Source organism: Streptomyces sp. NPDC033216 (assembly GCF_055577115.1).
Genome location: NZ_JBVIQK010000012.1, coordinates 168,608 through 225,816, shown reverse-complemented (window position 1 = coordinate 225,816; position 57,209 = coordinate 168,608). Strand labels below are relative to the sequence as shown.

General features: G+C 70.7%; 48 protein-coding genes, 1 tRNA gene and 2 pseudogenes (1 of these 51 cut by a window edge). 29 read left to right on the top strand and 22 right to left on the bottom strand.

Annotation, left to right across the window (positions count from 1 at the left end):
* The first annotated feature begins 249 nt into the window (after positions 1-249).
* The 4 genes from ACZ5Y0_RS22950 to ACZ5Y0_RS22935 all read left to right on the top strand — a co-directional run bounded on the left by ACZ5Y0_RS22950 (position 250) and on the right by ACZ5Y0_RS22935 (position 6,122).
* On the top strand, positions 250-1,755 hold the full coding sequence (locus tag ACZ5Y0_RS22950) for a PP2C family protein-serine/threonine phosphatase (protein WP_469130580.1): 1,506 nt from the start codon (positions 250-252) through the stop codon (positions 1,753-1,755).
* A gap of 122 nt (positions 1,756-1,877) precedes the next feature.
* Positions 1,878-3,335, top strand: a complete 1,458-nt coding sequence (locus ACZ5Y0_RS22945) for an aminopeptidase P family protein (RefSeq protein ID WP_469130542.1) — start codon at positions 1,878-1,880, stop codon at positions 3,333-3,335.
* Positions 3,336-3,413: 78 nt separating this feature from the next.
* Positions 3,414-4,790 carry a MocR-like pyridoxine biosynthesis transcription factor PdxR gene (gene pdxR, locus ACZ5Y0_RS22940; RefSeq protein ID WP_469130541.1) on the top strand — a complete coding sequence of 459 codons (1,377 nt, stop codon included), beginning with the start codon at positions 3,414-3,416 and terminating at the stop codon, positions 4,788-4,790.
* A 90-nt stretch (positions 4,791-4,880) separates the two neighbouring features.
* On the top strand, positions 4,881-6,122 hold the full coding sequence (locus tag ACZ5Y0_RS22935) for an MFS transporter (RefSeq protein WP_469130540.1): 1,242 nt from the start codon (positions 4,881-4,883) through the stop codon (positions 6,120-6,122).
* 216 nt (positions 6,123-6,338) lie between these two features.
* Here ACZ5Y0_RS22935 and ACZ5Y0_RS22930 read toward each other — a convergent pair whose 3' ends face one another.
* Positions 6,339-6,797, bottom strand: coding sequence for an ATP-binding protein (locus ACZ5Y0_RS22930; protein ID WP_469130539.1), 459 nt, complete (start codon positions 6,795-6,797; stop codon positions 6,339-6,341).
* A gap of 242 nt (positions 6,798-7,039) precedes the next feature.
* On the opposite strand from ACZ5Y0_RS22930, the gene ACZ5Y0_RS22925 reads away from it, so the two are divergent.
* The 9 genes from ACZ5Y0_RS22925 to ACZ5Y0_RS22885 all read left to right on the top strand — a co-directional run bounded on the left by ACZ5Y0_RS22925 (position 7,040) and on the right by ACZ5Y0_RS22885 (position 17,068).
* A complete protein-coding gene (locus tag ACZ5Y0_RS22925) occupies positions 7,040-7,879 on the top strand; it encodes a hypothetical protein (RefSeq protein WP_469130538.1) in 840 nt (279 codons plus the stop codon).
* Positions 7,880-8,057: 178 nt separating this feature from the next.
* The gene (locus ACZ5Y0_RS22920; RefSeq protein WP_469130579.1) at positions 8,058-8,813 is read left to right on the top strand and encodes a YcnI family copper-binding membrane protein; all 756 of its coding nucleotides are present in this window, start codon (positions 8,058-8,060) and stop codon (positions 8,811-8,813) included.
* An 80-nt stretch (positions 8,814-8,893) separates the two neighbouring features.
* The gene (locus tag ACZ5Y0_RS22915) at positions 8,894-9,544 is read left to right on the top strand and encodes an SCO family protein (protein ID WP_469130537.1); all 651 of its coding nucleotides are present in this window, start codon (positions 8,894-8,896) and stop codon (positions 9,542-9,544) included.
* A complete protein-coding gene (locus tag ACZ5Y0_RS22910; RefSeq protein ID WP_469130536.1) occupies positions 9,541-9,996 on the top strand; it encodes a copper chaperone PCu(A)C in 456 nt (151 codons plus the stop codon). Before ACZ5Y0_RS22915 ends, ACZ5Y0_RS22910 begins: the two co-directional genes overlap by 4 nt.
* Before the next feature lie 13 nt (positions 9,997-10,009).
* Positions 10,010-12,028 (top strand): copper resistance CopC/CopD family protein, encoded by a 2,019-nt coding sequence (locus ACZ5Y0_RS22905; RefSeq protein ID WP_469130535.1) that lies wholly within the window; start codon positions 10,010-10,012, stop codon positions 12,026-12,028.
* A gap of 7 nt (positions 12,029-12,035) precedes the next feature.
* The gene (efeB, locus tag ACZ5Y0_RS22900; protein WP_469130534.1) at positions 12,036-13,313 is read left to right on the top strand and encodes an iron uptake transporter deferrochelatase/peroxidase subunit; all 1,278 of its coding nucleotides are present in this window, start codon (positions 12,036-12,038) and stop codon (positions 13,311-13,313) included.
* 96 nt (positions 13,314-13,409) lie between these two features.
* Complete coding sequence (pheA, locus tag ACZ5Y0_RS22895) at positions 13,410-14,342, top strand: prephenate dehydratase (protein ID WP_469130533.1); 933 nt, start codon at positions 13,410-13,412, stop codon at positions 14,340-14,342.
* 636 nt (positions 14,343-14,978) lie between these two features.
* On the top strand, positions 14,979-16,256 hold the full coding sequence (gene serS, locus ACZ5Y0_RS22890; RefSeq protein WP_469130532.1) for a serine--tRNA ligase: 1,278 nt from the start codon (positions 14,979-14,981) through the stop codon (positions 16,254-16,256).
* Entirely contained in the window at positions 16,253-17,068 is an 816-nt protein-coding gene (locus ACZ5Y0_RS22885; protein WP_469130531.1) for an HAD family hydrolase, read from the top strand. The genes serS and ACZ5Y0_RS22885 overlap by 4 nt, the downstream gene beginning before the upstream one ends.
* A 370-nt stretch (positions 17,069-17,438) precedes the next feature.
* Here the strand turns inward: ACZ5Y0_RS22885 and ACZ5Y0_RS22880 are convergent.
* From ACZ5Y0_RS22880 to ACZ5Y0_RS22850, 7 genes and pseudogenes are all read right to left on the bottom strand, one after another.
* Positions 17,439-17,523: transfer RNA gene (locus tag ACZ5Y0_RS22880), tRNA-Ser, on the bottom strand.
* 335 nt (positions 17,524-17,858) lie between these two features.
* Positions 17,859-18,851, bottom strand: a pseudogene (locus ACZ5Y0_RS22875) (IS481 family transposase); the annotation flags it as partial.
* A gap of 93 nt (positions 18,852-18,944) precedes the next feature.
* Entirely contained in the window at positions 18,945-19,241 is a 297-nt protein-coding gene (locus tag ACZ5Y0_RS22870; RefSeq protein ID WP_469130530.1) for an SGM_3592 family protein, read from the bottom strand.
* A 119-nt stretch (positions 19,242-19,360) separates the two neighbouring features.
* Positions 19,361-20,080, bottom strand: a complete 720-nt coding sequence (locus ACZ5Y0_RS22865) for an ABC transporter permease (protein WP_356569963.1) — start codon at positions 20,078-20,080, stop codon at positions 19,361-19,363.
* A gap of 10 nt (positions 20,081-20,090) precedes the next feature.
* On the bottom strand, positions 20,091-21,002 hold the full coding sequence (locus ACZ5Y0_RS22860; RefSeq protein WP_469130529.1) for an ABC transporter ATP-binding protein: 912 nt from the start codon (positions 21,000-21,002) through the stop codon (positions 20,091-20,093).
* Positions 20,999-21,907: an ABC transporter permease subunit gene (locus ACZ5Y0_RS22855; RefSeq protein ID WP_469130528.1), complete on the bottom strand. Its 909-nt coding sequence runs from the start codon at positions 21,905-21,907 to the stop codon at positions 20,999-21,001. The genes ACZ5Y0_RS22860 and ACZ5Y0_RS22855 overlap by 4 nt, the downstream gene beginning before the upstream one ends.
* Positions 21,897-22,862, bottom strand: coding sequence for an ABC transporter ATP-binding protein (locus ACZ5Y0_RS22850; RefSeq protein WP_469130578.1), 966 nt, complete (start codon positions 22,860-22,862; stop codon positions 21,897-21,899). The genes ACZ5Y0_RS22855 and ACZ5Y0_RS22850 overlap by 11 nt, the downstream gene beginning before the upstream one ends.
* A gap of 459 nt (positions 22,863-23,321) precedes the next feature.
* Between ACZ5Y0_RS22850 and ACZ5Y0_RS22845 the strand changes: the two genes are divergently transcribed.
* The 5 genes from ACZ5Y0_RS22845 to ACZ5Y0_RS22825 all read left to right on the top strand — a co-directional run bounded on the left by ACZ5Y0_RS22845 (position 23,322) and on the right by ACZ5Y0_RS22825 (position 28,266).
* Entirely contained in the window at positions 23,322-25,091 is a 1,770-nt protein-coding gene (locus tag ACZ5Y0_RS22845) for an SDR family oxidoreductase (protein ID WP_469130577.1), read from the top strand.
* Positions 25,092-25,327: 236 nt separating this feature from the next.
* Complete coding sequence (locus ACZ5Y0_RS22840; RefSeq protein WP_469130527.1) at positions 25,328-25,876, top strand: RNA 2'-phosphotransferase; 549 nt, start codon at positions 25,328-25,330, stop codon at positions 25,874-25,876.
* Between the two features lie 24 nt (positions 25,877-25,900).
* Positions 25,901-26,344 (top strand): hypothetical protein, encoded by a 444-nt coding sequence (locus ACZ5Y0_RS22835; protein WP_469130526.1) that lies wholly within the window; start codon positions 25,901-25,903, stop codon positions 26,342-26,344.
* Positions 26,345-26,385: 41 nt separating this feature from the next.
* Positions 26,386-27,288: an LLM class flavin-dependent oxidoreductase gene (locus tag ACZ5Y0_RS22830; RefSeq protein WP_469130525.1), complete on the top strand. Its 903-nt coding sequence runs from the start codon at positions 26,386-26,388 to the stop codon at positions 27,286-27,288.
* 102 nt (positions 27,289-27,390) lie between these two features.
* Positions 27,391-28,266, top strand: coding sequence for an HAD hydrolase family protein (locus tag ACZ5Y0_RS22825; protein WP_469130524.1), 876 nt, complete (start codon positions 27,391-27,393; stop codon positions 28,264-28,266).
* A gap of 13 nt (positions 28,267-28,279) precedes the next feature.
* Here ACZ5Y0_RS22825 and ACZ5Y0_RS22820 read toward each other — a convergent pair whose 3' ends face one another.
* The 5 genes from ACZ5Y0_RS22820 to hisC form a co-directional block, all read right to left on the bottom strand.
* Positions 28,280-29,347, bottom strand: a complete 1,068-nt coding sequence (locus tag ACZ5Y0_RS22820; RefSeq protein WP_469130523.1) for a M23 family metallopeptidase — start codon at positions 29,345-29,347, stop codon at positions 28,280-28,282.
* 152 nt (positions 29,348-29,499) lie between these two features.
* Entirely contained in the window at positions 29,500-33,003 is a 3,504-nt protein-coding gene (gene cydD, locus ACZ5Y0_RS22815) for a thiol reductant ABC exporter subunit CydD (RefSeq protein ID WP_469130522.1), read from the bottom strand.
* Between the two features lie 79 nt (positions 33,004-33,082).
* The gene (gene cydB / locus ACZ5Y0_RS22810; RefSeq protein WP_469130521.1) at positions 33,083-34,087 is read right to left on the bottom strand and encodes a cytochrome d ubiquinol oxidase subunit II; all 1,005 of its coding nucleotides are present in this window, start codon (positions 34,085-34,087) and stop codon (positions 33,083-33,085) included.
* A gap of 20 nt (positions 34,088-34,107) precedes the next feature.
* Complete coding sequence (locus ACZ5Y0_RS22805) at positions 34,108-35,613, bottom strand: cytochrome ubiquinol oxidase subunit I (RefSeq protein ID WP_469130520.1); 1,506 nt, start codon at positions 35,611-35,613, stop codon at positions 34,108-34,110.
* Positions 35,614-35,812: 199 nt separating this feature from the next.
* On the bottom strand, positions 35,813-36,892 hold the full coding sequence (hisC, locus tag ACZ5Y0_RS22800; protein ID WP_469130519.1) for a histidinol-phosphate transaminase: 1,080 nt from the start codon (positions 36,890-36,892) through the stop codon (positions 35,813-35,815).
* Between the two features lie 434 nt (positions 36,893-37,326).
* Between hisC and ACZ5Y0_RS22795 the strand changes: the two genes are divergently transcribed.
* The 3 genes from ACZ5Y0_RS22795 to ACZ5Y0_RS22785 all read left to right on the top strand — a co-directional run bounded on the left by ACZ5Y0_RS22795 (position 37,327) and on the right by ACZ5Y0_RS22785 (position 41,306).
* Positions 37,327-38,439 carry a LacI family DNA-binding transcriptional regulator gene (locus tag ACZ5Y0_RS22795; RefSeq protein ID WP_469130518.1) on the top strand — a complete coding sequence of 371 codons (1,113 nt, stop codon included), beginning with the start codon at positions 37,327-37,329 and terminating at the stop codon, positions 38,437-38,439.
* Positions 38,440-39,154: 715 nt separating this feature from the next.
* A complete protein-coding gene (locus tag ACZ5Y0_RS22790; RefSeq protein ID WP_469130517.1) occupies positions 39,155-40,237 on the top strand; it encodes a metallophosphoesterase in 1,083 nt (360 codons plus the stop codon).
* Between the two features lie 193 nt (positions 40,238-40,430).
* Entirely contained in the window at positions 40,431-41,306 is an 876-nt protein-coding gene (locus ACZ5Y0_RS22785) for a hypothetical protein (protein ID WP_469130516.1), read from the top strand.
* A gap of 143 nt (positions 41,307-41,449) precedes the next feature.
* On the opposite strand, the gene ACZ5Y0_RS22780 is transcribed toward ACZ5Y0_RS22785, so the two are convergent.
* The gene (locus tag ACZ5Y0_RS22780) at positions 41,450-42,970 is read right to left on the bottom strand and encodes a VWA domain-containing protein (protein ID WP_469130515.1); all 1,521 of its coding nucleotides are present in this window, start codon (positions 42,968-42,970) and stop codon (positions 41,450-41,452) included.
* Positions 42,971-43,183: 213 nt separating this feature from the next.
* Entirely contained in the window at positions 43,184-44,980 is a 1,797-nt protein-coding gene (gene thiC, locus ACZ5Y0_RS22775; protein WP_469130514.1) for a phosphomethylpyrimidine synthase ThiC, read from the bottom strand.
* 481 nt (positions 44,981-45,461) lie between these two features.
* Here thiC and ACZ5Y0_RS22770 point away from each other — a divergent pair, with 481 nt between their 5' ends.
* The gene (locus ACZ5Y0_RS22770; protein WP_469130513.1) at positions 45,462-46,973 is read left to right on the top strand and encodes a YibE/F family protein; all 1,512 of its coding nucleotides are present in this window, start codon (positions 45,462-45,464) and stop codon (positions 46,971-46,973) included.
* A gap of 180 nt (positions 46,974-47,153) precedes the next feature.
* Here ACZ5Y0_RS22770 and ACZ5Y0_RS22765 read toward each other — a convergent pair whose 3' ends face one another.
* From ACZ5Y0_RS22765 to ACZ5Y0_RS22750, 4 genes are all read right to left on the bottom strand, one after another.
* A complete protein-coding gene (locus ACZ5Y0_RS22765) occupies positions 47,154-47,600 on the bottom strand; it encodes an SsgA family sporulation/cell division regulator (RefSeq protein ID WP_469130512.1) in 447 nt (148 codons plus the stop codon).
* Between the two features lie 98 nt (positions 47,601-47,698).
* The gene (locus ACZ5Y0_RS22760; protein ID WP_469130576.1) at positions 47,699-48,493 is read right to left on the bottom strand and encodes an IclR family transcriptional regulator; all 795 of its coding nucleotides are present in this window, start codon (positions 48,491-48,493) and stop codon (positions 47,699-47,701) included.
* 266 nt (positions 48,494-48,759) lie between these two features.
* On the bottom strand, positions 48,760-48,972 hold the full coding sequence (locus tag ACZ5Y0_RS22755; protein ID WP_467509496.1) for a DUF5326 family protein: 213 nt from the start codon (positions 48,970-48,972) through the stop codon (positions 48,760-48,762).
* A 177-nt stretch (positions 48,973-49,149) separates the two neighbouring features.
* Positions 49,150-49,467, bottom strand: a complete 318-nt coding sequence (locus tag ACZ5Y0_RS22750; RefSeq protein ID WP_469130511.1) for a cupin domain-containing protein — start codon at positions 49,465-49,467, stop codon at positions 49,150-49,152.
* A gap of 48 nt (positions 49,468-49,515) precedes the next feature.
* On the opposite strand from ACZ5Y0_RS22750, the gene ACZ5Y0_RS22745 reads away from it, so the two are divergent.
* The 5 genes and pseudogenes from ACZ5Y0_RS22745 to ACZ5Y0_RS22725 all read left to right on the top strand — a co-directional run.
* Complete coding sequence (locus ACZ5Y0_RS22745) at positions 49,516-49,893, top strand: phage holin family protein (protein WP_469130510.1); 378 nt, start codon at positions 49,516-49,518, stop codon at positions 49,891-49,893.
* A gap of 7 nt (positions 49,894-49,900) precedes the next feature.
* Complete coding sequence (locus ACZ5Y0_RS22740) at positions 49,901-50,392, top strand: low molecular weight protein-tyrosine-phosphatase (protein ID WP_469130509.1); 492 nt, start codon at positions 49,901-49,903, stop codon at positions 50,390-50,392.
* Positions 50,389-51,534, top strand: a complete 1,146-nt coding sequence (locus ACZ5Y0_RS22735) for a cystathionine gamma-lyase (RefSeq protein WP_469130508.1) — start codon at positions 50,389-50,391, stop codon at positions 51,532-51,534. Before ACZ5Y0_RS22740 ends, ACZ5Y0_RS22735 begins: the two co-directional genes overlap by 4 nt.
* A 258-nt stretch (positions 51,535-51,792) precedes the next feature.
* Positions 51,793-52,275 (top strand): NUDIX domain-containing protein, encoded by a 483-nt coding sequence (locus tag ACZ5Y0_RS22730; RefSeq protein WP_469130507.1) that lies wholly within the window; start codon positions 51,793-51,795, stop codon positions 52,273-52,275.
* A 404-nt stretch (positions 52,276-52,679) separates the two neighbouring features.
* Positions 52,680-53,540: pseudogene (locus ACZ5Y0_RS22725) on the top strand (GNAT family N-acetyltransferase); the annotation flags it as partial.
* A gap of 46 nt (positions 53,541-53,586) precedes the next feature.
* On the opposite strand, the gene ACZ5Y0_RS22720 reads toward ACZ5Y0_RS22725, so the two are convergent.
* Entirely contained in the window at positions 53,587-54,009 is a 423-nt protein-coding gene (locus ACZ5Y0_RS22720) for a GlcG/HbpS family heme-binding protein (protein WP_469130506.1), read from the bottom strand.
* A gap of 114 nt (positions 54,010-54,123) precedes the next feature.
* Positions 54,124-55,332, bottom strand: a complete 1,209-nt coding sequence (locus ACZ5Y0_RS22715) for an MFS transporter (RefSeq protein WP_469130505.1) — start codon at positions 55,330-55,332, stop codon at positions 54,124-54,126.
* A gap of 144 nt (positions 55,333-55,476) precedes the next feature.
* On the opposite strand from ACZ5Y0_RS22715, the gene ACZ5Y0_RS22710 reads away from it, so the two are divergent.
* Together ACZ5Y0_RS22710 and ACZ5Y0_RS22705 are read left to right on the top strand one after the other, a co-directional pair.
* Complete coding sequence (locus tag ACZ5Y0_RS22710) at positions 55,477-55,941, top strand: MarR family winged helix-turn-helix transcriptional regulator (RefSeq protein WP_469130504.1); 465 nt, start codon at positions 55,477-55,479, stop codon at positions 55,939-55,941.
* 9 nt (positions 55,942-55,950) lie between these two features.
* Positions 55,951-56,403, top strand: coding sequence for a GNAT family N-acetyltransferase (locus ACZ5Y0_RS22705; RefSeq protein ID WP_469130503.1), 453 nt, complete (start codon positions 55,951-55,953; stop codon positions 56,401-56,403).
* Positions 56,404-56,518: 115 nt separating this feature from the next.
* On the opposite strand, the gene ACZ5Y0_RS22700 is transcribed toward ACZ5Y0_RS22705, so the two are convergent.
* Positions 56,519-57,209, bottom strand: partial view of a serine hydrolase domain-containing protein gene (locus ACZ5Y0_RS22700; RefSeq protein ID WP_469130502.1) — the 3' end only. Its footprint extends 695 nt past the window's final position; 691 of the gene's 1,386 nt are visible here — the last part of the coding sequence; the start codon falls outside the window, past its right edge; it ends in the stop codon at positions 56,519-56,521.

Sequence of the window (57,209 nt, the reverse complement as noted above, 5' to 3'; positions counted from 1 at the left end):
CACGGTCGTCGGTGGCTAGGACGCCGGGGCGGGTCGCCAGGTTCCGAGTGGCTCCCGATGACCCCTGGTCCTTACCGAGTACGTACCCATCACGACCGCTGTGACGCTCCGTGGAACGAGCCCAGTCGACCGCAAACACCCGTTCCCCGAGGCAGTTTCAAGCCAACTTTGCGATTACGCAAGGGAGCCGGACGAAGCGTGACCGACAAACCCGCCGATCCCGCGGACACCAGCGATCTCAGCAGGACAATGCTGGACATCCCCTCACGAGTGCGTGTACATGTGGAGACACCGCTGGCGGCGCAGAATGACATGGGGGTTTGCGATGCTTTTGAGCAATACGCACCGGTCCGAGAGCCGGACGCCATGAAGGCCCCTCACCCTTCGAAAGTGGCTGGAATCGATTCAACGGTCCCCGCGCCCGCCCACACTGTCGCGCCCGCGTCCGTCACCCCGGCCGCCCCACCGGTCCCCGCCGGCGCGGGAGTGCTCCTCCAGGACCGGCTGGCCGGCTGGGTCTCCGATCTCACGACACTCCACGAACTCACCGAACGCCTGGCCCGTACGGCCACCCTGCCCGACGCCCTCCAGGAACTGCTGCGCGCCGGATCCGCCCTGGTGGGTGCCCGGCGCGGGCTCGTCGTACTGGAACCCGCCGACAGCCTGGGGCCCGACACCACGGTCGGACTCGGCCTCGGCCGCGCCGACCTCGGCCACATCGAGACGGTGCCGCGCAGCTCCATGTCGTACGGCCGCATCCTCGACGGACTGCCCGGCGGCGAGGGCGAGATCGCCCAGCCCGACCTGTTCTCCGAGGGCGGCCTCGACCCGCGGCACCGCGAGGTGGCCGCCCGCCTCGGCTACGCCGCCAGTTACGCCCTGCCCCTGGCCGGCGAGGGCACGGACCGCCTGGGCGCGGCCGTCTGGCTCTACGACGAGCCCGCCGAGCCGGGCGAGCGCCAGCGCCACCTGATCGGTCTGTACGTCCGCTACGCCGCCGAGCACCTCGCGCGCCTCGTCGAACTCGAACGCACGCGCGCGTGCATGAGGACGATGACCGAGGAGCTGCTGCCCTCGCGGTTGCCGAGAGTGGCCGGCGTCCAGCTCGCCGCCCGGCACCGCGCGGGCCCGCGCGGCGGCGGCGACTGGTACGACGCGCTTCCGCTGCCCGACGCGGCGCTGGGCCTGGCCGTCGGCTCCGTCACCGGGTCCGGGCCGAGCGCGGTCGCGGCGATGGGCCGGCTGCGCGCCTCGCTGCGGGCGTACGCCGTGATGGAGGGCGAGGACCCCGTCGCCGTCCTGTCCGACCTGGAGCTGCTGCTGAGGCTGACCGAGCCCGCGCGCTCGGCCACCGCGCTGTTCGCCTACTGCGAGCCCGCGCTGCGCAAGGTCACCCTGGCCGGGGCCGGACACTGCCCGCCGCTGCTGGTGGGCGAGCGGCGCACGGAGTTCGTCGAGACGTCCGTGTCCGCCCCGCTGGGCATGCTGGCCTGCTGGGAGGCGCCGAGCGTGGAGCTGGAGGCCGAGGCCGGAGAAACGGTGCTGCTCTACACGGACGGGCTGCTGCACCGTACCGGCGACCCCGTCGACCGCGCCTTCGCCCGGCTGCGCGCGGCCGCGGCCGGGGTCCCCCGGTCGGTCCGCCACGATCCGGGCGCGGTGGCCGACCATGTGCTGCGGACGGTGCTGCCGGAAGGGCTGGACGCGGCCGACGGCGCGGAGGACGTCGTCCTGGTCGCGGCACGCTTCGAGTGAGGGCCGGATCAGAGCGTCCGGCCCGTCCGTTCCGGCAACGGTAAGAGGTCATTCGCCCCTGTGCCCCCTTCTGCACGACCGTACGATGGACGGGGCCCAGTGCCGTATCAAGGAGGATGACCGTGGCGGAAGAGCTTCCGGAGACCCCGGAGACCGCTGAAGAAGAGCCCATCAAGGAGCGCAAGAACGGCCTGTACCCGGGCGTGTCCGACGAGCTGGCCGAGAACATGAAGTCCGGCTGGGCCGACGCGGAGCTGCGTGACCTGGAGCCGATCGCCCAGGCCGCCGAGACCGCCGCCCGCCGCGCCGCGCTCTCCGCGCGCTTCCCGGGCGAGCGCCTGGTGATCCCCGCCGGCAACCTGAAGACCCGCTCGAACGACACGGAGTACGCCTTCCGCGCCTCGGTCGAGTACGCCTACCTCACCGGCAACCAGACCGAGGACGGCGTCCTGGTCCTGGAGCCCAGGGGCGACGGCCACGCCGCCACGATCTACCTCCTGCCGCGCTCCGACCGCGAGAACGGCGAGTTCTGGCTCTCCGGCCAGGGCGAGCTGTGGGTCGGCCGGCGGCACTCCCTCACCGAGGCCGAGAAGCTGTACGGCATCCCCGCCGCCGACGTGCGTGAGCTGGCCGGCCTGCTGCGCGAGGCCACCGGTCCGGTGCGGGTCGTCCGCGGCTACGACGCCGGCGTCGAGGCCGCGCTGACCGACAAGGTCACCGCCGAGCGCGACGAGGAACTGCGCGTCTTCCTCTCCGAGGCCCGCCTGGTCAAGGACGAGTTCGAGATCGGTGAGCTACAGAAGGCCGTCGACTCGACGGTCCGCGGCTTCGAGGACGTCGTGAAGGTCCTCGACAAGGCCGAGGCGACCAGCGAGCGCTACATCGAGGGCACCTTCTTCCTCCGCGCGCGCGTGGAGGGCAACGACGTCGGTTACGGCACCATCGCCGCCGCCGGCCCGCACGCCTGCACGCTGCACTGGGTGCGCAACGACGGGCCCGTGCGCTCGGGCGACCTGCTCCTGCTGGACGCGGGCGTCGAGACGCACACGTACTACACCGCCGACGTCACGCGCACGCTGCCGGTCAACGGCCGCTTCAGCGAGATCCAGAAGAAGATCTACGACGCCGTGTACGACGCCCAGGAGGCCGGCATCGCGGCCGTCCGGCCGGGCGCCAAGTACCGCGACTTCCACGACGCGGCGCAGCGGGTGCTGGCCGAGCGGCTCGTCGAGTGGGGCCTGGTCGAGGGACCCGTGGAGCGGGTGCTGGAGCTGGGCCTCCAGCGCCGCTGGACGCTGCACGGCACCGGTCACATGCTCGGCATGGACGTTCACGACTGCGCCGCCGCGCGCGTGGAGTCGTACGTCGACGGGACGCTGGAGCCGGGCATGGTGCTGACGGTCGAGCCGGGACTGTACTTCCAGGCCGACGATCTGACCGTGCCGGAGGAGTACCGCGGGATCGGCGTCCGGATCGAGGACGACATCCTGGTGACGCGGGACGGGAACCGCAACCTGTCCGACGGACTGCCGCGGCGGTCCGGCGAGGTCGAGGCGTGGATGGCTGCGCTCAAGGGCTGATACGGAGTCGATGGCCGGGCACCGGTGAGGTGCCCGGCCATCGCCGTGTCCGCTTCACGCACCTAGGGGGAGGGCTTCGTGGACGACTTCTGGCCCGGGTTCGGTGTCGACCTGTATCTGGAGACCGACGGCACCGAGGGGCGGCGGGCCGGGCTGGAGCGGGCGCTGCGGGACGCCGTGCGGGGCGGGCGGCTCGCCCCCGGCACCCGGCTGCCGGCCACCCGGCGGCTCGCGACGGAGGCCGGCATCTCGCGCAACACCGTCAAGGCCGCCTACGACCAGCTGGTCGCCGAGGGATACCTGACCGCACGCCAGGGTTCGGGGACCCGGGTCGCCGCGCTGCCCGCCACCGCCGCGGAACCGCCCGTCGCCGCCGCACGTGGGGCACGCGAACCCCGCTACGACCTGCGGCCCGGCAGCCCGGACGTCGGCGCCTTCCCCGCGGCGGCGTGGCTGCGGGCGCTGCGCCGCGCGATCGCCACGGCACCCTCCCTGGCGTACGACTACGGCGATCCGCGCGGGCGCGTAGAGCTGCGCACGGCGCTGTCGGGGTATCTGGGGCGGGCGCGCGGCGTCATCGCGCCGCCGGAACGGATCGTGATCACCTCCGGGTACGTGCAGGGGCTCGCGCTGCTCACGCGGGCGCTGGAGGGCGCTCCGGTGGGCATGGAGGACCCCGGCCTGCCGTTCCACCGGGAGGTCGTACGGCGCAACGGCGGGCAGGTGGTGCCGGTGCCGGTGGACGAGTGGGGGGTGTGCCCGCGGGAGCTGGGCGATCTCTCGGCGGTGGTCGTCACGCCCGCGCACCAGTACCCGACCGGCGTGACACTGCACCCGGAACGGCGGCGGGCGCTCACGGACTGGGCACGCGCGCGGGGCGCGCTGATCGTCGAGGACGACTACGACGGTGAATTCCGCTACGACCGGCAGCCCGTGGGCGCGCTCCAGGGGATGGCGCCGGGGCAGGTGGCCTATCTCGGCACCGCCTCCAAGACGCTCGGGCCCGCGCTGCGGCTGGGCTGGATGGTGCTGCCGCCGCACCTCGTCGACGCCGTCGCCGACGCCAAGCTGCACAGCGACCACCACACCGAGACCATCGGTCAGCTGGCCCTCACCGAACTGATCACCGGACACGCCTACGACCGTCATGTGCGCGCGTGCCGGCTGCGTTACCGCCGTCGCAGGGATCTGCTCCTCGACCGGTTGGGGGCACGCAGGGGCGTGCGCGGGATCGCGGCCGGGCTGCACGCGCTGGTCGAGGTCCGCGACGAGGCGGACGTACTGGGACGGGCGGAGGCCGAGGGCCTCGCGGTCGGCCGGCTCGGCGACCACTGGCACGCGCGCGAGGACACCGAGGGGCGGCCGCAGGGGTTGGTCGTGGGATACGGGACACCGCGGGAGCGGGCCTATCCGGGGGCGCTGGAAGTGCTGGCGAAGGTGCTGGAGGGGGCCTGAGCGGGGCTCCGGCCTCCGTCGCATTGGGCCCCTGAGACAGCTCCGGATTGGTGCTATTGACGGGTCCACCGGACCCCTACTTTCGTGAGCATGACGAAGACGCCGCCGCAGCGCCTGCTCACCCTGGCCCAGTTGAGCAACTCCGTCGGGGACGGCGCCTACTACACGACGTCGGCGCTCTACTTCACCCAGGTCGTCGGTCTCGCCCCCGCGCGCGTGGGGCTCGGGCTCACCATCGGCTGGACGGTCGGCTCGCTGGCCGGACTGCCGCTGGGCCGGCTGGCCGACCGGCACGGACCGCGGGGTACGGCGGTGCTGCTGGCGCTGGCGACCGGGCTGGCGGTGGCGTCCTTCACGCTGGTGCGCGGCTTCCCGCCGTTCGTGCTGGCTGCCTGCGCGTACGCGGCCGCGCAGTCCGGACTGGCGGCGGCCCGGCAGGCGCTGCTGGCCGGGCTGGTGCCCGCCGGGGAGCGGACCGGGCTGCTGGCCCGACTTCAGTCGACGCTGAACGCCGGGCTCGCGGTGGGGGCCGGGCTCGGCGGGCTCGCGCTGCACGCCGGTACGCGGGCGGCGTATCTCACCGTGTTCACGGTCGACGCGGTGAGCTTCCTGGTGTGCGCGCTGCTGCTCCTCGGGCTGCCCCGTCTCGCGTCCGTCCCGGTCCGTCCCGGCGGCGGCCTCGGGGTGTTGCGCGACCGGCCGTACGCCGTCGTCGCGCTGCTGAACACCGTGCTGCTGTTGCGGCTGCCGCTGCTCAGCCTGGTCCTGCCGCTGTGGATCACCGAGCGGACCGGGGCGCCGGCCTGGCTGGTGTCCGCGCTGTTCGTGCTCAACACCGCCGCGGTGACGGTGTTCCAGGTGCGGGCGGCGCGGGGCGTCACCGGTCTGGCCGGCGCCACGCGCGTGCTGCGGCACTCGGGCTGGTTGATGTGTGCGGCCTGCGCCGTGTTCGCGCTGTCCGCCGGGACACCGGCGCGGGTGGCGGTGGGCTTACTGGTGCTGGGAGCGGTGCTCCAGGTGGCGGCGGAGATGGGGCAGTCGGCGGGCGCCTGGCAGTTGTCCTTCGACCTGGCGCCGACCGACCGCGTCGGCGAGTACCAGGGACTGTTCGGCACCGGGGTCACCGTGGCCCGCACCCTCGGCCCGCTGGTCCTGACGGCCCTCCTCGTGGAGTGGGGAACGCCGGGCTGGCTGCTGCTGGGCGGACTGATCCTGGCGGCGTCGTACGCGATGGGCCCGGCGGTACGGTGGGCTGCCGGGCGGCGGGAGGGGGAGGCCGGGGCGCCGGGCGGTGCTCGGTCGGACCTGGTCGGCCGGCCCTCGCAGGCGTGACCGGCAGGGAGTCCACGAACAGCGCTCCCGTCAGCGGGCCGGCGCTGCCGCGGGGGCTCCACGCGCGCGTGGAGGTCGGCGTCGAGCGCGGAGGCGTCCTCGTGGTTTCCCGTCATGGACACGGAAGGCGGGAACGCCGCCCGTCGGGAACGTGGGCGGCGGCCGGCAGACCGCCGGGAGTGCCGTCGAAGCCGAGGCCGCCCTGTCGACGGGTCGTCAGACCGCCATGAGCGGGGCGCCCTTGCGCCACTTGAGGATCTTGTCGAAGCTCACCACGGCCCCGCCGACGCCCGGCTCGTTGCCGATGTGGACGTGGTCGGCGAGTTCCCGGATGAGGTAGAGCCCGCGGCCCGCCTCGGCGTCCGTGTGCACGTGCGCGTGGGCGGGGGTGGGACAGGGAGCCGTGAAGCCGGGGCCCGAGTCGGCGACCTCGATCCGGCACTTCTCGCCGTCGAGGTAGGCGGTGACCCGGTAGGCCTCCGAGCAGCCGCCGTGCGCCGCGCTCCTCCCGCCGTGCTCGACGGCGTTGGCGCAGGCCTCGCTCAGGGCGACGGAGAGGTCGTACGAGACGTCGGGGTCGACACCCGCCGTCTCCATCGTGCCGAGCAGCAGTCGGCGGGCCAGCGGCACGCTCGCGGCCTCGCGACGCAGATGGAGTGACCACCAGATGCTCATGCTCCAGCCTCCAGGCCGCGGCTCGACATACCGATACGTATTGCCGCACTGAACCGTAAGTAAGCGCGAATTCTCCGTGACACCGCCCATATGGGGGATGTGTGGGCCGCGGAAATCGGTGTATGCGTGACTCACAGGCATCAGCCATATCTGTCGCACCAAAAGGTGATCTTCCGGGTCGGGCGGATTCCTGCGGACCTGGCGTACGGCCACCGGACGGCCAGTGCGATGATGAGCCCGCCATGACTGACCCCCACCAGCGCACGGCGCGCTCCGGAGGCACTCTCCGGCTGCTGCGGGCCGCGGTGTTCGCCGCGGTCTGTGTCGTGCTGGCCGGGGCCGGTCACACGCTGGGCGCCTGCGCCGCCGTTCCCCTGTGGACGCTGGGCGCCGGATTCCTGGGGGCTCTCGCGGTCGTGGTGCCGCTCGCCGGGCGGGAGCGGTCGCTTCCGGGCATCGCGGCCCTGCTCGCCGTCGGGCAAGCCGTCCTGCACACCCTGTTCGGCCTCGGGCAGCACGGTACGGCGGCCGTGGCACCGACCGCGGCCGCCGCCTCCGACGCCGCGCTGGTCGAGCGGGCGGCACGGCTCGTGTGCGGGGCCACCGCCGCGGCCCTGAGCCCCGCCCAGGCCCAGAAGATCCTCGTCGAGGCCAGGCTCCAGCCGGCCGGCAGCGGGACTGGCACCGGTGCCGGGATGAATTCCATGCACCACCCGGCGGACGCCCTCGCCGACACCGCGGGCTCGTCGCTGTCGCTGCTGCCGTCCCTGCCGATGCTGCTCGGTCACGTCCTGGCGGCCGTCGCCGCCGGATGGCTGCTGCGGCGCGGTGACTCGGCCCTGCTGCGGCTCATGGACCTGTCCGCGCACGGCGTCGCCGAAGCCGCGTCCGTACGGTCCCTGCGCGGGGCACTCGCCCTGGCGCGTGCCCTGGTCGCCGGGCTGCCCGCCCTGCCGCAGACGGGTCCGCGCGTTCCGCGCACCGCACAGCTCCCTTCGCTCCATCCGCCCGCCGAGGCGCTCCAGCACACGGTGATCAGGCGCGGTCCGCCGACCGCCGCCGCACTCGTCCTCGCTGCCTGACACGACACGACCAGCACTCCACTTCAGGGGGGCGGCCGCCGTCGTGCGGCACCCGCGCGTGCGCACGCCTCCGTGCCCACGCCCGACCTCACGGTCGTACCTCACCCCTCGTTGCTCACCGTCGTACCTCACTCGGAGTGGAGTGCTCACTGTCATGAAGCCTGTTCTGAAGCGCGGTCTGAAGGTCTCTCGCCTCGTCGGCGCCGTCGGCGTCGCCGGTTCCGCCGTTCTCGTCCTGTCCTCGCCCGCCTTCGCGCACGTCAGCGTGCAGCCGGAGGGCACCGCCGCCAAGGGCGGCTACGCCCTCGTGAACTTCCGTGTCCCCAACGAGCGCGACAACGCCTCGACCACCCGGCTGGAGGTCAACTTCCCGGCCGACACCCCGCTCTCCTCGGTGATGCCGGAGAAGATCGACGGCTGGAAGATCACGATCACCAAGAGCAAGCTGGCCAAGCCGCTGGAGGTGCACGGCCGGCAGATCTCCGAGGCCGTCTCCAAGGTGACGTGGACCGCCGAGGACAAGGGCATCCAGCCCGGCTTCATCCAGCAGTTCCCGGTCTCCGTGGGCGCGCTGCCCGAGAACGCCGACCAGATCGTCTTCAAGGCGATCCAGACGTACTCCAACAAGGAGGTCGTGCGCTGGATCGAGGTGCCGAAGGAGGGCGCCGAGGAGCCGGAGAACCCGGCACCGGTGCTCGCCCTCTCCGCCGCCGAGGACGGCCACTCCCACGGTTCGTCCACCGAGGAGTCCGGTGAGTCGTCCGAGGAGTCCGGCGACGCCGAGCCGGCCGCCGCCACCAGCGAGGCCTCCGACTCCTCCGACGGCACCGACACCACCGCCCGGGTCCTGGGCATCGTCGGCATCGTCGTCGGCGCCGCGGGCGTGGCCTACGGCGTGCTCGCCGGCCGCCGCCGGTCCACCGACGTCTCCTGAGGTCCGCTCGTCCGCGGTGCGCACCGGGGTCACTCAAGCCCCGGTGCGCACCGGAGTTCACACATCTGGGACATTTCTCCATGCGCAAGAAGACGTTCGCCGCGGCCGCGCTGCTCGCCGCGGCCACTCTCACCCTCTCCGCCTGCGGCAGCGGCGACAGCGGCTCCGCCCCTGTCGCGGCCGTCTCCGAGGAATCCTCGAAGCAGGTCGCGACCGTGCTCGACCAGCCCTTCACCAAGCCGGACCTGGTCCTGACCGACACCCAGGGCAGGCCCTACGACCTCCGCAAGGAGACCGCGGGTCGGCCGACGCTGGTGTACTTCGGCTACACCCACTGCCCGGACGTCTGCCCGCTGACGATGAACAACATCGCCGTCGCGAAGAAGCAGCTCTCCAAGGCGGACCAGGACGCACTGCGCGTCGTGTTCGTCACCACCGACCCGGACCGCGACACCCCGGCCGCACTCGGCGCCTGGCTCAAGGGCATCGACTCCCAGGCCGTCGGCCTGACCGGCGACTTCGCCACCATCCAGACCGCCGCACGCGCCCTCGGCATCTCCATCGAGCCGCCGCACAAGGACAAGAACGGCAAGATCGTCTCCACCCACGGCACCCAGGTCATCGTCTTCTCCCCGAAGACCGACAGCGGTTACGTGCTCTACGGCGATGCGGCCACGGTCGACGACTACACCAAGGACCTCCCCAAGATCGTCAAGGGGCAGAATCCGTGAAGCGGTCCCATGCCTGCGCCGCCGCGCTGACAGCCGCCCTCGTCCTCGCGGGCTGTGGCTCCGGCAACGACAGCTCGGCGGCCGAATTGTCCGTCAGCTCCGCCTACATGCCACAGCCCGTCTCCGACTCCATGGCCGCGGGCTTCCTGACGATCACCAACGAGGGCGGTACGCAGGACGAGCTGACCTCCGTCACCAGCGATGTCGCGGGCAGCGTCACCGTCCACCGGACCGTCGGCGGAACCATGCAGGAGGCCGACGCCCTGGAGGTACCGGCGGGCGGCCGGCTCCGCCTGGCCAGCGGAGGGAACCACCTGATGTTCGAAAAGCTGAAGCGGAAGCCGCTACAGGGCGAGAAGGTGACCGTGGAACTGCACTTCGCCGACTCCGGGACCGTCGAGGTCGACATGCCGGTGGAAGCCGCCACGTACACCCCGAACACCGGACACTGAGGGAGGGACCGCCTTGCCCACGACCATCGCCCCCAGAATCCGGACGCTGGTGCTGCTGTTCCTGGCCGTCACCGGCGCGCTCCTCGCCGGCGCCGGGCAGGCCTCCGCACACGCCGCGCTGACCGGCAGCGACCCCGCGCAGGGGGCGGTGGTCGACAAGGCGCCCACCCAGGTCTCACTCACCTTCTCCGAACAGGTCTCCACGAGCGCCGACGCCGTGCGCGTGCTCGACCCCAAGGGCAAGCGCGTCGACACCGGCAAGCCGTCCGCCGTCGGCGGTACCACCTACGCCGTCCCGCTGCACTCGGGGCTGCCGGACGGCACGTACACCGTGACCTACCAGGTGGTGTCCGCCGACAGCCATCCGGTCGCCGGCGCCTACACCTTCTCCATCGGCGCCCCCTCCGCGACCAGCGTCTCGGCGACCGCGCGGGAGGCCGGCGGGGGAGTCGTCGGCCTGCTGTACGGCTTCGGGCGGTACATGTCGTACGCCGGGTTCATCGTCATGGTCGGCGGGGCCGCATTCGTCCTGGGCTGCTGGCCCGGCGGCACCGGCGTGCGCGCGGTGCAGCGGCTGGTCGTCTCCGGCTGGCTGGCGCTCACCTCCGCCACGCTCTTCCTGCTGCTCCTGCGCGGCTCCTACACCGGCTCAGGCGAACTCGGCGACGTCGTCGACCTCGAACTGCTCGGTGAGGTCCTCCAGACCAAGACGGGTGCCGCGCTCGTCTCCCGACTGCTGCTCCTCGCCGCGGCCGCGCTGTTCATCGCCGTGCTCTTCGGCGCGTACGACAAGCGGGAGGGGGAGGAGAAGAGGGACCTGACCTTCGGGCTCGCCATCGGCGGGACCGTCGTGGCGGCCGGGCTCGCGGCGAGCTGGGCGATGGCCGAGCACGCCTCCACCGGACTCCAGCCGGGCATCGCGATGCCGGTGGACGTCGTCCATCTGCTGGCCGTCGCCACCTGGCTGGGCGGGCTGGGCACGCTCCTCGTGGCGCTGTACCGGGGGGACACGCCGGTGCAGGCGGCGGCCGTCCGCCGGTTCTCACAGGTCGCCTTCGCCAGTGTCGTCGCCCTCGTCGCGACCGGCGTCTACCAGTCGTGGCGCCAGCTCGGCTCCTGGTCGGCCTTCACCGAGACCCGCTACGGGCAGCTCCTGCTCATCAAGATCGGGCTCGTGGCGCTGCTGGTCGGCGTCGCCCGGATGTCACGGCGGTGGACCGACCGGCTGGGGGAGACGGCCGAGACCAGGACGGCACGGGCGGGGACGGCGGAAGCGGAGACGGCCGAGATCGAGAGGACGGGAGCGCAGACGGCAGGAGCGGGAGCGAAGGCGTCCGCCGCGGGGAAGGCCTCCGCCCCGGTGACCGAGCCGGCCGCCGCGCGGACGCCCTCCGGGGACGCGGCCGGGGGCACCGGCGGGGACGGGTCAGGTTCCGCGTCCGCCGACGCCGAGCGGACCGCTCAGCTCGCGCGGCAGCGAGCCGCCATGGACGCGGCGCGGCAGAAGCGGCTGCGCGACGCAGACCCCCACCGGCTCGGGCTGCGCCGCTCGGTGCTCGCCGAGGCGGGCGTCGCCGTCGTCCTGCTCGCCGTCACCACGGCACTGACCTCCACCGAACCGGGCCGTACGGAGCAGGACGCCAAGGCGGCTACGGCGGCTTCCTCGTCCTCGGCCTCGTCGGACACTTCGGGGGCCGTGACGCTGGACATGTCCTTCGACACCGGCGGCACGGACGGCAAGGGGGTCGTCAGCGTCGACATCGACCCCGCGCGGACCGGTGCCAACGAGATGCACGTCTACGTGACCCGCCCCAACGGGCGCGCCTTCGACCTCCCCGAGGTGAAGGTCGCCTTCACTCTCGAAACCGAGAAGATCGGGCCGCTGCCCGTCACCCCCGACCACATCACCACCGGCCACTGGTCGGCGAGCGGAGTGCAGATCCCCATGGCCGGCGAATGGCAGATCGCCGTGACCGTGCGGACCTCCGACATCGACCAGGTGACCGTCTCCAAGAACGCGCAGATCGGCTGAACCACCCATGTCTGACCAGACCCTTCCCAAGGCCTCGGAGAAGCCCCTGTCCCCCGGGACACCCGCGGCGGGCCTGACGCGACGCAGGCTGCTGGGCACTGCCGGCGCCACCGGACTCGTGGTCGGTGGCGCGGGCGGCGCCGCCGGGTATGCCGCGGCTCCCGCGCAGGCCGCCCCGCTGTCCTCGATCGGGTCCGACCGGGCGATGTTCCACGTGAAACATCAGCCCGGCATCACCCAGGGACTCCAGGCCCGCGGCCATCTCGTCGCCTTCGACCTCGCGGCCAGCGCGGGCCGCAAGGAGGCCGCGGCACTGCTGCGCCGCTGGTCGGAGACGGCCCGGCGACTGATGGCGGGCGAGCCCGCGGCGCAGGACGACACCGACGTGGCGCGGGACGCGGGCCCATCCTCCCTGACGATCACCTTCGGCTTCGGCCACAGCTTCTTCGCCCGCACCAACCTGGAGGAACAGCGTCCGACCGCCCTGGACCCGTTGCCCGACTTCTCCTCCGACCGGCTCGACAAGTCCCGCAGCAACGGCGACCTGTGGGTGCAGATCGGGGCGAACGACGCCCTGGTGGCCTTCCACGCCCTGCGCGCGATCCAGAAGGACGCGGGCAGCGCGGCGAAGGTCCGCTGGCAGATGAACGGCTTCAACCGGACGCCGGGCGCGACCGCTCGGCCCATGACGGCCAGGAATCTGATGGGCCAGGTGGACGGCACGCGCAATCCGAAGCCGACGGAGGCCGACTTCGCCGAGCGGATCTTCGTGCCGGAGTCCGGGTCGAACGACCCGGCCTGGATGGCCAACGGGTCCTACGCCGTCGTACGCCGGATCCGCATGCTCCTCGATGACTGGGAGCAGCTGTCGGTAACGGCTCAGGAGCAGGTCATCGGGCGCCGCAAGGCCGACGGTGCACCGCTGTCCGGGGGCGCCGAGACCGCCGAGATGGACCTGGAGAAGACCGACGCCAACGGCGACCTGGTCGTCCCGATCAACGCCCACGCCCGGATCACACGCCCTGACCAGAACGGGGGCGCGGCGATGCTGCGCCGGCCGTTCTCCTACCACGACGGCATCGACGCCGACGGGATGCCGGACGCGGGGCTGCTGTTCGTCTGCTGGCAGGCCGATCCGCTGCGCGGTTTCGTCACTGTGCAGCGCAAGCTGGACCGCGGGGACGCGCTGTCGAAGTACATCCGCCATGAGTCGAGCGGCCTGTTCGCGGTGCCGGGCGGGGCGGCTGAGGGCGAGTTCGTGGGGCAGCGGTTGCTGGAGGGGTGAGTCGCGCCGGGCGCAGGTCACGCCCGGTTCACTCGCGTGAGGGGCGCATGTGAGAGGCGCGTCCCTCGTTTCTCGAGAGCCCATTAGGGTGAGGCCATGCCAGCGAGCTACGCGTATCTCGGCCCCGAGGGCACCTTCACTGAGGTGGCCCTGCGCACGCTTCCGGAGGCGGCCACCCGGCAGCTGATTCCGTATGTGTCCGTGCAGTCCGCCCTCGACGCGGTCCGCACCGGCGAGGCCGAGGCGGCGTTCGTGCCGATCGAGAACTCGGTCGAGGGCGGCATCACCACGACCCTCGACGAGCTGGTCGCGGGCTCGCCGCTGATGATCTACCGCGAGGTGCTGCTGTCGATCACCTTCGCGCTGCTGGTCAGGCCGGGCACGAAGCTGTCGGAGATCAAGACGGTCTCGGCCCACCCCGCCGCGCAGCCGCAGGTGCGCAACTGGCTGAAGGCCCATCTCCCGGACGCCGTGTGGGAGTCGGCCGCCTCGAACGCGGACGCCGCACGCCTGGTCCAGGAGGGCCGTTACGACGCCGCCTTCGCGGGCGAGTTCGCGGCGGCCCGTTACGGCCTCGAGGCGATGGAGACCGAGATCCACGACGCGGAGAACGCGCAGACGCGCTTCGTGCTGGTGGGCCGCCCGGCCCGGCCCGCCGCGCCGACCGGCGCCGACAAGACGTCCGTCGTGCTGTGGCAGCGAGACGACCATCCGGGTGGGCTGCGCGACCTGCTGGGCGAGTTCGCCACCCGTGGCATCAACCTGATGGTGCTCCAGTCGCGGCCGACCGGCGCCGGCATCGGCAACTACTGCTTCTGCATCGACGCGGCCGGTCATATCTCCGAGCGACGGATGGCCGAGGCGCTCATGGGCCTGAAGCGTATCTGCCGCGATGTGCGTTTCCTCGGCTCCTATCCGCGCGCGGACGTGACCGCGGCGCAGGTGCCGGCGCCGTTGCCGGGAACGTCGGAGGGCGAGTTCATGGCGGCGGCGGAATGGGTCACGCGCTGCCAGGACGGCCGGTTCTAGACCGGGTCGGGCCTGGGGCGGACCGGGTTACGGGAAGGCGACGGGTGGCTCACGCGTGCCCCGCGTCTGCCTCACCCGCGCCCTACCCGTGCCGCACCGCCGGACCTACCTGCATATCTTCGTTATCCACAGGAGTTATCCACAGGGCGGTATCTCGACCTGGGGACAAGTCGACACCTAAGCGCCATTCGATCGACAAATCGCCCTACATCCATCAAGTGGGCCCTCACCCTCTCAGGTCACCCTTCGTCCACCTGTTTCGCTCAATCGAGCCCTTGGGGCCACCTACTTTCACCCCAAAGTGGGCGCGAGAGGGGTTTGACGAAGGAATTCACCTGTGGTCGGGCCCCTTCGGAATGATCGAATCTGGTGTCCACAGATCTTTCGCACAGCCTGTGGATAACTTTTTCCCGCTGGGGACTCCTGTGGACAACCCACCCCCAAGTCCCGCCCCGCGCAAGGAAATCGAGTCAACACCCCGCCGCACCGCCGCCCGTCCAGGGTTTGAGACGACTTCCCTTGACCCCGGGGGCCCGCTCCAGGGAAACATGGAGCAATCCCCCCATAGCGGACCATAAGGCACGCTCCCCGATAGTCAGTCGTGAGGCGTCACCCCGCACCGGTAGCCTTGAGCATGTGATTGACCTTCGCCTGCTCCGTGAGGACCCCGACCGTGTGCGCGCGTCCCAGCGCGCCCGTGGAGAGGACGTCGCGCTCGTCGACGCTCTCCTGTCCGCCGACGAGCGGCGCAGGTCGTCCGGCGTCCGCTTCGACGAGCTGCGTGCCGAGCAGAAGGCGCTCGGCAAGCTCATCCCCAAGGCCTCCCCGGACGAGAAGGCCGAGCTGCTGAAGAAGGCGAGCCAGCTCGCCGCGGACGTCAAGGCCGCCGACGCCGAGCGCGACGCGGCCGACACCCAGACCCAGGAGCTCGTCCTCCAGCTCAGCAACCTCGTGCACCCCGAGGTGCCCGTGGGCGGCGAGGAGGACTTCGTCGAGCTGGAGACGCACGGCACCATCCGGGACTTCGGCGCCGAGGGCTTCGAGCCCAAGGACCACCTGGAACTCGGTCAGCTGCTCGGCGCCATCGACGTCGAGCGCGGTGCGAAGGTCTCCGGATCGCGCTTCTACTTCCTCACCGGCATCGGTGCCCTGCTCGAGCTGGCCCTGGTCAACGCGGCGATCGCCCAGGCCACGGCGGCCGGCTTCACGCCGATGCTGACCCCCGCCCTGGTCCGCCCGCAGTCCATGGCGGGCACCGGCTTCCTCGGCCAGGCGGCCCAGGACGTGTACCACCTCGACAAGGACGACCTCTACCTCGTCGGCACCTCCGAGGTCGCCCTCGCCGCGTACCACATGGACGAGATCATCGACGCCGAGCGGCTGCCGCTGCGCTACGCGGGCTTCTCCCCGTGCTTCCGCCGCGAGGCCGGCTCGCACGGCAAGGACACCAAGGGCATCTTCCGCGTCCACCAGTTCGACAAGGTGGAGATGTTCACCTACGTCACTCCGGAGGACTCGCAGGCCGAGCACCAGCGCCTGCTGGAGTGGGAGAAGCAGTGGCTGACCTCGCTGGAGCTGCCGTTCCGCGTGATCGACGTCGCCTCCGGTGACCTCGGCTCCTCGGCCGCGCGCAAGTTCGACTGCGAGGCCTGGATCCCGACCCAGGGCAAGTACCGCGAGCTGACCTCGACCTCGGACTGCACCGAGTTCCAGTCCCGTCGCCTGTCGATCCGCGTCCGCGAGGGCAAGCAGGTCCGCCCGCTGGCCACGCTCAACGGCACCCTGTGCGCCGTACCGCGCACGATCGTGGCGATCCTGGAGAACCACCAGCAGGCCGACGGCTCCGTGCGCGTGCCCGAGGTACTGCGTCCCTACCTCGGCGGCCGGGAAGTCCTGGAGCCGGTGGCCAAGTGAGCGAGGCCGCCACCCCGGGTTCTCCGTACCGCTTGATCGCGACCGATCTGGACGGGACGCTGCTGCGCTCCGACGAGTCGATCTCCCGTCGCACCCGTGACGCCCTCGCCGCGGCCACCGCGGCGGGCGCGGCTCACATCGTCGTGACCGGCCGCAGCGTCCCGTGGACCCGCCACATCCTCGACGACCTCGGCTACGACGGCCTCGCAGTCTGCGGTCAGGGCGCTCAGGTCTACGACGCCGGCGCACACCGCCTGCTGACCTCGGTGACCCTGGACCGGCAGCTGGCCGGGGTGGCGCTGGCCAAGATCGAGGCGGAGGTCGGCCCGCTGTACCTGGCGGCGAGCCGGGACGGGCTGGACGGGGAGGTGCTGGTCGGCCCCGGTTATGCGGTCACCGGCAGGCTTCCGTCGACGCCGTTCACCGACGCGTCGGACCTCTGGTCGGCCCCGCTGAACAAGATCTACATACAGCATCCCCGACTGTCGGACGACGAGCTGGCCGAGGCGGCCCGCCAGGCCGCGGGCGGTTTCGTCACGGTCGCGATGGCCGGCGCGGGGATCGTGGAACTGCTCCCCCTCGGCCTGTCCAAGGCCACCGGCCTTTCCCTGGCGGCCCGCCGCCTCGGCCTGAAGGCCGCGGACACGATCGCCTTCGGTGACATGCCCAACGACATCCCCATGTTCGCCTGGTCCGCCAGAAGCATAGCCATGGCCAACGCCCACCCGGACCTGAAGGCAGTAGCCGACGAAGTGACCGCCTCCAACGAGGAGGACGGCATCGCGGTGGTACTGGAAACACTGCTGGGATAGTCGGGCGCGACGGGGAGGCCGGGGCCGGACGGCGAACAGGGTCGGCACGGCCACAGGGCGCCGGACGCGACCATCCGACAGGCAACCGACACCATCCGCGCCCCGGCGCCGGGTACCCCGCGGAACCGCCGCGGGGGACGGCGAGCGCGCGGGACCGCCGCGGGCGGCCGGTAGCCCGCGGCACCGCCGCAGGGGACGGCGAGCGCGCGGTCGCCGGAGGCCGGCCAGGGGCGCGGGGAGCTGCGCGACCAGTCCCAACGCACCCGCACCGCTGCCCCGGACCCGCCCCGGCCCCGGCGCCAACCGACCCGAGCCTTCTCGACATACCCCAGGCCGACACCTCCGGCCCGGTCGCAGTGACAACGTCCCGCGGAGGATGCACGGATCGAACGTGCGCGGGGTTACCCCCGACCACGGCTTAGCAAGCCGGTGCCTTACCACTCGGCCAATCCTCCGGGTGGGCGGCCTCACGCGAGAGCGACATCGCGTGCTCGAAGCGGCCGCCCCGGGCAGCTCCCCGTGGGGCGGACTCCTTGGAGAGGTGACTACTCCGGAGACCGCCGTCGGCTGCCCTGTCGGGAGCTGGACGTACTGCCGTGCATGGGCATCGCCCCGCTCCTCTCCCAGCGTGTGGCGCCGGATCCCCGGCGCCGCGGACGACAACCATCCTGCCCACGCGACGAGTCGGGTGCCACCGAATAAAACAGCTGTGCGAGCGCGGGATACACGGGTTCGGGTCGGCCGAGTCCTCCCCGGCGGGACGGCGCGCCCTAGGTATGTCCGACACGCCCTAGCTGTATTGACCCGCAGCGTGGTTGACGCGGCTGATGGGCGGGTTTCCGTCGAGTGCGGTGTGGCAGCGGTGGTGGTTGTAGGTGTGGAGGAAGTCTGTCAGGGCTTCGGTCCGCTCGTGGTTTGAGGTGTAGGGCCGAATGTAGGCCCATTCGTCGAGGAGGGTGCGGTTGAAGCGTTCGACCTTGCCGTCGGTCTGTGGCCGGTAGGGACGGATCTTCCTGTGGGCGATGCCGGCCGCGGTCAGCGTCTGGGTGAACAGCTTGGACTTGTAGCAGGAGCCGTTGTCCGTCAGCACCCGTTCGACGGTGACGCCGTAAGTCTGGAAGAACGCGTTCGCCCGCTGCCAGAAGGCAGCGGCGGTGTGTTGGCGTTCGTCGGGCAGGACCTCGCTGTAGGCCAGGCGGGAGTGGTCGTCGACGGCTGAGTGGATGTAGCTGTAGCCGATCACCGGCCTGCAGTTGCGGCGCTCGTCGGTGGTGGCCTGCCGGTTGTGGTCGCCGGCCGTCCTGCCGACGGTTCGCCAGCCGCCGCCGTCGGGGATGTTGCCGAGTTTCTTGATGTCGACGTGGACCAGTTCGCAGGGTCGGTCTCGCTCATTGGCGTCGGATCGGTTCGCCGGTGGGTGGGCCGAGCCAGGCCGGCGGTGCAGGCCATGACGGGTCAGGATGCGGGGCACGGTCGAGGCGGGCAGGCCCAGGACGGGCCCGATCCGGGCCGGGCCGAGTTTGCGGGCCTGGCGCAGGTCGCAGACACGGGCCTCCAGCGCGGCCGGGGTGCGGTGCGGCGTCCTGTGCGACCGGCTGGAGCGGTCGTGCAGCCCGGCCTCGCCCTCGGACCGCCACCGGCGCATCCACTTGTGGGCGGTGGCCCGTGAGATGCCCATCTCGGCCGCCACGTGTGCGACCGGACGACCTGAGCGGACACGTTCGACCAGCAGCCGTCTCCCGAAGACGGTCAACCGGGCATGACGGTGGGACCCCGAAGACCTCCGTGCGGTGCAGTCCTAGACAGCTCCACCACACCGGAGGTCTTCGCCATGATCAAGACCCGTGACTGTCGACGACGCTCGTGATCAATACACCTAGCGGCGGCGCCACCTGCGTCGGCGCGCCTTGCTGAAGAACCACCCCGCCGGCGGCTCGTCCGAGCGCCAGGGCTGGGGCTCGGGCTCCTCCGCGCGCCAGCGCGCGGCAAGCATCCGTGCACGGGCGGACGGCTCGGAGGTCTCGGCGGCCCCGACGAAGTCCTCGTCGAGAACGAGATCACCGAAGCCGTCGTCCGAGCCCCGGTCCGGGGCCCGGTCCTGCGGCCCGTCCTCCGACCGCCCGCGGTCCTCCCCACGCTCACGACCGCCGAACCGCGCCGATTCGTCCGCCATCCCGACCTCCTGCCGTCCTCACGGCCGTATCCGTCGGCCCAGTGTGCCCGGGCACAGGTGAAGCCCCCGTCAAAACACCTCCAGGGGCCCACGAGGGCCCCTGGCAGGAGTCCCGCCGCCTACTCCTCCCCCGCCAGCGTCAGCGCCCGCAGCTTCTGTCCCGCGTACCAGGTGGCCAGCACCGTCACCGCCACCAGCAGGACGGTCGCCGTGGTCAGTCCGACGTCCGAGGTGATCAGGTCACCGCCGGCGACCTTGTCGGCGACGGCCAGCGACCACTGCTGGACGCTGAGCGTGCGCGCACCCGGCACCAGCGAACCGAACAGCGCCTCCCAGACGAGGGCGTAGACGAGACCGAAGACCACCGCGTGCCGGGAGACCGTGCCCAGCAGCAGGAACAGCGCGGCGTAGGCGATGGAGGACACCAGAGCGGCGACCGTGTAGGCGACGGCGATCTGCTGGCCGTTGCCGTTGAGGATGAACCCGGCGATCAGGGTGGGCAGCGCGGAGAACACCATCGTCACCGCGATGGCGACGATGAGCTTGGTGAAGATGATCGTCGGCCGCTTCAGCGGCTTGGAGAGCAGATACACCACGGAACCGTCGTCGATCTCGGGCCCGATCGCGCCCGTGCCGGCGATGACGCCGATGATCGGCACCATGGTGGCGAGCGCGAGGCCGCCGAGCAGGTCGGAAGCGGTCTGGTCATCGGCGCCGGCGAGGCCGCGCACCACCACCGAGATGGCGATCAGCAGCAGCGGCAGCGCGCCGAGGATGAGGGCCCGGCGTCGGCCGAGCAGGGCTCGGTACGTGAGTCGGGCGACTGTGGGGTCGTACATCTTCGGCCTCCTACGCCGCGACCAGGTACGAGAACACGGACTCGAGGGACTCGTCGGACGGCGAGACCGTGAGCAGCCTGATGCCGTGGTCCCTGGCGACCCGTGGCAGCAGTGCGGTGAAGCGGCCGAAGTCGACGGCCTGGATGCGCAGGGCTCCCTCGGCGAGGTCGACCTCGATGCCGGAGGTCGACGGGTCGGCGATCAGCGCGGCCGCGAGCGCGCGGTCGTCGCTGGAACGCACGAGGTAGCGGTGGGGTCGGTCGGTCATGAGCCGGCGGATCTTGCGGAAGTCACCGCTGGCCGCGTGGCGTCCGGCGACGACGACCTCGATGTGCCAGGCCAGTTGCTCGACCTCCTCGAGGATGTGCGAGGAGAACAGCACGGTGCGGCCCTCGTCGCCCATGCGCCGCAGCAGGTCCATCAGCTGCATGCGCTGGCGCGGATCCATGCCGTTGAAGGGCTCGTCCAGCAGGAGCAGCGACGGGTCGTGGACGAGGGCGCTGGCCATCTTCACCCGCTGGCGCATGCCCTTGGAGTACGTCTCGATCTTGCGGTCCTGCGCGTACTCCATCTCGACCGTGGCCAGGGCCTTCTGGGCGGCCTTGGCGCCGAGGCCGTGCAGCTCGGCGTTGGCGACGACGAACTCCCGGCCGGTGAGGAAGTCGTACATGGCTTCGCGCTCGGGGACGATGCCGATGTGCCGGTAGATGTCCTCGTTGCGCCACACCTGCCGGCCGTCGAGGGTGACGGTGCCGGTGGAGGGGGCGAGGAAACCGCCCATCATGTTGATGAGCGTGGACTTCCCGGCGCCGTTGGGGCCGAGCAGGCCCGTGACTCCGGGACCGACGGTCATGGTGATGTCGTTGACGGCGACCACGTTGCCGAACCAGCGGGAGACGTGGTCGAGGGCGAGCGTGGTCACAGTCCCACCTTCTTGTAGCGGCGCATCAGGAGGCCGTAGCACGCGGCGATCAGGCCCAGGCAGACGAGGACGTGGACGGCGCCCTCCCCGTCGGAGGGGCCGATCCCGCCCGGAGCGGCGGAGCTGGCGCCGAGGAACGCCGACTGCACGCCGTCGATGAGGGTGACGGGCGAGAACAGGCCGATCCAGGGGATGGCTCCGGTGCTGCCCTGGGCGTCCGCGATGGCCTGGAGCGTGGAGACGGCGCCGTAGGAGATGGTCAGGACGGCGATGACAGCCGCGATGCCGAAGCCGCGGCGCGGGGTGACCGCCGCGATGACCAGACCCAGACCGGCGAAGAGCAGCGAGAGCAGTGCCACGGAGACGAGTCCCTGGGCGAATCCCTCGGTCTGGTCGGCGAAGTCGAGTTTGGCCAGCAGGGCACCGACGTAGAGCACCAGCAGGGGTGCGGCGGTGAGGATGAACAGGGCGGAGGCGAGCGCCGCGAACTTGGCGCGGACGTAGTCGGCGGTCTCGATCGGCCGGGAGAAGTACAGCGGCACGGTCTTGAAGCGGAGGTCGCGCGAGACGGACTGCGGTGCCTGCGAGGCGACGTAGAGGCTGATGACGGCCTGCATGACGATCGCGTAGCGGGTGTAGTCCAGCGGGAGTTCCCTGGCCTTCGTGGCGACGGCGACGGCGACCATGATGGCCGCGGGCACGCACATCACCACGAACAGCAGCATGGGCAGCACCTTGGACTTCACCGAGCGGCCGAGGCCGTAGGCGCCGCGCAGGGACTGCGAGTAGAGGGAGCGGCGGGCGTAGGCGCGGCCCAGGCGCGGGCCGTCGTAACTGCGGTAGCCGATGTTGTGGATGCGGGTCTGGTCGCCCGAGGGGGTGGTCACCGGGTGCTCAACTGCCATGGCCGACGGCCTCCTTCCGCTGCTCGTCACTGTCGTGGAAGACCTCGGAGATGTGGTGCCGGCGCTGTTCCATGCGCACCAGGCCGAGGCCCAGGTCGGCGACCACGTCCCGTACGACGTCGTAGGTGTCCTCGCCCTGCGCGGTCAGCAGCAGGACGTGGCCCGCGCCGGGCAGGCCGCTGTCGGCGTCGAGGACGTCGACTCCGCGCGCGTGGAGCGCCTGACGGACCGCGCGGGTGCCGTCCGGGTGCTCGTCGGTGTCGGTGACCTCGATGGCGAGGGTGGTGGTGGTCTGGGTGAAGTCGGTGGTGGAACTGGAGCGCAGGAGCTTGCCGCCGTCGACCACGACGACGTGGTCGCAGGTGCGTTCGAGTTCGCCCAGCAGGTGGGAGGTGACCAGGACCGAGATGCCGAAGTCGGTGTGGATGCGGCGGATCAGGCCGAGCATCTCGTCGCGGCCGACCGGGTCGAGGCCGTTGGTCGGCTCGTCGAGGAAGACCAGCTGCGGGTCGTGGACCAGGGCCTGGGCGAGCTTCACGCGCTGCTTCATGCCCGTGGAGTAGCCCCCGATCGGGCGGTAGCGCTCCTCGTACAGTCCGACGTGGCGCAGGGTGTCGGCGGTGCGCTCACGCGCGGCGGTCGGCGGCAGGCCGGACATGCGGGCCATGTGCACGACGAACTCGGTGGCCGAGACGTCCGGCGGCAGGCAGTCGTGCTCCGGCATGTAGCCGACGCGCTCCCGGATGGCGGCGCCCTCGGTCGCGACGTCGAGTCCGAGCACTTCGGCGCGGCCCTCGGAGGCGGGGGACAGACCCAGCAGGATCTTGATCAATGTGGACTTGCCGGCCCCGTTGGCACCGACGAGTCCGGTCACACCGGGTCCGACGTCCACGGAGAGCCGGTCAAGAGCGGTCACCCGGGGGAACCGCTTACTCAGGCTTTCGGTCGCGATCACAGTCACGTCCTCGACGATAGTGACGCGGACCACGCCGGTCGTCAGACCGCAGAGCTGTCCTGGTCTCCGACTCGAGAGGTACGGGCCCGTAAAGGTTCCCCATCCTGAGAGCTACAGAACCCGGTGATCAGACGCCTCACCCCCGCCCTGTTGACGCTTTCTCTAACAAGTGCCAGATTCGGGCCGGCGAATCACGGACACATACCGAGTCGGCGCGTGCGGTGGGACGGGGGTGGCATGACGACGGCGGAGATGTTCGGGCCCGCTCGGTGGCCATCCGCTTCGGAAGGAGGTGATGGACGCCGCATTCCGGGGTACGGCGCGGGCTTCCAGGAGACCCTGGTGGGGGACCGTGGTGGTCGCCGACTCCCGGGACCGGCGAGGAGAGCGCCTTCTGGCCGGACGACGATCCGCCGCATGTGCGGCGCTGGGCGCAGGGAAGACGGAGGAGAAGTGACGATGCTGGAAGGTGCGCGCGAGCGCCGGGTGCGGACCGGCGGGATCGAGCTGTGCGTGGCCGAACTCGGGGATCCCGGCCGGCCGACGATCGTCCTGGTGCACGGCTATCCGGACAGCAAGGAGGTGTGGTCCGAGGTGGCGTCCCGGCTGGCCGACCGCTTCCACGTCGTCCTGTACGACGTCCGGGGCCATGGCCGGTCCAGCGCGCCCCGGCCGCTGCGGGGCGGCTTCACCCTGGAGAAACTGACGGACGACTTCCTCGCGGTCGCGGACGCGGTCAGCCCCGGCCGTCCGGTGCATCTGGTCGGCCACGACTGGGGATCGGTACAGTCCTGGGAGTTCGTCACGGTCGAGCGCACCCGAGGCAGGATCGCGTCCTTCACGTCGCTGTCCGGCCCGTCCCTCGACCACTTCGGTCACTGGATCGACAAGCGCCTCACCCGGCCCACCCCGCGCCGCGTCGGCCAGCTCCTGGGTCAGGGGGCGAAGTCCTGGTACGTGTACCTGCTCCACACCCCCGTGCTGCCCGAACTGGCCTGGCGCGGTCCTCTCGGCAAGCGCTGGCCGGCGATCCTGCGGCGGCTGGAGAAGGTGCCCGGCGGCGACTACCCCACGTCCTCGCTGCCCTCCGACGCCGCCCACGGCGCCTGGCTGTACCGCGACAACGTGCGGCCCCGGCTGCGTCGTCCGCGCCCGGACGCCCACGCGCACGCGCCCGTACAGCTCATCACGCCCCTGGGGGACGCGTTCCTGTCCGAGCGGCTGTACGACGAACTGGAGCGGTGGGTGCCACAGTTGACGCGCCGGACGATTCCGGCGAAGCACTGGGTGCCGCGCACGCGACCCGATCAGCTGGCCTCCTGGATCACGGACTTTGTGCACTCGGTCGACACCGAGGGCGATACGCCGGGCGCTGCGCCGGCACCGAAGGCGGCCGGCCCGTACGCCCAGCGGTTCGGCGGTCAGTTGGTGCTGGTCACCGGGGCGGGCAGCGGCATCGGACGGGCGACGGCGTGCGCGTTCGCCGAGGCGGGCGCGCGGGTGATCGCCGTCGACCGCGACGCCGAAAGCGCCTCCCTCACCGCTGAGATGGCCCGTCGCACGGGGGCCGAGGAGGCCTGGGCGGAGACGGTGGATGTCTCCGACGGGCAGGCGATGGAGAAGCTCGCGGCGAAGGTCCTCGCCGAACACGGCGTGGTGGACGTGCTGGTGAACAACGCGGGCATAGGACTGTCGGGTTCGTTCCTCGACACCACGCCGGAGGACTGGCGCAAGGTCCTGGACGTCAACCTGTGGGGAGTCATTCACGGTTGTCGTCTCTTCGGGAAGCAGATGACGGACCGGGGTCAGGGCGGCCACATCGTCAACACCGCCTCCGCGGCTGCCTTCCAGCCCTCCAGGTCACTGCCCGCTTACAGTGCGTCCAAGGCGGCCGTGCTGATGCTCAGCGAATGCCTGCGCGCCGAACTGGCCGGTCGGGACATCGGTGTCACGGCGATCTGCCCCGGCCTGGTCAACACCGGAATCACCGCCACGGCGACGTTCGTCGGTGTCGACGCGGAGGAGGAGAAGCGCCGCCGGAAGCGCGCCAGGCGCATGTACGGACTGCGCAACTACCCTCCGGAGAAGGTCGCGAAAGCGATTCTGCGCGCCGTCGTCCGCAACGAGGCGGTGGTCCCGGTGACGCCTGAGGCCAGGGTCTCCCATGCGCTGTCCCGCTTCGCACCGGGGGCGTTGAGGAGACTCGCCCGGATCGAGCCGCCGCTGTAGGGGACTTGGTGGTGGAGAGTTGCTAGGGGGATTGAAGTGAGGTTCCACACGGCTCCCTTGGGCACGGCCGCCCCAAGTCCGCCTGTTTCGCCCCTTGTCGACGAACTGCCCTGCACCACACGTCCGTTGTCCACAGAAGCGCCAATTCGACTGTGGATAACCGCAGTTACTTGTGGATCAAACATCGATACCAGAATTCCATGCGTGATCCGCATCTCGCCCGCCATGCTGACCGAATGGACGAAAGACGCACCGTGCGGGTGTCGAAGTACCTCTCGAAGCATCTGCGCCATCAACCCGAGCGCATCGGCCTCGGCCTGGACGAGGCCGGCTGGGTCGAGATCGAGACGCTTATCGCGGCCGCCGCGGCCCACGGGTTCCACTTCACGCGGGAAGAACTCGATCACGTCGTCGCCGCGAACGACAAGAAGCGGTTCGCGGTCGAAGGCACCCGTATTCGCGCCAGTCAGGGCCACAGCATCGACGTGGACCTCGGCCTCCCACCGGCGACCCCACCGCCGTACCTGTACCACGGGACGGTGGCCAGGTGTCTGGACGCGATCCGGGCCGAGGGACTGCGGCCCATGAACCGGCACGACGTGCATCTCTCCGCCGACCGGGAGACCGCGAACCGGGTCGGCGCCCGCCGAGGGCGGCCGGTGGTGCTCGTCGTGGACGCGGAGGCCATGCGGCGCGACGGTCACGTCTTCCACGTGAGCGCGAACGGCGTCTGGCTGACGAAGGCCGTACCGCCGCGATACCTGTGCTTTGCCGGGTCGCACTGAGCTTCGTTCGGCAAGATCGGAGTCATGGACCAGTTCCCCACCACCGAGGCCGCCGTCACCGCGCTGCGCGCCATCGCCGCCGAGTACGCACTCGAGATCGAGGTCACTCATGACATCGGCGCCGACCGGACCTCCCGCCGCACCGCGGCAGGCGTCGGCGTCACCGTCGACCCGGACGGCTCCCTCCCCCACGAGGCGCAGGTCGACCTGGGCGGTCGGCCTCATGTGCGCGTACGGCTCTATCCGGACGACGACGCCCTGATCACCGTCGACGGCGTGGAGTGCCCCGACGTCGCCCGCGACGACGTACCGGCCTTCCTCCGCTCCCTCTACGACGGCCACGCCTGGGTGAAGCGCCGGCGCTTTCCACCGAGCCAGTTCCTGATGGTGCCGCTGCCGGGCGATCGCGTACACAAGGAGTTCATCCTGGTCGGACTCACCCCGTGGCTGGCCCGGCGCGCCCGGTAACTGTTTCACGTGAAACACCGTCGGCGCATACGCTCGATGCCATGAGTCTGCGACTGAGCACCGTGATCCTCCCGTACCGCCGCTGGCACGAGGGCGGCCGTTCGTCCTGGACACGGGCCGAGCAGCTCGGCTTCCACACCGGGTACACCTATGACCACCTGTCCTGGCGCAGCTTCCGCGACGGCCCCTGGTTCGGTGCCATCCCGACGCTCACCGCCGCCGCGTCCGCCACCGAGCGCCTGCGTCTGGGCACCCTGGTGACCTCTCCGAACTTCCGACACCCGGTGACCCTCGCCAAGGACCTGATTTCGCTGGACGACATCTCCGGTGGCCGGGTCAGCCTCGGTATCGGGGCCGGTGGCACCGGCTTCGACGCCACCGCCCTCGGGCAGGACCCGTGGACCCCGCGCGAGCGGGCGGACCGCTTCGCCGAGTTCGTGCCCCTTCTCGACCGGCTGCTCACCGAGGACTCGGTGTCCTACGAGGGTGACTTCTACTCGGCGCACGAGGCGCGCAACATCCCCGGCTGCGTACAGCGCCCCCGACTGCCCTTCGCCGTCGCCGCGACCGGCCCGCGCGGCCTGAAGCTCGCCGCGCGCCACGGCCAGGCCTGGGTGACCACCGGCGACCCCAAGCTGTTCGAGAACGGCACCTCGGAACAGTCGGTCGAGGCCGTCCGCGGCCAGATCGAGAAGCTCACGGACGCCTGTGTGGCGCTCGGACGGGACGTGAGCACCCTGGACAAGATCCTGCTCACCGGGTTCACCCCGGACCGGGGCCGACCGCTGGAGTCCCTCGACGCCTTCGTGGACTTCGCCGGCCGCTACCAGGCGCTGGGCTTCACGGAGATCGTCATCCACTGGCCCATCCCGGACTCCGACTTCGCCGCGGACGACAAGATCTTCGAGCGGATCGCCATGGAGGCCCCGGCGCAGCTGCGCTGATCTCGGCCCCGGTCACCCCCGCCGACCTGGGACGTCGCCCGCTCCGACTCATCTGTGCGGGCTCTCGCACGGTCGTGCGGACGGATACGGGAGAATGACCGGGTGACCTCAGTGACTCGACAGCCCGAGACCCCGGCCGCCGCCACCCCGCCGCGGCTGATCGCCACCGATCTCGACGGGACCCTGCTGCGCGACGACAAGTCGGTCTCCCCGCGTACCGTCGCTGCCCTCGCCGCCGCCGAGAAGGCGGGCATCGAGGTCTTCTTCGTCACCGGCCGCCCCGCCCGCTGGATGGACGTCGTGAGCGACCACGTCCACGGGCACGGCCTGGCGATCTGCGGCAACGGCGCCGCCGTGGTCGATCTGCACGGCGGCCCCGGCGCCCACCGGTTCGTGAAGGTGCGCGAGCTGGCCCGGGAGAACGCGCTGGAAGCCGTACGGCTGCTGCGCGAGGCGGCACCCGGGACCATGTACGCGGTCGAGCAGACGTACGGCTTCTACCAGGAGCCGGAATATCCCCGGATGCATCTGGAGGTCCCCGACGCCCTCGCGCCGGCCGAGCGGCTGCTGGCGCCGGACGCCCCGGGGGCCGGTGAGCCGGTGCTGAAGATCCTCGCGTTCCATCCCACGCTCGACCCCGACGCCTTCCTCACCCTGGCTCGGCTGGCCATCGGCGACCGTGCCAACGTCACCCGCTCCAGCCCCAGCGCGCTGCTGGAGATCAGCGGACCCGAAGTCTCCAAGGCGAGCACGCTCGCCCTGTGCTGCGCGGAGCGGGGCATCTCACACGAAGAGGTCGTCGCGTTCGGGGACATGCCGAACGACGTCGAGATGCTCACCTGGGCGGGCCGTTCCTACGCCATGGGCAACGCGCACCCGGACGTGATCGCGGCGGCCTCCGGGCAGACCGTCGCCAACAACGACGACGGGGTCGCCGTCGTCATCGAGCAGCTGGTCGCCGAGCGGCTCCGGGCCTGAAACCGAGCCAGGACTATCCGACGGGCGTCCCGCGTGCCGCCAGCCACGGCACCGGGTCGACCGCCGACCCCATGTCCGGAGTGACCCGTACCTCGAAATGCAGATGCGGTCCCGTGGAGTTGCCGCTGGTGCCCGACTGACCGATCGACTGCCCCGTCGTCACGCTCTCGCCCTGGTCGACGCCCACGGACGCCAGATGGGCGTACTGCGTGTAGTAGCCGTCGGCGTGCCGGAGCACGATCTCGATGCCGAAGGCGCCGCCGCACGACACCCGCACCACACGGCCCGCGCCGACCGCCTTCACCGGGGTGCCGATCGGTACCGCGAAGTCCTGCCCGGTGTGCCGACTGGCCCAGCGGGCGCCGCCGCTGCCGAAGCGCGCGGACAGGGTGTAGCCGTCGACCGGCGCGACCCACTCCCGCCGGTCGCGCGCCGGCGGCCGGTCGAGCCGCTCGGCACCACGGCAGGAACCCGCGGCGACCGAGGCGTCCGCCTGCCCCTGCAACTGCCACCGCGCCTGTTCCAGCTTCCGCTGGATGCCGGTGCGCAGCACGGCGAGTTCGGCGTTGTGCCGCTCCAGGGTCTGCCGGACCCGCGCGGCCCTCGCCTCGTCGGCGGCCAGCCGGGTCTCGGCCCGTCGGCTCTTGGCGATCGCGTTGTCCACGACGACGTTCGTCCGCGACAGGACGTGCCGGCCCCGCATCAGCTCGTCGGGGTTGCTCGACAGGACGAGTTGGGCGGCGACCGGCAGTCCACCGCTGCCGCGGTACTGGGCGCGCGCGATCCGGCCCAGGTCCTCGCGCAGCACGGTGATCTCCTGCCGCTCACGGTCGAGGAGCTGCTCCAGCCGCTGGACCTTGGCCCGTTGTCTCTCCGACTCGAGACGCCCCGCCTCGTACCGCTGGGTCGCCACGGCCGCTTCCTCGTACAGCCGCGCCACCTGCGCGCTGAACCCGGAGCCGGGTCCGTCCGGGCCGTCACCGCCCGGGTCCCCGCCGGCGGTCGCGGGCCGGGCCACCAGCACCGCCACCGCACACATCAGGACCGGAACCAGCGGCGGCCGACGGCGAGATGAGCGCATGTCAGCGATCCTTGCGCGGCCGACCGCCCCCGGTCCTGTTCTGGTCGTACGCCTGGGGGATCAGCGACTCGAACGGCCGAGCGCGAGCCCTGCCGGGCGCTCGGCCAGGAGGATGCGGGACCGCCACGCCGGTGGAGGGGAACGAAGCGTTCTCAGCGCGCCCCCACGAGCAGTTCCGCCGCTTCCTCCCGCCCGACCATCTCACGCAGCGGTCCCTCTCCCGCGGCCAACTCCCCGTACGTGCCGCGCTGCACGACCCGGCCCTCGTCCAGGACGACCACCTCGTCCACCGCGTCGAGTCCGGCGAGCCGGTGGGTGATGAGGAGCGTCGTACGGCCTTCGGTGGCCGCCAGCAGGTCCGCGGTGAGCGCGTCGGCGGTCGGCAGGTCGAGATGTTCGGCGGGCTCGTCGAGCACCAGAACGGGGAAGTCGGCGAGGAGCGCGCGGGCGAGGGCGAGTCGCTGACGCTGCCCGCCGGAGAGCCGTGCGCCGTGCTCGCCCACAAGAGTGTCGAGCCCGTCGGGCAGCCCGTCGGCCCACTCCAGCAGCCGGGCCCCGGCGAGCGCGTCGCGCAGGTCGTCCTCGGTCGCGTCCTTCCTCGCCAGCAGCAGGTTCTCGCGGACCGAACTGTCGAAGAGGTGCGCGTCCTGTGCGCACAGCCCGACCATGCGCCGTACGTCGTCCCCGTCGAGGGCGCAGGCGTCCACCCCGCCGAGCGTGTACGAGCCCGCACCGGGGTCCACGAACCGCAGCAGCACCTGAGCGAGCGTCGTCTTACCGGAACCGGAAGCCCCGACGACGGCGATCCGGCGGCCCTGCTCCACGGTGAGATCGACACCGGTCAGCGCGTCCCGGCCCTGCCCCTCGTACCGGGCGGACAGCCCCTTGACGACGAGCGGGAACGGCGATCCCGGCGCCCGGCGAGGCCGCTCCGGCTCCCGCACCGGCTCGGGAGAGTCCAGGACCTCGTACACGCGCTCAGCGCTTGCGCGCACCCGCTGCCGGTACTGGACGGCGAGCGGCAGGCCCAGGACAGCCTCGAAGGCGGCGAGCGGGGTGAGGACGGCCACGGCCATGGTCACGCCGCTCAGCCGTCCCGCGTCGACGGCCTGCGCACCCACGAGAGCGGCGGCAGCCACCGTCAGTCCCGAGACGAGCGCGGTCAGCCCGCCGCCGAGCGCGGTGGCGGTCGCGGCGCGCGAGGCGATCCGGGTGAGCACGGAGTCGGCCTCCCGGACCGAGGCCGTACGGGCGGGCAGGGCACCCGCGACCGTCAGTTCGGCGGTACCGGTGAGCAGGTCGGCCGCGCGGGTGGCGAGCACCCCCCGAGCGGGGGACAGGCGGCGCTCGGCCCGGCGCGCCACGACGCCCGTTACCAGCGGAACTCCCACACCGGCCGCGATCAGCCCGACGGCGAGGACCGCCCCCGCCTCGGGCAGCAGCCACGCCGTGAACGCGACGGATCCCGTGGAGACGACGACGGCGGACACGGTGGGCAGCAGCCAGCGCAGCCAGTAGTCCTGGAGGGCGTCCACGTCGGCGACGAGCCGCGTCAGCAGGTCGCCGCGACGGGTGGTGCGCAGTCCGGCGGGCGCCAGCCGCTCCAGCCGCCGGTAGACGGCGACCCGGGTGTCGGCGAGCATCCGCAGCACGGCGTCGTGCGACACGAGCCGCTCGGCATACCGGAACACGGCCCGCCCGATGCCGAAGGCCCGGGTCGCGGTCACGGCCACCATCAGATAGAGCACCGGTGGTTGTTGCGAGGCGCGCGAGATGAGCCATCCGGAGGTGGCCATGAGACCGACGGCGCTGCCGAGAGCCAGGCTGCCGAGGAGCAGTGCGAGACCGAGACGTTCCCGCCGGGCACCGGCCATGCCACGGACCCGGGCGAGCGCCTCGCCCTTGCCGACGACGGTCCGCGCCCCTTGCGGCGCCTCGAAGGCCACGGGCTTCTCCAGGACGGCCCCGAGGCCCCGAGGGGCGGCCACCGCCCCGGGTTCCCGTGACGCCGCGTCGGTCGCCGCCTCCGTCGCCTTGAGCCGCACCACCCGGTCCGCCACCGCCAGCAGCGCCGGACGGTGCACCACCAGCAGGACGGTCCGGCCGGCCGCCAGGCGCCGTACGGCCGCCACGACCCCCGCCTCCGTCGCCCCGTCGAGCGCGGCCGTCGGCTCGTCCAGCAGCAGCACGGGCCGGTCCGCGAGGAACGCCCGCGCCAGTGCGAGCCGCTGACGCTGGCCAGCGGACAGTCCGGCCCCGTCCTCGCCGAGCACCGTCCCGGCACCGTCCGGAAGCGCGTCCACGAACTCCAGCGCGCCCGCGTCCCCGAGCGCCCGGCGGACGGCGGCGTCATCGGCGTCGGGGCGTGCCAGCCGTACGTTCTCGGCGATCGTGCCGGCGTAGAGGTGCGGGTGCTGCGGCACCCAGGCGATCCGGGAGCGCCACTGTTCCAGATCGACGTCCGCGAGATCCGCTCCCCCGATGCTCACCCGGCCTTCGACCGGCCTGACGAAGCCCAGGAGAGCGTTCAACAGGGTCGACTTGCCCGCGCCGCTCGGTCCGACGAGCGCCACCGTCTCTCCGGGGGCGACGGCGAGGGACACGTCCGAGACGGCGTCGACGGAGCGTCCGGGGTAGCGGACCCTCACGCTCTCGAAGGCCACGCCGCCCGCCGGCACCGCGTCCGTGCCACCCGCCGGCACCGGCGTATCCAGCACTTCGAAGATCTCCTCGGCGGCGGCGAGCCCTTCGGCGGCCGCGTGGAACTGCGCTCCGACCTGCCGCAGCGGGAGATAGGCCTCGGGCGCGAGCACGAGGATGACCAGGCCGGTGTACAGGTCCATCTCGCCGTGCACCAGCCGCATGCCGATCGTCACCGCGACCAGGGCCACCGAGAGCGTCGCGAGCAACTCCAACGCGAACGACGAGATGAAGGCGATCCGCAGCGTCCGCATGGTCGCCTGCCGGTATTCGCCGGTGATCCGCCGGATCGACTCCGTCTGCGCTTTGGCCCGCCCGAACACCTTGAGCGTGGGCAGCCCCGCGACGACGTCCAGGAAGTGCCCGGACAGTCGGGACAGCAGTCGCCACTGGCGGTCCATCCGCGACTGGGTGGCCCAGCCGATCAACACCATGAAGACGGGGATCAGCGGCAGGGTGCCGACGATGATCGCGGCGGACACCCAGTCCTCGGTCACGATCCGCGCCAGCACCGCAATCGGGACGACCACCGCGAGGCCCAACTGCGGCAGATAGCGAGAGAAGTAGTCGTCGAGGGCGTCAATCCCTCGGGTGGCGAGCGCGATCAGCGATCCGGTCCGTTGCCCGCTCAGCCACCCGGGACCCAGCCGGGCCGCCCTCTCCAGCAATTGGCCCCGCAGTTCCGACTTCACCGCGGCGCTGGCCCGGTTCGCGGAAAGCTCCGTGAGCCAGGAGACCAGCGCGCGGCCGATCGCCACAGCCACCAGCAGCAGCAGGGGCGTGCCGAGTTCCGCGACGAGCCGACCCTGTTCGAACGCCCCGACCACCACCTCGGCGATGAGCATCGCCTGGGCGATCACCAGCACCGCTCCGACGGCTCCCAGTCCGACGACCGCCATCAGGAAGCGGCGGGTGGAGCGGGCGTATCGGAGGAGACGCGGGTCGATCGGTTTCACGTGAAACACACCCTCTTCTCAAGGAGCGTGTTTCACGTGAAACAGGCGTTTCCCATGAAACACACCCCAACTGCAAAACTCAGTGCGCGGGCTCAGCGATGTGCTGCGTACCGATCCGCTTGCGGAAGACCCAGTAGGTCCACCCCTGGTAGACCATGACGACCGGCGTGGCGATGGCCGCGCACCAGGTCATGATCTTCAGGGTGTACGGGCTCGACGAGGCATTGGTCACCGTGAGGCTCCAGTCCGCGTCGAGCGAGGACGGCATGACGTTCGGAAAGAGGGTCAGGAAGAGCATCGAGACGGCGGCCACGATGGTGAGGCCGGAGAGGGCGAAGGACCAGCCCTCCCGCCCGGCCTGGTTCGCCACCAGAGCCGCGACGAGGGCGCCGACGGCCACGACCAGGGCGACGAGGCTCTTGCCGTCACCGCTGTCGATCTGCGTCCAGAGCAGGAAGACCAGCGCCGACACGGCGGTCACCAGACCGGTCTTGCCCGCCAGTTTCCGCGCCCGTTCCCGGATGTCGCCGACGGTCTTGAGGGCTGTGAACACCGCGCCGTGGAAGGTGAACAGCGTCAGCGTGACCAGACCGCCGAGCAGCGCGTAGGGGTTGAGCAGATCCCCGAGGTTGCCGACGTACTCGAAGTTCCGGTCGATCTTCACGCCCTGCACGATGTTGCCGAAGGCCACACCCCACAGGAACGCGGGGAGCAGCGAGGTCCAGAAGATCGCGTGCTCCCAGTTGCGCTGCCAGTTCTCCTCGGGCCGCTTGGCCCGGTACTCGAAGGCCACGCCGCGCACGATGAGGCAGACCAGGATGAGCAGCAGAGGCAGATAGAAGCCGGAGAAGAGCGTGGCGTACCACTCCGGGAAGGCGGCGAAGGTCGCGCCGCCCGCGGAGAGCAGCCACACCTCGTTGCCGTCCCAGACGGGCCCGACGGTGTTGATGAGCACCCGCCGCTCGGGCCGGTCGCGGGCCAGCAGCTTGGTCAGAATGCCGACCCCGAAGTCGAAGCCCTCCAGGAAGAAGTAGCCGATCCACAGGACGGCGATGAGGACGAACCAGACATCGTGCAGTTCCATGACTGTGCAGCTCCCTCGGCCTAGTACGAGAAGGCCATCGGCTTGTCGGCGTCACGGGAGTCGCCGCCGATCTTCGTGGGCGGGTTGAGGTCGGCCTCGGTCAGCTGGGGCGGACCGGCCTTCACGTACTTCACCAGCAGCTTGACCTCGACGACGGCGAGGACGGCGTACAGCAGCGTGAAGGTGATCATCGAGGTGAGGATCTCGGCCTGGGAGACGCCGGGGGAGACCGCGTCCCGCGTCTGCATCACGCCGTACACGACCCAAGGCTGGCGGCCCATCTCGGTGAAGATCCAGCCCCAGGAGTTGGCGATCAGCGGGAACGCCATGGTCCACAGCGCCAGGAGCCAGTAGAGCCGGGTGAGCTTGGCGCCGAGGGGGCTCCTGAACAGCACCAGACGCGGCACCTCGTCCTCCCCGGTCCGCAGGGCGGCCGGCAGGAAGAACCTCTTGCGCGTGAGCCACAGCCCGACCAGACCGAGGGAGAACGACGCCATGCCGAAGCCGATCATCCAGCGGAAGCCCCAGTAGGCGACGGGGACGATGGGCTTGTAGTCACCGGGGCCGAACTTCTGCCGGAGGGCTTCATTGGTGTCGTTGATGCCGGGCACGTACGACTCGAAGTCGCTGTGCGCCAGGAAGGACAGCAGGCCGGGGACCTCCAGGGCGACCTCGTTGTGGCCCTGGTCGACGTCCCCGTACGCGAACACGGAGAAGGGTGCCGGCTTCTCGCCGTCCCACAGCGCCTCGGCCGCGGCCATCTTCATCGGCTGCTGCTCGTACATGACCTTGCCGAGGGTGTCGCCGCTGACCGCGGTGAGCAGTCCGCCGACCGCCAGGGTGACCAGGCCGAGACGCAGGGAGGTCCGCATCTCCGGGATGTGCTTCTTGCGCATCAGGTGGAAGGCCGCGATCCCCACCATGAAGGCGCCGCCCGTCAGGAAGGCCGCCGAGAAGCTGTGGAAGACCTGGTTGAGAGCGGTGTTCTGGGTGAGGACGCGCCAGAAGTCGGTGAGTTCCGCCCGGCCCTTCGCCTCGTTGATCCGGTAGCCGACGGGGTGCTGCATCCAGGAGTTGGCCGCGAGGATGAAGTACGCCGACAGCAGCGTGCCGATCGAGACCATCCAGATACAGGCCAGATGGATCCTCTTCGGCAGCCTGTCCCAGCCGAAGATCCACAGGCCGATGAAGGTGGACTCGAAGAAGAAGGCGATGAGGGCCTCGAACGCCAGGGGCGCGCCGAAGACGTCACCGACGAAGCGGGAGTAGTCCGACCAGTTCATGCCGAACTGGAACTCCTGCACGATGCCGGTGACGACACCCATCGCGATGTTGATCAGGAAGAGTTTGCCCCAGAACTTCGTCGCCCGGAGGTACTTCTCCTTCTCTGTGCGCACCCACGCGGTCTGGAGTCCGGCGGTCAGCGCGGCCAGCGAGATCGTCAGGGGCACGAACAGGAAGTGGTAGACGGTCGTGATGCCGAACTGCCAGCGCGCCAGGGTCTCCGGCGCCAAAGCCAGGTCCACGTCACCGCTCCTTACTCAGCCGCTTGTGAAAGCGTTCACATTCACAAGCAATTATGGCGCACAGATTTTCGACGCGTGAAGGGGGTCCCCCTTACTCCGGGGAACCCCCTCGCCACATCCGACCGACGGCGCCACGCCACAAGCGCTGACCTGCGGATATCACCCTGGACCTCGCGGAGCGGGTGACCGATGTCACCCGCTACAGCTCCTTGCGGAACCCTTCCGTCACCTTGAGGAAGATGTCGTTGGCCTCGGTCTCCCCGATCGTCACCCGCACCCCCTCGCCCGGGAACGGCCGGATCACGACGCCCGCCCGCTCGCACGCCGCCGCGAAGGCGGCCGTCTGCTCGCCCAGCCTCAGCCACACGAAGTTGGCCTGCGTCTCCGGCACCGTCCAGCCCTGGGCACGCAGCCCCCCGACCACCCGGTCGCGCTCGCAGACCAGGGAACCCACCCGGCCGAGCAGCTCGTCCTCGGCCCGCAGCGAGGCGATCGCCGCCTCCTGCGCTATCTGGCTCACCCCGAACGGCACCGCCGTCTTGCGCAGCGCCGCCGCCACCGGCTCATGGGCGATCGCGAAGCCGACCCGCAGCCCGGCGAGGCCGTACGCCTTGGAGAACGTGCGCAGGACACAGACGTTCGGCCGCTCCCGGTAGAGCGCGATCCCGTCCGGCACCTCGGCGTCGCGGATGAACTCCCGGTAGGCCTCGTCGAGCACCACCAGGACATCGCCGGGCACGCGGTCCAGGAACCTCTCCAGCTCGGCCCGCCGCACCACGGTGCCCGTGGGGTTGTTGGGGTTGCAGACGAAGATCAGCCGGGTCCGCTCGGTGATCGCCTCGGCCATCGCGTCCAGATCGTGCACATCGCCGTCCGTCAGCGGCACCTGCACCGAGGTCGCGCCGCTGATCTGCGTGATGATCGGATACGCCTCGAAGGACCGCCACGCGTACATGACCTCGTCGCCCGGTCCCGCCGTCGACTGGATCAACTGCTGGGCGACGCCGACCGAGCCGGTGCCCGTGGCGATGTGCGAGGCCGGGACGCCGAAGCGCTCGGACAACTCCTGCACCAGTCCCGAGCACGCCATGTCCGGGTAGCGGTTGAAGGACCCGGCGAGGGCCGTGACGCGCTCCAGCACGCCCGGCAGCGGCGGGTAGGGGTTCTCGTTGGAGGACAGCTTGTAGGCCACGGGACCGCCCACCGCGGCCGGCTTGCCCGGCTTGTAGGTGGGTATCCCCTCCAGCTCGGCGCGCAGCTTGGGGCTCGTCTCGCTCACCGCAGTCCTCCTCGTGACCACCACCGGCTCAATACTGCTCACCTTATGAGGATTCGGCTCGGCTGCGTACAGCTGAGGACGGACCCGTGTCCGTGGAACCCGCCTATGCCGACCACGTCACACCCACATCAGCGGCATCACGGTACGAAGGCGGACGAAGGCGCGCACGCCGGGGGGCGCGCCGTACATATATCTATGCGCCGGTAGCTTGCGCCGTGGCGCGCATCCCTCGTGCAGGTGAGTTGAGACCTCTTCGAAACATCGGCACCTTGGCAGGCTCATCCGTGCCTCCACGCCACGTCCTGATATCAAACGGTCCAACTACCTTGCTTTCATCGGCACTTGGCCCCTCACGGCCATGCAGAAACGTGCCTGCCAATGTGTGCATATGCGTCCGCCCTACCCCACCGAATGAGCCCTACTATCGGCTCGCCATGACAGCAGCAGGGAAGCACCAGGTGAGCCGCGCGGATACCTCACGCCGAGGCAGCCGGCCGGGCCGGGCGGGCATCAGGGACGTGGCCGCCGCCGCCGGAGTCTCCATCACGACCGTCTCCGATGCCCTCAACGGCAAGGGCAGGCTCCCGGACGCCACCCGACGCCATGTCCGGGAAGTCGCCGACCGACTGGGCTATCGCCCCTCGGCCGCGGCCCGAACCCTCCGTACCGGCAAGTCGGGCCTCATCGGTCTGACCGTGACCACGTACGGGGATGAACCTTTCACCTTCACCGAGTTCGCGTACTTCGCGGAGATGGCGCGGGCCGCCACCTCCGCCGCACTCGCCCGCGGCTACGCCCTCGTCATCCTCCCCGCCACCTCGCGCCACGACGTGTGGTCGAACGTCGCCCTGGACGGAACCGTCGTCATCGACCCCTCCGACCAGGATCCGGTGGTCGGAGAACTCGTACGGCAGGGCTTACCGGTCGTCTCCGACGGCCGCCCGGCCGGCACGCTCCCGGTCACCGCGTGGGTGGACAACGACCACGAGGCCGCCGTCCTCGACATCCTCGACCATCTGGCCGCCGCCGGCGCCCGCCGTATCGGTCTGCTCACCGGCACCACCACCGACACCTACACCCACCTGTCGACCAGGGCCTACCTGCACTGGTGCGAGCGGGTCGGCCAGGACCCGGTCTACGAGGCCTACCCCGCCCATGATCCGTGCGCGGGCGCCGTCGCGGCCGACCGACTGCTGGCGCGGCCCGACCGCCCCGACGCCGTCTACGGCCTGTTCGACCCCAACGGCACCGACCTCCTCGCCGCTGCCCGCCGCTACGGTCTGCGCGTCCCGGAGGACCTGCTGCTGGTGTGTTGCAGCGAGTCCACCGTCTACGCCAGCACCGAGCCGCCCATCACCACCCTGTCGCTGAAGCCCCGGCGCATCGGCACCGCGGTGGTGCAACTCCTCATCGACGCGATCGAAGGCGTCGAGTCCGACCGGCCGGTCGAGCAGGTGATACCGACGGAGCTGATCGTGCGTACCTCGTCCCAGCGACGCTCGCCACGCAGGACGGTCAGTCCGCCTCGGGTACCGGAGGAGAAGTAGATCCGGCTCGGGTCCGGAGGAGAAGTAGATCCGGCTCGGGTCCGGAGGAGAAGTAGATCCGGCTCGGGTCCGGAGGAGAAGGGGAAGGCGGGCGGTCGACTCGGGAGTGCGGGACGCCGGCTCGCCTTCAGGGAGCCGCGGTGGGGTGGACGGCCTGGTCCCGGTTCCGGGGGGCGCAGGAAGGGCTGCGCCGGGGCTCCGCCGGTCGGACGGCCCCGCCGGGGAGGGGACGGGTCGACAGCGACCGCAGGCCGCCAAGGTCGCCGTCGCCGAGGACCCGAACCACCGTGGGACCTCCCGGCGGCGGTCACCGACCCCAGACGCGCCCGGGATGCTCGAAGCCGCCCCGAGAAGCCCGCAGTCGGCCGGGATCGTTCGGGTGGAGTCGATCAGCGCCACCCGGAGCGCGGCCCCACGGTGATCCCCCGGCTCGCACCCCGACCTCACCCCACAACACGCCCACGAATTCCCCGGCGACGCCACAGACGGGTGGGCCGAGGGTGTAAGCACGGTGTGCAGTGGGTGAGCGAGTACTGCCGAAGCCCGGCCCAATCGGGGCGAAAGCCGCGGTGAACAGGAGCCTTGCTCTGATTCACCACCCCTGGGTCATCACACGGCACGATCCGCATTCCTATGATGGGCGCACGGCACCGCGGGCCGTTGCGACCAAGCAGTCCGAAGCGGTGCAGATGCGGCGCGATGGTGGAGGGGTCTGATGACTCAGGGGGCCGGTCAGGGACCCGAGGTGGAGCGTACGGCGACGGTGCGCGACTTCCGGGTGCCCGCTTACGTCCACGAGACCGGTCCGTACGACCACGGCGCGCACCCCGGCAACGCGACACCGCCCCTCGAGGACCCCCTCGGACCCCCGGAGGGCTACACGCCCACCCAGCGGGACCTGCCGGTCATCAACCGGGGCGACACCCTTCAGGTGGCCGTCGACCCGGCCGCCGCCCAGGCTCCGCAGGCCGCGACCGGCCCCGGTGCTCTGTTCGTCGTGGGCGACGTGCACGGCTATCTGGACGAGCTGATCGCCGCGCTCCAGGAGAAGGGGCTGATCGACTCGGCCGGCAGCTGGTGCGCGGGCACCGCCCGGCTGTGGTTCCTCGGCGACTTCACCGACCGCGGCCCGGACGGCATCGGCGTGATCGACCTCGTGATGCGGCTGTCAGCCGAGGCAGCGGCCGCCGGCGGCTACTGCAAGGCCCTCATGGGCAACCACGAACTGCTCCTGCTCGGCGCCAAGCGGTTCGGCGACACCCCCGTCAACTCCGGCGCGGGCACCGCCACCTTCCAGGCGGCCTGGCTGCTCAACGGCGGCCAGAAGTCCGACATGGACCGTCTCCAGGACCACCACCTCCAGTGGATGGCCCGCCTCGACGCCATCGAGGAGGTCGACGGTCACCTGCTCGTGCACTCCGACACCACCGCCTACCTCGACTACGGCGACTCGATCGAGGCGGTCAACGACACCGTCCGCGAGACGATCACCCGTAACGACGCGGACGAGGTGTGGGACCTGTTCCGCAAGTTCACCAAGCGCTTCTCCTTCCGCGACGAGGGGGGCGCCGACGCCGTCCGCTCCCTGCTCGATACGTACGGCGGCACCCGCATCGTTCACGGCCACAGCCCCATTCCCTACCTCCTGGGCGAAGTCGGCTCGGAGGACGACGAGGACTCGGCCGGCCCGGTCGTCGAAGGGCCGCACGTCTACGCCGGCGGGCTGGCCATCGCGATGGACGGCGGAGTGACGATGGCCGGAAAGCTGCTGGTCCAGCAACTGCCGCTGCCCGTCTGAGGGTTCCCGGGTCCGATGCAGCGCGCGCCGGACCCGCCCGACGGCACCGCAGGCCAGGGGTCAATTTCAGCAAACCCCCTGTTACCTCATGCCGTCGCCGCTCTACCATCGGTGCATCCGTAGCAGGCTCCCCTCCGTTTCTGCCCGACGGCTCGTTGGCATGCGAGCCCCAAGCCCTACGGAGCATCGGGGGATGCACATGAACAGCGTTCCGCAGCACCTGCACAGCGAGGACCGCCAGGAGTACGAGCGAATCCTCGACGAGGCGCTGCGCTCCGCACCACACCACCCGGAACTGGCCGCTGGGGGACAGCGGCTCAACCCCGAACAACTGCGCACCATGGCGCTCAACGCCTCCGCGCTCATCACGGCGGCCGCGGCGACCGAGTACCAGCACTATGTGAAGGTCCGCGCGGAACTGCGCCGTCCGACGCCGTCCGGCCCCTCCTCGGCCGGCCATGAGTCCGGCTCCGGCGAGCCGGGCGTGGGCGGGATGGGCTTCGCCGCGAGCATGGGGGAGGCGGCCGAGGCCGCCGGCGCGGGGGCCGTCGCCATCGCCGCCGTCCTCACCCCCGTCCTCGCCGGCACCGCCGCGGTGATCTTCCTGCTCGTCGGTTACATCCTGCGGATGCTCGACCCCGAGCCGGCGTTCGCCCGGACGATGCTCGTCACCGGATGGACGTTCGGGGCGGTGGCCGCGACCGCGATCCTCGTCGCGTCCGTCGGCCTCCTGCTCACCGCCCTGCGCAACCGTCCCTCCTTGGAGGCCGGCCCGCACAGCGAACTGAGCGCGGAGGTGGACCGCGCGAAGGAAGCCTGGCGGGCCGCCCTGCTGGAGCGGGGCATCCTGCCCTTCCTGCGCGAGGCCCTCGCCCACCCCGGCACGAGCGCCCCGATCGACCCAGCACCGGCCCCGTCGGCTCCCACCGGCCGCCTGCCGAAGATCGGCTACGGCCGTCCGGGCTTCAGCAGCCCCGACGAAGGAACCTCGGCCGGCTCCCGCCCCAGCTTCAGCAGCCCGGACTATTCCAGCCCGGACTTCGGGGGCCCGGAACACCAGCCGGAATAGGCCCTCGGCTGGCGCCCCCGCCGGGGAGCGCAAGCCGTACGGCGGGACGACAGGACGACAGGACGGCGGGACGACAGGACGAGCCCGCCGCGGATCGGGGAACGGAGGGCTGGGGGCGAGGGCGGCGACGGCCGGCATGCCGGTCAGAAGATGCCCGCCTGCCCCGCGGCGTTGAGCCAACTCGGGAACTCGGACAGGAGACGGTCGTACAGCTCCTGGTCCGGGACGGTGCTGATGTCGTCGACAGCGAAGAAGCCGACATTGTCCACGCGGCGGCCGGGCAGCGTGTCGAATCGCTCCAGGACGCCGTAGTTGGAGCGGCCGAGTCCGACGAACTGCCAGAAGATCGGTTCCTCCACCGCCGCACGCAGTTCCTTCTCGATCGCGGCGTCGCGGTAGACGCCTCCGTCGGAGAAGAACAGCACCAGCGTCGGGACCGTCGCCGGATTCGCCCGGACATAGTCTCTGACCTGGGCGATCACTTTCTGTTCCTCGTTCTGGATGCCGACCGAGCGCATGTCGACCTGGCCCGGTCGCAACCCCTTCTGCGGCTTCTTGCTCCGCCGGAATAGGCTGATCTCTCCCACCCGCACATGCAGCCGCAGCCACTCGGGCAGCTCGCCCAGGCGCAGATCCGGCAGACGGGCCGGGTGGGAGGCGAACGTCCAGGCCTGCATCTCGCCGTCGTCATCGAGCTGCGCCGCCACGGCGGCCATGCGCTCGACCACGTCCGCCACCACACCGCCGGAGTACAGGAACGACATGGACCCCGACGCGTCGAGCACCAGCACGACACGCGCGCTGACCCCCGCCGCACCACGCTTGCTGAGGCTGACGGCCACCTGTTGCTTCCGCAGCGACAGCCGCTTGCGCATATCGACCGGAAGGTGTTCCTCCCCCTTGGTCAGCCGGCCTCCCGGAGGTGGTGCGGACATAGCGGCGGAGGCGGCAGAAAACGGCAGCGGAGCCGTGGGCGCGACCGGCGGAGGGGTGGGAGGTGTGGGTACGGCCGGGGGCGGAGGGGTGGGAGGTGTGGGTACGGCCGGGGGCGGCGGTGTGCCTACGGCCGGGGGCGGCGGGGGCGGTGTGCCTACGGCCGATGCGCCGGGGACGGCTGCCGTGCCGACGGGGTCCTCATCGACGCTGATCCCGAAGTCGGTGGCCAGGCCCGCGAGCCCGGAGGCGTACCCCTGTCCGACCGCCCGGAACTTCCAGCGCCCCTCCCGCAGATACAACTCGCCTCCGATGAACGCCGTCTCCGTCTCCCCTCGCATCTCGAACCGCGCCAGTTCCGCCGTGCCTCCCGCATCGAGCAACCTGAGCATCAGACCGGCCACCTGCCCGAAGGTGCCGCCGTCGGCGGAGGCGCACAGCTCCACACGGGCGACGGCACTCTCCAGCGAAAGCAGGTCCACCTCGACGGCGTCGGTGGTGACGCCGTCGGTGGTCCGCTTCCCCAGATGCCGTACGGCGCCGGAGGCGTGCCGCGGCTGGTTGTAGAACACGAAGTCCCCGTCGTCACGCACCTTTCCGGCGGCGGTCAGCAGCAGGGCCGACACATCCACGTCCGGGCCACCGACCCGTTCGGACCAACTGATCTCGACGCGTACGGACGGCACATCGACCGGCAGATTGGCGCCCTTGCTCATGGATCGCGCTGTCATGCCACCAGTCTGCCGAGCCGCACCCCGGAATCACCCCGCTCGGACCCAAAGCCGACGGACGACCGTCCACACCCAGCGCCGGGGACGACCACCCCCGGCCCGATCACCCCGGACCGAGGGCACCGTCCACCGCACCGTACGCATACACACGGAACGCCCAAGGCCAAGCTGCCCTGACCAGCCCGGCACGGCAGCGGCGCCGTCGTCGTCGCGTCAGTCCGCGATCGGCAGATACACCCGATTCCCCGCGGCTGCGAACTCCTTGGACTTCTGCGCCATGCCCTCCTCCACCTCCGCCCGACTGCCACCGTGCTCACGGCGGATGTCGTGGGAGATCTTCATCGAGCAGAACTTCGGTCCGCACATCGAGCAGAAGTGAGCCGTCTTGGCCGGTTCGGCAGGCAGCGTCTCGTCGTGGAACTCCCGCGCGGTGTCCGGGTCGAGGGCCAGGTTGAACTGGTCCTCCCACCGGAACTCGAAGCGAGCGTCGGACAGCGCGTCGTCCCATTCCTGCGCACCGGGGTGCCCCTTGGCCAGGTCGGCCGCGTGGGCGGCGATCTTGTAGGTGATGACGCCGGTCTTGACGTCGTCGCGGTTGGGCAGGCCCAGATGTTCCTTGGGCGTGACGTAGCACAGCATCGCCGTGCCCCACCAGGCGATCATCGCGGCGCCGATGCCCGAGGTGATGTGGTCGTACGCCGGCGCGACGTCCGTGGTCAGCGGGCCGAGCGTATAGAACGGTGCTTCATCGCAGATCTCCTGCTGGAGGTCGATGTTCTCCTTGATCTTGTGCATCGGGACATGGCCCGGGCCTTCGATCATGGTCTGCACGTGGAAACGCTTCGCGATCCGGTTGAGTTCCCCGAGCGTGCGCAACTCCGCGAACTGCGCCTCGTCGTTGGCGTCCGCGATGGAGCCGGGCCTCAGACCGTCACCCAGCGAATACGTGACGTCGTAGGCCGCGAGGATCTCGCAGAGTTCCTCGAAGTTCTCGTAGAGGAACGACTCCTTGTGGTGGGCCAGGCACCAGGCGGCCATGATCGAGCCGCCACGGGAGACGATGCCGGTCTTCCGGTTCGCCGTCAGCGGGACGTACGGCAGGCGCACGCCCGCGTGGACCGTCATGTAGTCCACGCCCTGTTCGGCCTGCTCGATCACCGTGTCCTTGTAGATCTCCCAGGTCAGCTCCTCGGCCCGGCCGTCGACCTTCTCCAGGGCCTGGTACAGCGGCACCGTGCCGATGGGCACCGGGGAGTTGCGCAGCACCCACTCGCGGGTGGTGTGGATGTTGCGGCCCGTGGACAGGTCCATGACCGTGTCGGCGCCCCAACGGGTCGCCCAGGTCATCTTCTCGACCTCCTCCTCGATGGAGGAGGTCACCGCCGAGTTGCCGATGTTGGCATTGACCTTCACCAGGAACCGCTTGCCGATGATCATCGGCTCGATCTCCGGATGGTTGACGTTGGCCGGCAGCACCGCCCGCCCGGCCGCGATCTCCTCACGCACGACCTCGGGCTCCACGTTCTCCCGGATGGCCACGTACTCCATCTCGGGCGTGATCTCCCCCCGGCGCGCGTACGCGAGTTGGGTGACCGCCCGGCCGTCTCGGCCGCGGCGCGGCAGACGCGGTCGTCCGGGGAAGACCGCGTCGAGGTTGCGCAACCCGCCGCGCGGCGAGGTGTGCTTGATCCCGTCGTCCTCCGGACGGACCGGGCGGCCCGCGTACTCCTCCGTGTCCCCACGGCCGATGACCCAGTTCTCCCGCAGCGGCGGCAGTCCCCGGCGGACATCCGTCTCGACGAGCGGATCGGTGTACGGACCCGAGGTGTCGTACAACGTGACCGACTGCCCGTTGGTGAGGTGCACCTGGCGGACCGGCACGCGCAGGTCGGGGCGTGGGCCGTCGACATACGCCTTGTGCCATCCGATGGACTTCCCGGCCTCCCCGTCGGCAGAGATCTCGTCGGAGATCTGCGCGGAGGCAGGCGTGCTTGCGTCCTTGTTGGTCATGAGACCTACTCCCTACGCCGGCATTACCCGGTAACAGGTTCAGCGGTCGACGCAGCGGCTTCCGTCAGCCGACGATTCATGTCGAACATCACTTGGTTGTGGTGACGTTCCACGTGAAACATCGCGAAAACGGAGGTCAGCGCCCTCTCAGCCCGGTGCTCCGAGCTCCCGCGTGTGCAAAGGTGCCTCCACGCTAGCGTCCTTTGTGGCGCGGTGAACAGTGGGCCTCTGTCGTTCTTGCGATGATCGGGCGGTGACCACGACACCTCAGCCTCCGTTTCCCCCGCCCGAACAGCCCCACGGTCCGGGCATTCCTCCCGGCGGACCCCTGGGGCAAGGACAGGGGTCCGGCCCCGGCGGCGGTTCCGGTGGCAGATCTGGCGCTGGTCGGGGTTCCGGCACCGGTCCCGGCCCGGGCCCCGAGGGCGGATACGGCTACGGGCCCGGCGGCGGGCAGGGCTCCGGCCGGGGATACGGATCCGTGCCCGGTGGCGGGAGCCTGGGCGGAGGTCGTGGACAGGGTCCCGGTCCAGGTGACGGACACGGCTCCGACCGCGGCAATGGGCACGGTCCCGGCGACGAGCACAACGGGCACGGTCCCGGCGACGGGCACCGCGGCGGGCACGGCGGGCACGGGCCAGGTCCGGGCGGCGGTCACGGGCACAGCCACAGTCACGGCCCGGCCACCCCCGTCTCCAAGCATCTGCGCAAGGTCATCGCGGCCGTTCTCATCCCCTTCGGCGTGGCCGTGCTCGCCGGTCTGGTCGTGCTGTGGCCCGGCGGTGCTCCGGCGCACGAACGCACCGGCGTCGGCTTCGACCGGCAGACGCAGCGGGCGACGGTCTCCGAGGTCGCGACCATCAGCTGCTCGTCGGCGAACGCATCGGGCGGCACCCCGACCGGCGACACCTCGACCGCCGAGGGCTCCTCCGCGCAGCAGCAGGCGAACGGCACCTGCAAGAAAGCCACGATCCGCGTGGACACCGGCGCGGACAAGGGCCGTACGTTCACCGAGATCGTCCAGCCGGACCAGTCACGGCAGTTGGAAGAGGGCCAGAAGGTCGTGGTCGCCTACGAACCCTCCGCGCCGAGGGACCTTCAGTACTCGGTCACCGACGTGGACCGCCGTGTCCCCATGACCCTGCTCGCCATCATCTTCGCCGTCGCCGTCGTGGTCGTCGGGCGGCTGCGGGGGGTCATGGCGCTGGTCGCGCTGGCCATCAGCTTCATGGTGCTGAACTTCTTCGTCCTGCCCGCGATCCTTCAGGGCTCGAACCCGCTGGCGGTGGCGGTCGTGGGGGCGAGCGCCATCATGCTGATCGCTCTCTACCTGTGCCATGGCCTGTCGGCGCGCACCTCCGTGGCCGTACTGGGCACCCTCATCTCCCTGCTGCTGATCGGCGTCCTCGGCTCCTGGTTCGTCGACTGGGCGGCGCTCACCGGCAACACGGACGACAACACCGGTCTCATCCACGGCCTGTACCCGACCATCGACATGAGTGGTCTGCTCCTCGCCGGCATCATCATCGGATCGCTCGGTGTCCTCGACGACGTGACGGTCACGCAGACGTCGGCGGTCTGGGAACTCCACGAGGCCAACCCCTCGATGGGGTGGCGAGGGCTGTACCGGGCGGGCATCCGGATCGGCCGGGACCACATCGCGTCCGTGGTCAACACGCTCGTCCTCGCCTATGCCGGCGCCGCGCTGCCGCTGTTGCTGCTGTTCTCCATCGCGCAGAGCAGCGTCGGTACGGTCGCCAACAGCGAGCTGGTCGCCGAGGAGATCGTGCGCACGCTGGTCGGTTCGATCGGGCTGGTCGCGTCGGTTCCGGTCACCACCGCACTCGCCGCGCTCGTGGTCTCGGCGGACCGGTCGGGCACCGGCACGCTCCCCGAGCCGGCTCCGGTGGCTCCGGGGGCCCCGTCGACCGGTACGGCGGGCCCGGCCCAGCAAGGCACTCGAGGCGGCAAGGGCAGGCGTCGCAAGCACTGAGACGGGGCGTTCGAAGGGAGTCACCGGTACCGGCGCCCTTCGAACGCCCGAGGAGTTCACCCCCGGTCAGAAGCGCGACTCATGCCGCTTGCACACCCTGATCGTCCACGCGGTCCCGTCGCCTCTCCCTTGCAGAAGCGTTCCTGCACCGGCGGGCCACCAGCTTCCCGCCAGGCGGCCTCACCCGGCGCTCTGCTCCTCCGCCAGGATCCGGTCCAAGGCCTCGTCGAGGTGGGCGTCGAAGTCCGCGAACGCGCCCTCCTGCCCCAGGGGTACCAGCTTGTCGGTGCGGTCCAGGAAGGCCACGAGCGGCGCCGCCGAGGAGCGGAACACCGCCTGCTCACCGCCCACCTGAAGGCGAATCAATACCTCGCCCAGCACTTCCCGGTCGGCCGGCGAGACCCGCACATCTCCCTCACCGCACGGCCTGCCCACCCCGTCGATGAGCAACTCACGCCCGAACGCCCAGGTCACCGGGGCATCACCGGGCAGGTGGAAGGTGAGCCGTACCGCGTACGGATCGCAGGTGTCATAGCCCAGTTCCACCGGGATGCGGAACGAGAGCTCCTCGGACACGAGAAAGCTCATCATGACCTCTGCCTCTACTGCCTGCACGGACTCGCGCATCGCCCTACCCCGTCATTGCCGTCGACTGGCTGGGAATCTACCCCTGACACTGCTGGCATCTTGCTCAACGTGTACACCAGATCACAAGGAGTGAGTTTTCAGATACTGATAGAGAGCGCGAGCGATCCCAGCATCCGCCCGATCTCGCTCTGCAACTGGTGTACCGCCGCCGGCAGCCGGTCGGCTTGGTGAGCGGGGAGGGAGATGGCCATCGTGGCGGCGGTCGTGCCGACAGTGATGGGGATCGCCGCGCACACCGTGCCCAGCGCGTACTCCTGCCGTTCGACGACCGTCTCCGTCCGCCGCACCCGCGCCAGCCGCCGCAACAGGGTGTGGTCGTCCCGGACGGTGTACGGAGTGATCGACTGCACGGGGTAGCGGTCCAGGTGATCGCGGCGTGCCTTCTCGTCCAGTTGGGACAGCAGGCACTGACCGATGGCATGCGCGTGCCCGGTCTCGCGGAAGTCGGCCCATTCCTCCACCGCCGGAGTGCCCGGGCTGTCGGAGACGCACATGACCTCGATCTCGCCGTCCCGGTAGCGGGCGTAGTACACCGGAACGCCGATCACATCCCGCCAGTGCGCGAGGGTGGCGACCACGGTGCTGCGACGTTTCTGCGCTGCGCCGCTTCCGCCCAGCCGCTCGGCCGCCTCGCCGAGGAAGAACATCCCCTTGTCGCGCCGCAGATAGCCCTCGTGCACGAGGGTGCGCAGCAGGTGGTACGCCGTGGGCAGCGCCAGGCCGGTCTCGCGGGCCAGTTGCTTGGCCGGGGCCCCGCCGTCGTGCCGGGCCACGGCTTCCAGCAGTCGCATGGCGCGCTGCACGGACCCGATGAGCGTCGCCGCGGATTGCGGTTGTTCGGGGACGCCCCTGCCCGCCGGGCGCTGGAGCAGGGGTGTGGTAGCACGCGGGTGAGCGGGGGGCGAGTGCGGTTCCGCGACTGCTGCGGTGTCAACCGTGGCCAAGGGTCACTCCCGAAGTTCGAGAGGGCGATCCGTGCGGGGAACACGGGAAGGGGACGCCGCTCGCGGAGGTGTGTCCCCGCGACGGGTTCCGGACTTTAACGGCTCGCCACCACGGATGGTCCCGCTGTCCGGAAAACTTCCCCCGGCCGAGGGAACCGGCGATTCCTGTTACCGGTCCCCGCTCCCCGAACCGCTCACCAGTCGCCGCGTGAGGAAGAGCCCGCCGTGAACTTGCGGACCACGTAGACCAGTCCGCCGACCAGTGCCACGAAGACCAGCAGTTTGAAGAGCAGTCCGATCACGAAGCCGACGACGCTCGCTATCAGGCCGCCGAACACGACCAGCGCGATGACCGGCACCGCCACCCACTTCACCCACCACGGCAGTCCCGCGAAGATCTCTCGCATGGCCCTCGTCCTCGTCTGTCCGGTGTCCGGTGCCACCGACGGCCCGGATCTCTCGTTGTCCTGCCGTCGATGCTAGGTCCCGAGGGGGCGCCTGCGGGGGCCTCGCATCCCTTGTCCTTCCCTGACCGACCCCTTAGGGAACCCCGAGACCGCACGTCCCCTGCCAGGCGGAGACGCTCAGCCCTCCGCCGGCGAGAACACCACCAGAACCCGCAGGTCCTCGCTGATGTGATGGAACTTGTGGGCGACTCCGGCCGGCACGTACACGACGCTTCCGCGCGCCACCTGGGTGGTCTCCGGACCGACCGTGATGGAGGCGCGCCCGCTCACGACGAAGTAGACCTCGTCCTGGTTGTGCGGGCTCTGTGGATCGTGGTCCCCGGCATCGAGTGCGTAGAGACCTACCGACATGTTCCGCTCCCGCAAGAATTGCAGGTAGGCGCCGTCGTTGGCGGCTCTCTCCGCCTCCAGTTCATCCAACCGGAATGCCTTCATCGCCCTCGTCCGCCTTCGTAGCCGATCTGTTCTGCCACGATCAGACACATGAAGAATTTCGTAGTCAAGACGATCGCCAACGCGGGCGCCCTGGCGGTCGCCGTCTGGCTGCTCGAAAAGATCACGCTGACCGGTGCCGGCACGGGCAGGAAGGTCGGCACCCTGCTGGTGGTGGCGCTGTTGTTCGGCCTGGTCAACTTCCTGGTCAAGCCCCTCGTGAAGGTACTGACCTTCCCCCTCTTCATCCTCACTCTCGGCCTGATCACCCTGGTGGTGAACGCGCTGATGCTGCTGCTCACGTCATGGCTGGCCGACAAGCTCGATCTCAGTTTCCACGTCGAGGGTTTCTGGACCGCAGTGTTGGGCGGCCTGATCATCTCCATCGTCTCCTGGGCGCTCAACGTCGTCCTCCCCGACGAGGACTGAGCACGCGATGAGCTATTCCGTCTGCTTCGTCTGCACCGGCAACATCTGCCGCTCCCCGATGGCCGAGGCCGTCTTCCGCGCGCGCGTCGCGGAGGCCGGCCTCGAGGACCTGGTCGAGGTCGACAGCGCCGGCACGGGCGACTGGCACGTGGGCGAGGGCGCCGACCCGCGCGCCGTCTCCGTCCTGGAGGAGAACGGTTACGCCGTCGAGCACACGGCCCGCATGTTCGAACGGTCCTGGTTCGCTCGCCTCGACCTCGTGATCGCCCTGGACACCGGTCACCTCAGGGCCCTGCGCCGCCTCGCCCCCACCGGCGAGGATGCCCGGAAGGTCCGGCTGCTGCGCGCGTACGCCCCCGCGGACGGCGACGACCTGGACGTTCCCGACCCGTACTACGGGGGCCGGGACGACTTCGTGGAGTGCGTCCAGCTGGTGGAGGAGGCGAGCGTCGGCCTGCTCGCCGCGGTTCGCGCGAACGTGGAAGGACGAGTGGCATGAGTGACTCCACCGCGGCCGGAGGCGCCGGCGAGGGCACGCGCGCGGTACGGGCGGGTCTTCCGGAGCCGGTGCCGTACGAACCGACCCTGCCGGGCCCGGTCTTCGCCGCGCACTTCCACCTGCCCGGCGAGCCTACGGGTCCGTACACCTACGGCCGCGACGAGAACCCGACCTGGACACATCTGGAGCGGGCCGTCGGCGAGTTGGAGGCGCCCGGGCAGGGCGGCGTCGAGACGGTCGTGTTCGCCTCCGGCATGGCGGCGATCTCGTCCGTGCTCTTCTCCCAGCTGCGCGCCGGGGACACCGTCGTCCTGCCCGGCGACGGCTACCAGGCGCTCCCCTTGGTGCGCGCCCAGCTTGAGGCGTACGGCATCGAGGTGCGCACCGCGCCGACCGGTGGCGACGCCCAGCTCGGCGTCCTCGACGGGGCGAAGCTGCTGTGGATCGAGTCCCCGTCGAACCCGGGCCTCGACGTGTGCGACATCCGGCGCCTCGTCGAGGCGGCACACGCGCGTGGCGCCCTCGTGGCTGTCGACAACACGCTGGCGACACCGCTCGGGCAGCGCCCGCTGGAGCTGGGCGCCGACTTCACGGTGGCCAGCGGCACCAAGCAGCTCACCGGGCACGGCGACGTCCTCCTCGGCTACGTCACCGGACGCTCCGGCGAGCCGATGACGGCTGTACGGCGCTGGCGCAAGATCGTCGGGGCGATCCCGGGGCCCATGGAGGCCTGGCTCGCGCACCGGTCGATCGCCACGCTCCAGATGCGCGTGGACCGGCAGAGTTCCACCGCGCTGACCGTCGCCCAGGCGCTGCGGGAGCGGCCGGAGGTGACCGGGCTGCGGTACCCAGGGCTGGCGGACGACCCGTCGCACCAGGTGGCCGCACGGCAGATGCGGCGCTTTGGGTGCGTGGTCTCCTTCACGTTGCCCACGCGCGCGCGTGCCGAGCGTTTTCTCGGGGAGCTGCGGCTCGTGGACGAGGCGACGAGCTTCGGCGGGGTTCGGTCCACCGCCGAACGTCGTGGGCGCTGGGGAGGGGACGCGGTGCCGGAGGGCTTCATCCGGCTGTCGGTCGGCGCCGAGGACCCGGAGGACCTGGTGGCGGACGTGCTGCACGCGCTGGACGAGTCGGCGCGGTGACCGGCTCACGGATGCCCGCACGGTCTCGCGCTCCGTACGGGGGACGGCGCGAGCCTCCCCTCGACGGCGAGTACCCACGTCCTGGTGGTGCGCACCGTCACGCTGTCGATGCCGCATGTCGCGCGGGCGCACGACTGGCTTCTGAGGGCGGCGGCGGGGACTGGTGCTGAACCGGCAACTGGAGCGCTTCACACACCTGACTGGTGCGGTGATCATGCGCGATGTTTCACGTGGAACCAGCCGGGCCACATTCCTCCCATGACCGTCCGACCTGTGGTCAAGCGCACCGCGCGCGCCGTTCTGCTGGACGGCGACGACCTGATCCTGATCAAACGCAGCAAGCCCGGCCTCGATCCCTACTGGGTCACGCCCGGTGGCGGAGTCGAGGCCGGGGACACGACTGTCGTCGACGCCCTGCATCGCGAGGTGTACGAGGAGCTCGGCGCCAAGATCACCGACGTCGTCCCCTGCTTCGTCGACACCGTCGAACACATCGGCGATGACGGCGGCGCGACCGGCGTGAAGGTGCAGCACTTCTTCGTCTGCCGGCTCGAGTCCATGGACCCCGCCCTGCGGCACGGCCCCGAGATCGACGAGCCGGTCGGAGAGTACGAGATCGTCCACGTGCCGTTCACCCGGGTCGGGATCGCCTCCGTCCACCTCGTACCGCTGTCTCTGCGGCACTACCTCGACGGCAACATCGAAGGCGTACGTGCCATGCACGCGCCCGATCTCGGGTGACCCTCTGGGCATCGCCGGGCTGGGCAGGCCTCATAGGCTGTTCACAGGTCCTGCCCCGAGTAGGGTCGCAAGGCCCGTCAGATGACGGTCGGCATTGAGCGCGACCGAGACCGGCACCATCCCGACGGATTGAGCTGGCGCGTTGTCTCGACCGGCGCCGACGTTCCGTGCGGCAGCGTGCCGTCGCAGTCGCAGAGGTGAAGTCGTGTCATGGCGCCGAGGCTGGAGAGGTACATGGGCGGTGCCGGGCCCAGTCTTCCGAGGGCGGAGCCGTCGGTTGTTTCACGTGAAACGACGTCCAGCTGTCGGCGCGCTGTGCAGTGGGCCACGACTTGGCCAAAAGCACATACGACTGTGAGGAAACAGGTGGACGCGACAGGTACCGGTCGGACAACCTGACCTGCGTGCCGACTCCTTTCCTCGCCGCTCTCCCCATCCGTCGTCTGACGCACCGTGACCTCATCGCCTGCGCCGACCTGTCCGAAGACAGGGGGTGGCCGCGAGAGGAACACAAGTGGGGCCTCCTCCTCACCGCCGGACAGGGTTACGGCATCGACGACCCGGACGGCGGCCTCGTCAGCGCCTGTGTGGTCACCGAGTACGGTCCTCCTGGCCACCCCTCATTCGGCGCCGTCGGCATGGTGCTCGTCGCCGAACGGCATGCCCGGCAGGGCGTCGGCCGCCGCCTGATGCGGCACGTCATCTCCGTGATGAGCACGACCCCGCTGACCCTGCACGCGACGCCGAACGGCCGTCCGCTGTACGAGGAGCTGGGGTTCAAGACCACGGGACGCGCCGAGATGATGGTCGGCCGCTTGAGGTCCGGCGGACCGGTCCCCGGCATCAAGACGCGTGCGGCCACGGCGGAGGATCTCACCACGATCCTCCGCCTCGACGAGGAGGTGTTCGGCGCCGACCGCACCTCTGTGATCGCCCGGCTGCCAGCCTTCGCCGACCAGGTGCGGGTCGCCGAGGACGACGGCCGGATCATCGGCTACGCGGCCGCCTGGCCCAACATGGACACCCATGTCGTGGGGCCGCTGATCGCCCGGGACACAGAGACGGCAAAAGCACTTCTCGCGTCCCTGGCGGAGCACTCCGACCGGCCGCTGCGCACCGACATCGACGTCCGGCACGAGGAACTCCTGGCCTGGGTCAAGGAGCGGGGTCTGGCGTCGGTCGCCTTCAACACCGTCATGACCTACGGCATCACGGAACTCCCCGGCGACTGGACCCGGCGGTTCGCTCCGCTGACAGTGGCGGCCGTCCTCTTGGCGGAAAAGGGTCGCCGACCGCGTCGTCGGAGCGAGGTCAGGCGAGTGCCTCCACAGCCGCGACGGCGAAGCCGTGGTCCTGCTCCGGGGCACCGCCGCCCACGCCCACGGCCCCGATCAGACGTCCGTCACGGTGGACCGGCACGCCGCCCGCGATGAACAGCAGCGGCCTGTCGAGCGCGGTGGGGAGGGTGTGGAAGAGGCCGCCGGGCTGGACGGCGTCGACGAGGTCGGCCGTCGGGGTGTTCAACTGGAGCGCCGTGTATGCCTTGCGGGTGCTCGTCTCGCCGGAGATCAGCACGGCACGGTCGTCCCGGCGGAACGCCAGCAGATGGCCACCCGCGTCCAGGACGGTGACACTGACCGTGACCCCGGCGGCCTCGGCCGCACGGCGGGCGGCCGCGAGGAGGACATCGGCGTCGTGCGCGGTCATGGGTGCGAAGGCGGTGGTGGTGCTCATCGGGGTGTTCTCCTTGCGGGTTCTTCTCGAGCGGGGAGCTTGTGCGGGCAGCTGTCGTGGAGGGGTGCACCCCAAGGCGTGGGGGACGGTCCTGGCTCCGCACTGTCGAACGGTTCAGTGGTGGGCGGCTACCGTCTGGTCGGACGGGTTCCGTCCGGCGACGACGGAACTGACGGCGCCGTCGCGGCGTTCCAGCGCGGCCGAGACCAGAGCGAGAGCGAGAGCCGCCGCGGCGAGGGCGGCGCCGACCCAGTTCGGGGCGGTGTAGCCGAGGCCGGCGGCGATGACGAGGCCGCCGAGCCAGGCGGAGAGGGCGTTGCCGAGGTTGAAGGCGCCGATGTTCACCGCCGAGGCGAGCGTCGGGGCGCCGTGCGCCTGGTCGAGGACCCGCTTCTGGAGCGGCGGGACCGTGGCGAATCCCAGAGCGCCGATCAGGACGATCGTGACGGTCGCCAGCACCTTGTTGTGCGCGGTCAGGGTGAAGAGGGCCAGGACGACCGCCAGGCTGCCGAGGGAGATGTACAGCATCGGCATCAGGGCGCGATCGGCGTACCTGCCGCCGACGAGGTTGCCGCCGACCATGCCGAGCCCGAAGAGGACGAGCAGCCAGGTGACGGAGCCCTCGGCGAAGCCCGCGACGTGGGTCATCATCGGCGCGATGTAGGTGATGGCCGCGAAGACGCCGCCGAAGCCCAGGACGGTCATCGCCATGGCCAGCAGGACCTGCGCGTTCTTGAACGCGGCCAGTTCGTGCCGCAGGTGTACGCCCTCCGCGCGGGGCAGGTCGGGCACCAGCTTGGCGATTCCCGCCAGGCCGAGGACGCCGAGGAGGGCCACGACGCCGAAGGTCACACGCCAGCCGGCGGTCTGCCCGACGAGGGTACCCAGCGGGACACCGACGACGTTGGCGACGGTGAGGCCGGTGAACATCATCGCGATGGCGCCGGCCTTCTTGTCGGGGGCGACCAGGTCGGCCGCGACGACCGAGCCGATGCCGAAGAACGCGCCATGGGCGAGCGAGGCGACCACTCGGCCGATCAGCATGACGGCGAAGGCGGGGGCGACCGCGGACAGGAGGTTGCCGATGACGAACAAGCCCATCAGCAGCATCAGCATGCGCTTGCGGGACACCTTGGTACCGAGAACGGTCATGAGCGGGGCGCCGAGCACGACGCCGAGCGCGTAACCGGTCACCAGGAAGCCTGCGGTGGGAATGGAGACTCCGAAGTCATCCGCGACCTCGGGCAGCAGACCCATGATCACGAATTCGGTCGTTCCGATCCCGAAGGCCCCGATCGCGAGGGCCAGTAGCGCGAGAGGCATGGTGGGGTAGACCTTCCAGACGATTGCAGGAGCGCTTTGCGTGCGCCCACAATACTTGCAGACGCTGGCTACACGCAAAGGCTGTCTATTGCGGTAGTGCTCTATCCTGGGATCCAGCCGCATCGGGACGGAGGAGACCACCCAATGACTGCGACGGACCCCGCGCTCACCGCTCTCGCTCAGGGCTGGTGCGCCCTCTCCCTGCTTCACGGCAGGATCGAAGCCCACATCGAGCGTGCCCTCCAGGTCCGGCACGACCTGAGCGTGCGCGAGTACTCCCTCCTGGACGTGCTCAGCCGCCAGCACGACGGCGAAGGGGGACATCTACAGATGAAGCAGGTCGCCGACGCCGTCGTCCTCAGCCAGAGCGCCACCACCCGACTGGTCACCCGCCTCGAGGACCGTGGCCTGCTCGAGCGCTACCTGTGCCCCACCGACCGCCGCGGCATCTACACGAACGTCACCGAGGCCGGGCTGAAGCTGTTGGACGCAGCCCGTCCGACCAACGACGCCGCCCTCCGCGAGGCCCTCGACGAGGCGGCGAAGAGCGCGGAGCTGGCCCCCCTGGTCCGGGTCGTGGAGTCCCTGAAGGCACCTGCCGCTGCATAGGGTGCGGCCATGGGAGATCTTGAAATACGCCCTGCCGTCGCCGGAGACCTTCCCGCGATCGTGGGCATGCTCGCGGACGACCCCCTGGGTGCACGACGCGAGTCGCCGGACGACCTGGCCCCGTATCTGAGCGCGCTGGAGCGGATCAGAGCCGACCGGAACCAGCGCCTGGTCGTAGCCGTGCGCGAGGGACGCGTCGTGGGCACCCTCCAGCTGACGATCGTGCCCGGCCTCTCCCGGCGCGGGACGACCAGGTCCATCATCGAGGGGGTACGCGTCCATGCCGACGAGCGCGGCAGCGGCCTGGGTACGCGGTTCATCGAGTGGGCGATCGAGGAGTCCCGAAGGGAGGACTGCCGACTGGTCCAGCTGACCTCCGACAGCACGCGTACCGACGCCCACCGCTTCTACGAGCGACTGGGTTTCGAGGCCTCGCACATCGGGTTCAAGCTCCAGCTCTGACCACCCGAATACGAACCCGGACGCGAGAACCCGGACACCACGTCCAGGCGTCGAAGAGAGACGGTTCGCCGTGTTTCACGTGAAACACGGCGAACGTCTCATCCTCCCCTGGGCGCTAGCCGATGCCCCTCCAGCCCTCCGCGTCCACGCCGCCGGGCACCTCGGCACCCTCGTCGTACGGCTGGCGTGTGAACACGAACGACCCGAGGTCGAGGTGGTCCGCGGTACCGTCCGGTCGCCGCACGGCCCGCAGGGTCTCGCCGGCGAAGTAGCCCTCCAGGCCCGCCCACGTTCCGTCGCCGTTCGCCCGGAATCGCGAACGTCGCCCACCGTCGGCGAGCGGTCCCAGGGAGATGTGGCCGTCAGCCATGACCCGCAGGGCGAACGGACTGGTCCCCCAGTACCACTGGCCCGCCAGCTCCAGGACAGCACGATCGATGTCCCGCAGTGGCCGCCACGGCTCCGGAATCCGCGGCTCGGCCTCAGCCACGACGCGTACCAGGTCGGCGGCCACCTGAGTCACCATCGGGCCGGACGTGGAGTTGGCCAGGACCACCGCGGCGACGTCGTCGGCCACACTGATCGTGAGGCCGGCCAGGAACCCCGGCACCGAGCCGGAGTGCCCCACGAGCACCCGGCCGCCCACGTTCTCGATCCGCATCCCCAGCCCGTACGTGCCACCGGCCGCGAGGTCCGTGAGTTCGGTCGGTGCCGCGGGCGTCCGCATCTCCCTGAGGGTGTCCGCGCTCAACACCCGGTCGTCCCCTCGGGCGAGGAAGGCGGCGAACCGTGCCAGGTCGCCGCTC

Excerpts from the sequence above, each read along its gene's own strand:
- ACZ5Y0_RS22950 (WP_469130580.1), top strand. The coding sequence starts at position 250 with ATGCTGGACATCCCCTCACGAGTGCGTGTACATGTGGAGACACCGCTG.
- ACZ5Y0_RS22935 (WP_469130540.1), top strand. The coding sequence starts at position 4,881 with ATGACGAAGACGCCGCCGCAGCGCCTGCTCACCCTGGCCCAGTTGAGC.
- ACZ5Y0_RS22930 (WP_469130539.1), bottom strand. The coding sequence starts at position 6,797 with ATGAGCATCTGGTGGTCACTCCATCTGCGTCGCGAGGCCGCGAGCGTG.
- ACZ5Y0_RS22925 (WP_469130538.1), top strand. The coding sequence starts at position 7,040 with ATGACTGACCCCCACCAGCGCACGGCGCGCTCCGGAGGCACTCTCCGG.
- ACZ5Y0_RS22915 (WP_469130537.1), top strand. The coding sequence starts at position 8,894 with ATGCGCAAGAAGACGTTCGCCGCGGCCGCGCTGCTCGCCGCGGCCACT.
- efeB (WP_469130534.1), top strand. The coding sequence starts at position 12,036 with ATGTCTGACCAGACCCTTCCCAAGGCCTCGGAGAAGCCCCTGTCCCCC.
- pheA (WP_469130533.1), top strand. The coding sequence starts at position 13,410 with ATGCCAGCGAGCTACGCGTATCTCGGCCCCGAGGGCACCTTCACTGAG.
- ACZ5Y0_RS22870 (WP_469130530.1), bottom strand. The coding sequence starts at position 19,241 with ATGGCGGACGAATCGGCGCGGTTCGGCGGTCGTGAGCGTGGGGAGGAC.
- ACZ5Y0_RS22865 (WP_356569963.1), bottom strand. The coding sequence starts at position 20,080 with ATGTACGACCCCACAGTCGCCCGACTCACGTACCGAGCCCTGCTCGGC.
- ACZ5Y0_RS22855 (WP_469130528.1), bottom strand. The coding sequence starts at position 21,907 with ATGGCAGTTGAGCACCCGGTGACCACCCCCTCGGGCGACCAGACCCGC.
- ACZ5Y0_RS22845 (WP_469130577.1), top strand. The coding sequence starts at position 23,322 with ATGCTGGAAGGTGCGCGCGAGCGCCGGGTGCGGACCGGCGGGATCGAG.
- ACZ5Y0_RS22840 (WP_469130527.1), top strand. The coding sequence starts at position 25,328 with ATGGACGAAAGACGCACCGTGCGGGTGTCGAAGTACCTCTCGAAGCAT.
- ACZ5Y0_RS22835 (WP_469130526.1), top strand. The coding sequence starts at position 25,901 with ATGGACCAGTTCCCCACCACCGAGGCCGCCGTCACCGCGCTGCGCGCC.
- ACZ5Y0_RS22830 (WP_469130525.1), top strand. The coding sequence starts at position 26,386 with ATGAGTCTGCGACTGAGCACCGTGATCCTCCCGTACCGCCGCTGGCAC.
- ACZ5Y0_RS22820 (WP_469130523.1), bottom strand. The coding sequence starts at position 29,347 with ATGCGCTCATCTCGCCGTCGGCCGCCGCTGGTTCCGGTCCTGATGTGT.
- cydB (WP_469130521.1), bottom strand. The coding sequence starts at position 34,087 with ATGGAACTGCACGATGTCTGGTTCGTCCTCATCGCCGTCCTGTGGATC.
- ACZ5Y0_RS22795 (WP_469130518.1), top strand. The coding sequence starts at position 37,327 with ATGACAGCAGCAGGGAAGCACCAGGTGAGCCGCGCGGATACCTCACGC.
- ACZ5Y0_RS22790 (WP_469130517.1), top strand. The coding sequence starts at position 39,155 with ATGACTCAGGGGGCCGGTCAGGGACCCGAGGTGGAGCGTACGGCGACG.
- ACZ5Y0_RS22785 (WP_469130516.1), top strand. The coding sequence starts at position 40,431 with ATGCACATGAACAGCGTTCCGCAGCACCTGCACAGCGAGGACCGCCAG.
- ACZ5Y0_RS22780 (WP_469130515.1), bottom strand. The coding sequence starts at position 42,970 with ATGACAGCGCGATCCATGAGCAAGGGCGCCAATCTGCCGGTCGATGTG.
- thiC (WP_469130514.1), bottom strand. The coding sequence starts at position 44,980 with ATGACCAACAAGGACGCAAGCACGCCTGCCTCCGCGCAGATCTCCGAC.
- ACZ5Y0_RS22765 (WP_469130512.1), bottom strand. The coding sequence starts at position 47,600 with ATGCGCGAGTCCGTGCAGGCAGTAGAGGCAGAGGTCATGATGAGCTTT.
- ACZ5Y0_RS22755 (WP_467509496.1), bottom strand. The coding sequence starts at position 48,972 with ATGCGAGAGATCTTCGCGGGACTGCCGTGGTGGGTGAAGTGGGTGGCG.
- ACZ5Y0_RS22750 (WP_469130511.1), bottom strand. The coding sequence starts at position 49,467 with ATGAAGGCATTCCGGTTGGATGAACTGGAGGCGGAGAGAGCCGCCAAC.
- ACZ5Y0_RS22745 (WP_469130510.1), top strand. The coding sequence starts at position 49,516 with ATGAAGAATTTCGTAGTCAAGACGATCGCCAACGCGGGCGCCCTGGCG.
- ACZ5Y0_RS22740 (WP_469130509.1), top strand. The coding sequence starts at position 49,901 with ATGAGCTATTCCGTCTGCTTCGTCTGCACCGGCAACATCTGCCGCTCC.
- ACZ5Y0_RS22735 (WP_469130508.1), top strand. The coding sequence starts at position 50,389 with ATGAGTGACTCCACCGCGGCCGGAGGCGCCGGCGAGGGCACGCGCGCG.
- ACZ5Y0_RS22730 (WP_469130507.1), top strand. The coding sequence starts at position 51,793 with ATGACCGTCCGACCTGTGGTCAAGCGCACCGCGCGCGCCGTTCTGCTG.
- ACZ5Y0_RS22720 (WP_469130506.1), bottom strand. The coding sequence starts at position 54,009 with ATGAGCACCACCACCGCCTTCGCACCCATGACCGCGCACGACGCCGAT.
- ACZ5Y0_RS22715 (WP_469130505.1), bottom strand. The coding sequence starts at position 55,332 with ATGCCTCTCGCGCTACTGGCCCTCGCGATCGGGGCCTTCGGGATCGGA.
- ACZ5Y0_RS22710 (WP_469130504.1), top strand. The coding sequence starts at position 55,477 with ATGACTGCGACGGACCCCGCGCTCACCGCTCTCGCTCAGGGCTGGTGC.
- ACZ5Y0_RS22705 (WP_469130503.1), top strand. The coding sequence starts at position 55,951 with ATGGGAGATCTTGAAATACGCCCTGCCGTCGCCGGAGACCTTCCCGCG.